General features: G+C 69.2%; 32 protein-coding genes and 2 pseudogenes (2 of these 34 only partly in view). 18 read left to right on the top strand and 16 right to left on the bottom strand.

Annotated features, from left to right (window positions below; genetic code table 11):
- From prpF to prpB, 4 genes are all read right to left on the bottom strand, one after another.
- Window positions 1-759, bottom strand: partial view of a 2-methylaconitate cis-trans isomerase PrpF gene (gene prpF, locus WT16_RS24925; RefSeq protein WP_063534464.1) — the 5' portion only. 432 nt of this gene lie to the left of the window's left edge; only the first 759 of its 1,191 coding nucleotides appear in the window; it begins with the start codon at window positions 757-759; its stop codon lies beyond the left edge, outside the window.
- 120 nt (window positions 760-879) lie between these two features.
- Window positions 880-3,474, bottom strand: a complete 2,595-nt coding sequence (acnD, locus tag WT16_RS24920) for a Fe/S-dependent 2-methylisocitrate dehydratase AcnD (RefSeq protein WP_063534463.1) — start codon at window positions 3,472-3,474, stop codon at window positions 880-882.
- Window positions 3,475-3,547: 73 nt separating this feature from the next.
- Entirely contained in the window at window positions 3,548-4,720 is a 1,173-nt protein-coding gene (gene prpC / locus WT16_RS24915; RefSeq protein WP_006029093.1) for a 2-methylcitrate synthase, read from the bottom strand.
- Between the two features lie 55 nt (window positions 4,721-4,775).
- On the bottom strand, window positions 4,776-5,669 hold the full coding sequence (prpB, locus tag WT16_RS24910) for a methylisocitrate lyase (RefSeq protein WP_009914176.1): 894 nt from the start codon (window positions 5,667-5,669) through the stop codon (window positions 4,776-4,778).
- A gap of 220 nt (window positions 5,670-5,889) precedes the next feature.
- On the opposite strand from prpB, the gene prpR reads away from it, so the two are divergent.
- Complete coding sequence (prpR, locus tag WT16_RS24905) at window positions 5,890-7,974, top strand: propionate catabolism operon regulatory protein PrpR (protein WP_015602550.1); 2,085 nt, start codon at window positions 5,890-5,892, stop codon at window positions 7,972-7,974.
- Between the two features lie 196 nt (window positions 7,975-8,170).
- Window positions 8,171-9,567: pseudogene (locus WT16_RS24900) on the top strand (methyl-accepting chemotaxis protein); the annotation flags it as partial.
- A gap of 21 nt (window positions 9,568-9,588) precedes the next feature.
- Here the strand turns inward: WT16_RS24900 and WT16_RS24895 are convergent.
- Both WT16_RS24895 and pip read right to left on the bottom strand, forming a co-directional pair.
- Window positions 9,589-10,413 (bottom strand): class I SAM-dependent methyltransferase, encoded by an 825-nt coding sequence (locus WT16_RS24895; protein ID WP_063534462.1) that lies wholly within the window; start codon window positions 10,411-10,413, stop codon window positions 9,589-9,591.
- Window positions 10,414-10,604: 191 nt separating this feature from the next.
- Window positions 10,605-11,543: a prolyl aminopeptidase gene (pip, locus tag WT16_RS24890; protein WP_006029098.1), complete on the bottom strand. Its 939-nt coding sequence runs from the start codon at window positions 11,541-11,543 to the stop codon at window positions 10,605-10,607.
- A gap of 216 nt (window positions 11,544-11,759) precedes the next feature.
- Here pip and WT16_RS24885 point away from each other — a divergent pair.
- A pseudogene (locus tag WT16_RS24885) lies at window positions 11,760-11,954 on the top strand (hypothetical protein); the annotation flags it as partial.
- A gap of 119 nt (window positions 11,955-12,073) precedes the next feature.
- On the opposite strand, the gene WT16_RS24880 reads toward WT16_RS24885, so the two are convergent.
- The 3 genes from WT16_RS24880 to WT16_RS24870 form a co-directional block, all read right to left on the bottom strand.
- Window positions 12,074-13,924, bottom strand: a complete 1,851-nt coding sequence (locus WT16_RS24880; protein WP_063534460.1) for an ABC transporter ATP-binding protein — start codon at window positions 13,922-13,924, stop codon at window positions 12,074-12,076.
- The gene (locus WT16_RS24875) at window positions 13,921-15,753 is read right to left on the bottom strand and encodes an ABC transporter ATP-binding protein (RefSeq protein WP_059933375.1); all 1,833 of its coding nucleotides are present in this window, start codon (window positions 15,751-15,753) and stop codon (window positions 13,921-13,923) included. The genes WT16_RS24880 and WT16_RS24875 overlap by 4 nt, the downstream gene beginning before the upstream one ends.
- Window positions 15,754-16,027: 274 nt before the next feature.
- Window positions 16,028-18,148 (bottom strand): TonB-dependent siderophore receptor, encoded by a 2,121-nt coding sequence (locus WT16_RS24870; protein ID WP_082874991.1) that lies wholly within the window; start codon window positions 18,146-18,148, stop codon window positions 16,028-16,030.
- A gap of 342 nt (window positions 18,149-18,490) precedes the next feature.
- Here WT16_RS24870 and WT16_RS24865 point away from each other — a divergent pair, with 342 nt between their 5' ends.
- Window positions 18,491-19,450 (top strand): helix-turn-helix transcriptional regulator, encoded by a 960-nt coding sequence (locus tag WT16_RS24865; protein ID WP_015603499.1) that lies wholly within the window; start codon window positions 18,491-18,493, stop codon window positions 19,448-19,450.
- Here the strand turns inward: WT16_RS24865 and WT16_RS33955 are convergent.
- Complete coding sequence (locus WT16_RS33955; RefSeq protein WP_156521493.1) at window positions 19,434-19,697, bottom strand: hypothetical protein; 264 nt, start codon at window positions 19,695-19,697, stop codon at window positions 19,434-19,436. The two genes, WT16_RS24865 and WT16_RS33955, sit on opposite strands and share 17 nt — an antisense overlap.
- Before the next feature lie 194 nt (window positions 19,698-19,891).
- Here WT16_RS33955 and WT16_RS24860 point away from each other — a divergent pair, with 194 nt between their 5' ends.
- The 9 genes from WT16_RS24860 to WT16_RS24820 all read left to right on the top strand — a co-directional run bounded on the left by WT16_RS24860 (window position 19,892) and on the right by WT16_RS24820 (window position 44,751).
- On the top strand, window positions 19,892-20,335 hold the full coding sequence (locus tag WT16_RS24860) for a hypothetical protein (protein ID WP_006029105.1): 444 nt from the start codon (window positions 19,892-19,894) through the stop codon (window positions 20,333-20,335).
- Window positions 20,336-20,566: 231 nt separating this feature from the next.
- Window positions 20,567-26,923 carry a non-ribosomal peptide synthetase gene (locus tag WT16_RS24855; RefSeq protein ID WP_063534458.1) on the top strand — a complete coding sequence of 2,119 codons (6,357 nt, stop codon included), beginning with the start codon at window positions 20,567-20,569 and terminating at the stop codon, window positions 26,921-26,923.
- Window positions 26,920-28,152, top strand: a complete 1,233-nt coding sequence (locus tag WT16_RS24850; RefSeq protein WP_015602744.1) for an MFS transporter — start codon at window positions 26,920-26,922, stop codon at window positions 28,150-28,152. The genes WT16_RS24855 and WT16_RS24850 overlap by 4 nt, the downstream gene beginning before the upstream one ends.
- Complete coding sequence (locus WT16_RS24845) at window positions 28,145-37,906, top strand: type I polyketide synthase (protein WP_063534457.1); 9,762 nt, start codon at window positions 28,145-28,147, stop codon at window positions 37,904-37,906. Before WT16_RS24850 ends, WT16_RS24845 begins: the two co-directional genes overlap by 8 nt.
- Window positions 37,903-39,021: a Gfo/Idh/MocA family oxidoreductase gene (locus WT16_RS24840; protein ID WP_063534456.1), complete on the top strand. Its 1,119-nt coding sequence runs from the start codon at window positions 37,903-37,905 to the stop codon at window positions 39,019-39,021. The genes WT16_RS24845 and WT16_RS24840 overlap by 4 nt, the downstream gene beginning before the upstream one ends.
- Complete coding sequence (locus WT16_RS24835) at window positions 39,018-39,785, top strand: alpha/beta fold hydrolase (RefSeq protein WP_063534455.1); 768 nt, start codon at window positions 39,018-39,020, stop codon at window positions 39,783-39,785. The genes WT16_RS24840 and WT16_RS24835 overlap by 4 nt, the downstream gene beginning before the upstream one ends.
- 15 nt (window positions 39,786-39,800) lie before the next feature.
- Complete coding sequence (locus tag WT16_RS24830; RefSeq protein WP_063534454.1) at window positions 39,801-42,764, top strand: salicylate synthase; 2,964 nt, start codon at window positions 39,801-39,803, stop codon at window positions 42,762-42,764.
- A gap of 150 nt (window positions 42,765-42,914) precedes the next feature.
- Window positions 42,915-43,307, top strand: a complete 393-nt coding sequence (locus WT16_RS24825) for a VOC family protein (protein WP_015602763.1) — start codon at window positions 42,915-42,917, stop codon at window positions 43,305-43,307.
- Between the two features lie 148 nt (window positions 43,308-43,455).
- Window positions 43,456-44,751 (top strand): aminotransferase class I/II-fold pyridoxal phosphate-dependent enzyme, encoded by a 1,296-nt coding sequence (locus WT16_RS24820; RefSeq protein ID WP_063534453.1) that lies wholly within the window; start codon window positions 43,456-43,458, stop codon window positions 44,749-44,751.
- A 178-nt stretch (window positions 44,752-44,929) separates the two neighbouring features.
- Here WT16_RS24820 and WT16_RS24815 read toward each other — a convergent pair whose 3' ends face one another.
- A complete protein-coding gene (locus tag WT16_RS24815) occupies window positions 44,930-45,778 on the bottom strand; it encodes an ureidoglycolate lyase (protein WP_063534452.1) in 849 nt (282 codons plus the stop codon).
- A gap of 557 nt (window positions 45,779-46,335) precedes the next feature.
- Here WT16_RS24815 and WT16_RS24810 point away from each other — a divergent pair.
- From WT16_RS24810 to WT16_RS24800, 3 genes are all read left to right on the top strand, one after another.
- The gene (locus WT16_RS24810) at window positions 46,336-47,160 is read left to right on the top strand and encodes an IclR family transcriptional regulator (RefSeq protein WP_063534451.1); all 825 of its coding nucleotides are present in this window, start codon (window positions 46,336-46,338) and stop codon (window positions 47,158-47,160) included.
- Between the two features lie 69 nt (window positions 47,161-47,229).
- On the top strand, window positions 47,230-48,633 hold the full coding sequence (gene iaaH / locus WT16_RS24805) for an indoleacetamide hydrolase (protein WP_015603793.1): 1,404 nt from the start codon (window positions 47,230-47,232) through the stop codon (window positions 48,631-48,633).
- A 131-nt stretch (window positions 48,634-48,764) separates the two neighbouring features.
- Window positions 48,765-49,316 carry a hypothetical protein gene (locus tag WT16_RS24800; protein WP_041861977.1) on the top strand — a complete coding sequence of 184 codons (552 nt, stop codon included), beginning with the start codon at window positions 48,765-48,767 and terminating at the stop codon, window positions 49,314-49,316.
- 443 nt (window positions 49,317-49,759) lie between these two features.
- On the opposite strand, the gene WT16_RS24795 is transcribed toward WT16_RS24800, so the two are convergent.
- Window positions 49,760-52,123, bottom strand: coding sequence for a GNAT family N-acetyltransferase (locus WT16_RS24795; RefSeq protein ID WP_063534450.1), 2,364 nt, complete (start codon window positions 52,121-52,123; stop codon window positions 49,760-49,762).
- A gap of 253 nt (window positions 52,124-52,376) precedes the next feature.
- On the opposite strand from WT16_RS24795, the gene WT16_RS33950 reads away from it, so the two are divergent.
- Complete coding sequence (locus WT16_RS33950) at window positions 52,377-53,048, top strand: hypothetical protein (protein WP_156521492.1); 672 nt, start codon at window positions 52,377-52,379, stop codon at window positions 53,046-53,048.
- Window positions 53,049-53,395: 347 nt separating this feature from the next.
- Here the strand turns inward: WT16_RS33950 and WT16_RS24790 are convergent, their stop codons facing one another.
- The 4 genes from WT16_RS24790 to WT16_RS24775 form a co-directional block, all read right to left on the bottom strand.
- A complete protein-coding gene (locus WT16_RS24790) occupies window positions 53,396-53,686 on the bottom strand; it encodes an H-NS histone family protein (protein ID WP_006029119.1) in 291 nt (96 codons plus the stop codon).
- 102 nt (window positions 53,687-53,788) lie between these two features.
- A complete protein-coding gene (locus WT16_RS35190; RefSeq protein ID WP_231749088.1) occupies window positions 53,789-54,088 on the bottom strand; it encodes a hypothetical protein in 300 nt (99 codons plus the stop codon).
- Between the two features lie 55 nt (window positions 54,089-54,143).
- The gene (locus tag WT16_RS24780; RefSeq protein ID WP_082874990.1) at window positions 54,144-54,728 is read right to left on the bottom strand and encodes a hypothetical protein; all 585 of its coding nucleotides are present in this window, start codon (window positions 54,726-54,728) and stop codon (window positions 54,144-54,146) included.
- Window positions 54,729-54,806: 78 nt separating this feature from the next.
- A complete protein-coding gene (locus WT16_RS24775; protein ID WP_063534449.1) occupies window positions 54,807-56,360 on the bottom strand; it encodes a sigma 54-interacting transcriptional regulator in 1,554 nt (517 codons plus the stop codon).
- Between the two features lie 287 nt (window positions 56,361-56,647).
- On the opposite strand from WT16_RS24775, the gene WT16_RS24770 reads away from it, so the two are divergent.
- On the top strand, window positions 56,648-57,671 hold the 5' portion of the coding sequence (locus tag WT16_RS24770) for a GntP family permease (RefSeq protein ID WP_009915973.1). 380 nt of this gene lie beyond the right edge of the window; only the first 1,024 of its 1,404 coding nucleotides appear in the window; the start codon lies at window positions 56,648-56,650; its stop codon lies beyond the right edge, outside the window.

Here is a 57,671-nt window from a genome sequence, read left to right as displayed (position 1 = left end):
GATCGTCTCGAACATCGCGAGCGCCTTCGCGTCCGAATTGATCGCGTCCTGCAGCTCGGTGCCGGCGTAGCCGATCGCCCCGGCGTCGACGAAGATCGTCGGAATGCCCGCGTTGATCATCGTCGCCTTCAGCCTGCCGACGCCGGGCACGTCGAGATCGTCGACGAGATTGCCCGTCGGGAACATCGCGCCGCCCGCGCCTTCCTCGTCGGCCGCCGGGTCCATGAATTCGAGCTGCACTTCGGCGGCCGGGAACGTGACGCCGTCGAGCTCGAAGTCGCCCGTCTCCTGCACCGCGCCGTTCGTGACCGGCACGTGCGCGACGATCGTCTTGCCGATGTTCGCCTGCCAGATCCGCACGGTCGCGACGCCGTTCTCCGGCACGCGCGCCGGGTCGATCAGGCCGCCCGCGATCGCGAACGGGCCGACCGCCGCCGACAGGTTGCCGCAGTTGCCGCTCCAGTCGACGAACGGCTTGTCGATCGACACCTGGCCGAACAGGTAATCGACATCGTGATCGGGCCGCGCGCTCTTCGCGACGATCACCGTCTTGCTCGTGCTCGAGCTCGCGCCGCCCATCCCGTCGATCTGCTTGCCGTACGGGTCCGGGCTGCCGATCACGCGCGAGAGCAGCGCGTCGCGCGCGGCGCCCGGCTGCCGCGCGGCTTCGGGCAGATCCTGCAGCCGGAAGAACACGCCCTTGCTGGTGCCGCCGCGCAGGTAGGTCGCGGGAATCTTGATTTGGGGTACGTGGGCCATGATTCGTGAGGTCCTGTGTCGAGCGGAGCGAGTGCTTCAGCACCGGCTCCGATCCCATGCAAAGCAAGTGAAAGCAAGTGATTCGGGCCCGTTCGCCCGATGAAGCGCGTCACCGCGCCGTCACGCCGCCTTCGACGATTCGAGGAAGTCCTGCGCGAAGCGCTGCAGCACGCCGCCCGCGTCGTAGATCGACACTTCCTCGGCCGTGTCGAGTCGGCACGTGACGGGCACATCCACGCGCTCGCCGCTCTTGCGGCGGATCACGAGCGTGAGTTCCGCGCGCGGCGTGCGCCCGCCGATCACGTCGAACGTCTCGGTGCCGTCGATCGCAAGCGTCGTGCGGTTCGTGCCCGGCTTGAACTCGAGCGGCAGCACGCCCATGCCGATCAGGTTCGTGCGGTGGATCCGCTCGAAGCCCTCCGCGACGATCGCCTCGACGCCCGCGAGCCGCACGCCCTTCGCCGCCCAGTCGCGCGACGATCCCTGGCCGTAATCCGCGCCCGCGATCACGACGAGCGGCTGCTTGCGGTTCATGTAGGTCTCGATCGCCTCCCACATCCGCATCACGCTGCCGTCCGGCTCGACGCGCGCGAGCGAGCCCTTCTTCACTTCGCCGTCGACGACCGCCATCTCGTTGACGAGCGTCGGATTCGCGAACGTCGCGCGCTGCGCGGTCAGGTGGTCTCCGCGGTGCGTCGCGTACGAGTTGAAGTCCTCTTCCGGCAGGCCCATCTTCGCGAGGTATTCGCCCGCCGCGCTCGTCGGCAGGATCGCGTTCGACGGCGACAGGTGGTCGGTCGTGATGTTGTCGCCGAGCACGGCGAGCGCACGCATGCCCGCGAGCGTGCGCTCGCCCGCGAGCGCGCCCTCCCAGTACGGCGGACGGCGGATGTACGTGCTCTGCGGCCGCCAGTCGTAGAGGGGCGCCGCGCGCTCGCCGGCGTCGGCCGCGCGCGCGAACATCGGCTCGTAGACGGCGCGGAACTGCCCGGGCTTCACGCTCGAGGCGACGATCGCGTCGATCTCCTCGTCGGTCGGCCAGATGTCCTTCAGCGTGACGGGCTGGCCGTTCGCGTCGTGGCCGAGCGCGTCCTTCTCGATGTCGAAGCGGATCGTGCCCGCGATCGCGTAAGCGACGACGAGCGGCGGCGACGCGAGGAACGCCTGCTTCGCATACGGATGGATGCGGCCGTCGAAGTTGCGGTTGCCGGACAGCAAGGCGGTGGCGTACAGGTCGCGCTCGACGATCTCCTGCTGGATCTTGGGATCGAGCGCGCCGGACATCCCGTTGCAGGTCGTGCACGCGAACGCGACGATGCCGAAGCCGAGCTTCTCCAGCTCCGGCAGCAGGTTCGCTTCCTTCAGATACAGCTCGACCGCCTTCGAGCCGGGCGCGAGCGAGCTCTTCACCCACGGCTTGCGCACGAGGCCGCGCGCGTTCGCGTTGCGCGCGAGCAAGGCCGCGGCGATCACGTTGCGCGGGTTGCTCGTGTTCGTGCAGCTCGTGATCGCGGCGATGATCACCGCGCCGTCGGGCATCTCGCCCGGCTTCTCTTCCCACCGGCCCGCGATCCCGCGCGCGGCGAGCTCGGACGTCGGCAGCCGCTTGTGCGGATTCGACGGGCCGGCCATGTTGCGCACGACGCTCGACAGATCGAACGTCAGCGTGCGCTCGTATTGCGCGTTCGCGAGGCTGTCTGCCCACAGGCCCGCCGCCTTCGCGTAGGTTTCGACGAGCTTCACCTGCTCGTCGCTGCGCCCCGTCAGGCGCAGGTAATCGATCGTCTGCCCGTCGATGAAGAACATCGCGGCCGTCGCGCCGTATTCGGGCGCCATGTTCGAGATCGTCGCGCGATCGCCGAGCGTGAGGCTCTTCGCGCCCTCGCCGCGGAATTCGAGATACGCGCCGACCACTTTCTCGCGGCGCAGGAATTCGGTCAGCGCGAGCACGACGTCGGTCGCGGTGATGCCGGGCTGGCGCTTGCCGGTCAGCTCGACGCCGACGATGTCCGGCAGCCGCATCCACGACGCGCGGCCGAGCATCACGTTCTCCGCCTCCAGCCCGCCCACGCCGATCGCGATCACGCCGAGCGCGTCGACGTGCGGCGTGTGGCTGTCGGTGCCGACGCAGGTGTCCGGGTACGCCACGCCGTCCTGCGCCTGGATCACGGGCGACATCTTCTCCAGATTGATCTGGTGCATGATGCCGTTGCCGGGTGGAATCACGTCGACGTTCTCGAACGCCTTCTTCGTCCACTCGATGAAGTGGAAGCGATCCTCGTTGCGGCGATCCTCGATCGCGCGGTTCTTCGCGAACGCGTCCGAATCGAAGCCGCCGCACTCGACGGCGAGCGAGTGATCGACGATCAGTTGCACCGGCACGACCGGATTCACCTTCGCCGGATCGCCGCCGCGTTCCGCGATCGCGTCGCGCAGGCCCGCGAGATCGACGAGCGCGGTCTGGCCGAGGATGTCGTGGCAGACGACGCGCGCCGGGAACCACGGGAAATCGCGCTCGCGCTTGCGCTCGACGAGCTGTTTCAGCGAATCGGCGAGGATCGCCGGGTCGCAGCGGCGCACGAGGTTCTCGGCGAGCACGCGCGACGTGTACGGCAAGGTGTCGTACGCGCCCGGGCGGATCGCGTCGACGGCGGCGCGCGCGTCGAAGTAATCGAGCGGCGTGCCGGGCAGGGGTTTGCGGTTGGCAGTGTTCATTGCGTGGGGACAGACTGGGTAACGATCGTCGCGAAACGGCCGGGCGTCGCGCCCGGCCGCCGGATGCCGCCGATCAGCGCTTCTCGATCGGCACGAACTTCAGGTCTTCCGGGCCGGTGTAGTTCGCGCTCGGGCGGATGATCTTGTTGTCGACCCGCTGCTCGATGATGTGCGCGCTCCAGCCGGACGTGCGCGCGATCACGAAGAGCGGCGTGAACATCGCGGTCGGCACGCCCATCATGTGATACGACACCGCGCTGAACCAGTCGAGGTTCGGGAACATCTTCTTGATCGCCCACATCACCGATTCGAGCCGCTCGGCGATGCTGAAGAGCTTCAGGTCGCCCGCTTCCTTCGACAGCTTGCGCGCGACCTCCTTGATCACCTTGTTGCGCGGATCGGAGATCGTGTAGACCGGGTGGCCGAAGCCGATCACGACTTCCTTGTTCTCGACGCGGCGGCGGATGTCGACTTCCGCCTCGTCGGGCGTGCGGTAGCGGTTCTGGATCTCGTATGCGACTTCGTTCGCGCCGCCGTGCTTCGGCCCGCGCAGCGCGCCGATCGCGCCCGTGATCGACGAGTACATGTCCGAGCCCGTGCCGGCGATCACGCGGCCCGTGAATGTCGACGCGTTGAACTCGTGCTCCGCGTACAGGATCAGCGACGTATGCATCGCGTCGACCCACGATTTCGACGGCGTCTTGCCGTGCAGCAGGTGCAGGAAGTGACCGCCGATCGAGTCGTCGTCGGTTTCCGTCTCGATGCGGCGGCCGTTGTGCGAGTAGTGATACCAGTACAGCAGCATCGAGCCGAGCGACGCCATCAGCCGGTCCGCGATGTCGCGCGCGCCCGGCAGGTTGTGGTCGTCCTTCTCGGGCAGCACGGTGCCGAGCACCGATACGCCGGTGCGCATCACGTCCATCGGATGCGCGGACGCCGGAATCCATTCGAGCGCCGCCTTCACGTTCGCGGGCAGGCCGCGCATCGCGCGCAGCTTCGCCTTGTACGCGGCCAGTTCCGTCACGTTCGGCAGCGTCTCGTGCACGAGCAGGTGCGCGATCTCCTCGAATTCGCTCGATCCGGCGATATCGAGAATGTCATAGCCGCGATAATGCAGATCGTTGCCGGTCTTGCCGACCGTGCACAGCGCGGTGTTGCCCGCCGCGACGCCCGACAGCGCGACCGACTTCTTCGGCTTGAAACCGCTCGCGGCGCCCGTTGCTGCTGCTTCCTTCGTCTCGCTCATCCTTATACTCTCCTGGGTTCGAATCCTTGAATCCGTGCTTCGGTGCTTCCGTGCATCAGTTCCGGCCTTGGCTGAAAAGCTGGTCAAGCTTCTCTTCGTATGCGTAGTAGCCGAGATACTCGTACAACTCCGCGCGCGTCTGCATCGTCTGCACCGCGGCCTTTTGCGTGCCGTCGCGGCGCACCGTCTCGTAGAAGTTCAGCGCGGCCTTGTTCATCGCGCGATACGCGCCGCAGCAGTAGAGCGCGATGTCGACGTTCGCGCCCTTCAGCTCGTCGAGCGTGAAGAGCGGCGTCGAGCCGAACTCGGTCAGGTTCGCGAGGATCGGCACCTTCACCGCTTCCTTGAAGCGGCGGTAGTCGTCGAGCGTCTTCATCGCCTCGGGGAAGATCATGTCCGCGCCCGCCTCGACGTACGCGATCGCGCGCTCGATCGCCGAATCGATGCCCTCGGCCGCCGCCGCGTCGGTGCGCGCCATGATCACGAAGGTCTCGTCGGTGCGCGCGTCGACGGCCGCCTTGATCCGGTCGACCATCTCGCCCGTCGGCACGCATTCCTTGCCCGGACGGTGGCCGCAGCGCTTCTGCCCGACCTGGTCCTCGAGGTGCACGGCGCCGACGCCCGCCTTGATGAACGAGCGGATCGTGCGCGCGATGTTGAACGCGCCGCCCCAGCCGGTATCGATGTCGACGAGGAGCGGCAGGTTCGTCGCGTTCGTGATCCGGTTCGCGTCGACGAGCACGTCGTCCATCGTGCTAATGCCGAGATCGGGAATGCCGAGCGAGTTCGCGGCGACACCGCCGCCCGACAGATAGACCGCCTTGAAGCCGACCGCTTCGGCCATCTTCGCGGCATACGCGGTGATCGCGCCGACCACCTGCAGCGGCTGCTCGGCCGCGACCGCCGCGCGGAATTTCGCGCCGGCGCTGATCAGTTGTGGGTTGCCCATCGACTCCTCCTGAAAGATGCCGATAAACAGCAAGGTCCGGGCCAGGCGCGCCGCCGGCCGCTAACCCGCTGATTCTGCGCGCTTTCCGGATTCGGCGCACTGATCAGACGATTTCAATTTCGAAATCCAGATTCCAGAATTGAAATTCATGCGCGATAATGCGCCGCATCGCTTCTCTTCGTTCGGGCGCGGCGCGCGCCGCGCCCTTCATCCATCCAGCATGAGCACCCTACCCGAAACCGGCGTGCGGCCGCGCGTCTGGGCGGTCGGCATCAGCCGGCTGCGCGCGCTCTTTCGCGACATCGCCGACGAATACGAAGAGCGCGCCGACCTGCGGATCGTCGCGCGCGGCTACGAGGAAGCGATCACCGCGCTCGCGACGGCGGGCGGCGAGCGCCCCGACGCGATCGTCGCCGCCGGCTCGAACGGCACCTATCTGAAGGCGCGCGTGCGCGTGCCCGTCGTGCTCGTCAATCCGACCGGCTTCGACGTGATGCACGCGCTCGCCCGCGCGCGGCGCGACGCGAGCCGGATCGCGCTCGTCAGCTACGGCGAGACGCCGCCCGAGGTGCGCAGCTTCGCGGCCGCATACGGGCTCGACATCGTGTTCGCGTCGTACCAGAGCGCGCAGGAGGCGGAAACGCGCGTGCTCGAAATGCGCGAGCGCGGCATCGAGACCGTCGTCGGGCCGGGGCTCGTCACCGATCTCGCGGCGAACGCCGGGATGGGCGCGGTGTTCGTCTATTCGCACGCGTCGGTGCGCGCGGCCGTCAACACGGCGCTCGAAGTCGCGCACGCGACGCACGCGGAAGCGCTGCGCCGCGAGCGGCTCGACAACCTGCTGCAGCATCTGCGCGACGGCGTCGTCGCGCTCGACCGCGAGGGCCGCGTCGAGGCGATCAACGAGCGGCTCGCGCTCGCGCTCGGCGTGTCGCCGTCGGCCGCCGTCGGCCGCGCGCTGCACGATCTGACGCCCGAACTGCGCACGCTGCGCGCGGCCGACGGCGACACGCTCGCGACCGTGCGCGGCGTGCGCTATGTCGTCCATCGCGGGCCGCTCGCCGCGAGCGGCGGCGCGCCCGGCAGCGTGCTGACGTTCCAGGAATCGCGCGCGGTGGAGCGGCTCGACCGCACGCTGCGCTCGCATCAGCACGCGCAGCAGTTCACCGCGCGCTACCGGCTCGACGACGTCGTCGGCGCGACGCCCGCGATCGCGCACGCGCGCGAGCTCGCGCGGCGCTACGCGAAATCGGACGCGACCGTGCTGATTCTCGGCGAGAGCGGCACCGGCAAGGAGATGATCGCGCAGAGCCTGCATGCGCTGTCCGCGCGCCGCAAGTATCCGTTCGTCGCGGTGAACTGCGGCGCGTTTCCGGAATCGCTGCTGGAGAGCGAGCTGTTCGGCTACGAGGAAGGCGCGTTCACCGGCGCGCGGCGCGGCGGCAAGGCGGGGCTCTTCGAGGCCGCGCACCGCGGCACGCTGTTTCTCGACGAGATCGGCGAGATGCCGCCGTCGCTGCAAAGCCGGCTGCTGCGCGTGCTGCAGGAGCGCGAGGTAGTGCGCGTCGGCTCGACCGAGCCGGTTCCGGTCGACATCCGCGTCGTCGCGGCGACGCACCGGCCGCTCTTCGCGGCCGTCGAGGCGGGCACGTTTCGCGCGGATCTCTATTACCGGCTGAACATCCTGAACATCGGGCTGCCGCCGCTGCGCGAGCGCGCGGCCGACATTCCCGCGCTCGCCGCGACGCTGCTCGCGCAGGCCGCGCGCCGCGAGCCGCGGCTCGCCGAGCGGCTGCGCGACGCGAATGACGCGGCGCGCGCGCTCGATGCCGCGAACGCCGCGCTGATCCGCTATCGATGGCCCGGCAACGTGCGCGAGTTGCAGAACGTGATCGAGCGGATCGCGGTGGAGCTCGCCGACGCAAACGAGCGCGGCAGCGCGGCCGTGAGCGTCGACACGCTGCGCGCGATCGCGCCCGAGGTGCTCGCGCTCGATGCGTTCGCGGCGGGCGGCGATGGCGGACGCGGCGGCGGCGCGAATGGCGGCCATGCCGACGGCGACGCCGATGCGCGGCGCCCGACGCTCGTGCAGCGCCGCCGGCGCGCGGAAGCCGACGAGATCCGCGCCGTGCTCGACGCATGCGGCGGCGATCGCGATCGCACATGCGCGATGCTCGGCATCAGCAAGACGACGCTGTGGCGCAAGCTCGCGGCGAGCGAAGGGAGCGCGCGGGGCGGCCGGCGCGGTAGTGGTGGTAGCGGTGGCAGTGGCAGTGGCGGCAACGACGGAGGCGGTGATGCCTAGGGTCTGTTGACATACGGAACGCACATGCGTTGTCACGAGAACAGCCGCTCGCCGCGTCGTCATTCGCCGTTCGCGGCACGCGAAACACGCACGAAACACGCACGACGCCGACGCGCGACACCGCGCATCCGGATCGCGCGACGAAACGCGCTTGCGCCCTCGTCCCCATTCGTGATTGATGTCAACACCGCGGTCATCCGCGATGCTCGCCGCGTTCAAGCTGCAAGTGCAGGAATGGAAGGACACGCTGCTGCGCGGCAAGGACCCGGCGAAACTCGACAAGTACTGGCGCGCGTTCCAGCAGCGCGAGCGGACCGTCGACGCGCCCGCCGCCGAGCTGAAACGAAGCTGCCGGACAGTGAGAGCCGCAGGCTGATCGAGCAGTTCGCGTCGGCGCACGCGGAAATGGGGCAAGGCTATCGTAAGGGATTCGAAGTATTCAAGGCATCGGGGTTCGATCCGTCCGCGAGCGACCAGGCCGTCGCGGGCGTCGATCGCGCGCCTGCCGAGCTGCTTGAAAAGACCGCGCAGGACATCGCCGCCGACAGCGCGCGCGTGTCGGCCGACGCCGCGAGCGACGCCGTGCGCGCAACGACGATCAGCATCGTCGCGACGCTCGTCGTGTTCGCGCTCGCGCTCGCCGGAGGCGTCTGGTTCAGCGGCGCCGTCACGCGGCCGCTGTCGCGCGCGCTCGCATGCGTGCGGCGGGTTGCGACGGGCGATCTGTCGACGCCGATCGACGCGCGCGGCGACGACGAGATCGCCGAGCTGCTCGCCGCGCTGAAGGACATGCAGGCGAGCCTGTCGCACGTCGTGCGCGACGTGCGACACAACGCGGACGGCGTCGCCACCGCGAGCGCGCAGATCGCGTCGGGCAATCTCGATCTGTCGTCGCGCACCGAGGAACAGGCGGCGTCGCTCGAGGAAACGGCGGCCAGCATGGACGAGCTCACGTCTACCGTGCGCCGCAACGCCGAGCATGCGCAGCACGCGTGCGCGGTTGCCGCCGACGCATCGACGACAGCCACGCGCGGCGGCGACGTGATGCGCCAGGTCGTCGACACGATGCGCGGCATCGCGGACAGCTCGGGCAAGGTCGCCGAGATCATCGCGGTGATCGACGGCATCGCGTTCCAGACCAACATCCTGGCATTGAACGCGGCCGTCGAGGCGGCGCGCGCGGGCGAGCAGGGGCGCGGCTTCGCGGTCGTCGCGGGCGAGGTGCGCACGCTCGCGCAACGCAGCGCGACGGCGGCGCGCGAAATCAAGACGCTGATCGAGCAGTCGACCGAGCGCGTCGGCGCGGGCTCCGCGCTCGTCGACGATGCGGGGCGGATCATCGGCGAGATCGTCGATTCGGTGCGGCAGGTGACGGGCATCGTCGGCGAGATCGCGTCGGCGTCGAACGAGCAGAGCATCGGCATCGAGCAGGTCAATCACGCGGTCGCGCAAATGGACAACGTGACGCAGCAGAACGCGGCGCTCGTCGAAGAGGCGTCCGCGGCGGCGCACGCGCTCGCCGAACAGGCACACGCGCTGCACGGCGCGGTGGCGGTGTTCACGCTGCAGGGCGAACGCGGCGGCGACAGTTAAACCAACGGCGACAGCGACGGCCTATATGCACGGCTTGCTCGCGACGAAGTGAAACCACGCTTCGTCGCCGAGATTCTGATCGCGCCGCACAGGCTCGCCGGTCGATCCGCCGAACGCCGCGCGCAGCTTCAGGCCGACGTCGGCGAGCTGACGCTGCTGGGTCGCGAAATCGGTGTACATGATGAGTATCCCGAACTTGTGCGCGGCGCACACACGCATCGCATAGCCGTCGAACGCGCGATTGAAACGCGAATGGCGGAAATAATTGAACGCGCCGATCGGCAGCGAATACGCGATCCTCGCCGCATCTAACGCGATCGCGAGCGGGTTCGCCGGGCGCCGCGGCAGGCGGGCGAGCCGCGACAGTCCTTCGCGATAGCCGGGCCCCGCGAGATTGTGCGTCGAGAACAGCGCGAAGCCGCCCGGCCTCAGCACGCGCGCGAACTCCTTCAGGATCGCGATCCGGCCATCGTGATCGACCGCGTCGATGCCGTTGTAGCTGAACACGACGAGCGAGAAGCTCTCGTCGGCGAACGCCGACATGTCGCGCGCGTCCATCCGCTGGACGCGCGTGCCCGGATGATTGCGCCGGCAGATCTCGACGAGCTCGGGCGTGTAGTCGACGGCGGTATAGTCGGCGCTGATCGTCTTCAATAGCGGCACGGTGCGCCCGCCGCCGACGCCGACGTCGAGAATTGGCTCGTCGCGCACGCGCTCGGCGATCCACGCGATCGCCGCCGCCTCGCCCGGATCGGTCCAGCCGGACGCGCGCCCGTATCCGCCCAGCGCGCTGCGGCTGCGCCAGACGGCTTGATTGATGCGGTCCTGCACGAAACCTGCGTTCACGATTCCCCCTCTTCGCCGATGGTCCCGGCGAATCGCCGCACTTCGTTGAACTCGCTTCGAGTATCGTCATGCGCACGCACGCGCCTCTGTTCTGCGGCTTACATTCGGCAGGATTTCGAACGAATGTTCGAAGCGGCGCGCGCACCGCTGCGCGGCGGCGACGTGCGCCGAGGTTCGCGCGGGACGGTGGATCAGCGCCCGCGCGCGAAGCGGTCGGTCGCCGCGATCAGCGCGCGCAGGATGCCCGGCTCGTCGTACGCGTGGCCCGCGTCGGGCACGATCTCGAGCGACGCGCGCGGCCACGCCTTCGCGAGCTCCCACGCGGTGCGCGCGGGCGTCGCGACGTCGTAGCGCCCCTGAACGATCACGCCCGGAATGTCCGCGAGACGATGCGCGTCGCGCAGCAACTGCCCGTCTTCCATGAAGCCTTGATGAACGAAGTAGTGGTTTTCGATGCGGGCGAACGCAAGCGCGTAATGCGCGTCGCCGAAATGCGCCTCGTGCGCGGCATTCGGCAGCAGCGTGATCGTCCGGCCTTCCCAGACGCTCCATGCGCGCGCGGCTTCGCGCTTCGCCGCTTCGTCGTCGCCCGTCAGCCGGCGGCGATACGCGGCGATCAGGTCCGCGCGCTCGGCGGGCGGAATGGGCGCGATGAAATCCTCCCACAGGTCCGGAAACAGCCACGACGCGCCTTCCTGGTAATACCAGAGCAGCTCGGAGCGGCGCACCGTGAAGATGCCGCGCACGACGAGCTCGGTCACGCGCGCCGGATGCGCCTCGCCATACGCGAGCGCGAGCGCGCTGCCCCACGAGCCGCCGAACACGAGCCAGCGCTCGACGCCGAGCATCTCGCGCAGCCGCTCGATGTCGTCGACGAGATGCCATGTCGTGTTGTTCTCGAGGCTCGCGTGCGGCGTCGAGCGGCCGCAGCCGCGCTGGTCGAACAGCAGCACGTTGTAGCGCGCGGGGTCGAAGAGGCGGCGGTGATCGGCGCTGCAGCCGCCGCCCGGGCCGCCGTGCAGGAAGACGGCCGGCTTGCCGTCGGGGTTGCCGCACTGCTCCCAATACACGCGATGGCCGTCGCCGGTGTCGAGGAAGCCGTGTGCGTAGGGTTCGATCGGTGGATACAAGGGGCGCTCCGGATAAATGGAAGAAAGCGACGCTTCATTATGCCGAGTCGCCGGAAAAACGGTGCGCGCGCCTGCTTCGGACACGACCAGCCGTCATGCGTCCACGTTCGTGCCAGCCGTCGCGACGGCGCGACTTCGACGCAGCGTCGCGGAGATACACTCCGCGCTCAGGCGCGACGAGCATTCGTCGACGTGCCGGTCGATCGTTTCCGTCGTGACGCCGAGTACGAAGCGCGCGCCGCTGGCGGCGAAACGCCGTGGGTGCTGCGCGCGCATCGGCAGGTCACGCCTTGGGCGGGCCGCTATCTCGTCGTCGTCGATTCGGAGCGCAAGACGCGTCCCGCATGGTCGCCCGCGCCGGGCAGGAAGGCGCATGCGAAAGTGCCGAAGGGTGGCGACACCGCGGATTGACATGGCGACTCGCAGCCGGGCACGCGCGCATGCCGCCACGCCGAATCGCGGCAATCGGATCGCACGCGATTTCTCCCGAACGAACGAAGCCGCGTGCATGTCAAGCGCCCCTGCCCTGGTCAGCGGCTTGGCGCCACCGCGCCATCCGTCGTCGCCGGCAATAGCGCACGACGATCGCCCGGCCCGGCGCCGAACCCGTCGAACGCCGCCTTCGCCCGATACTGCGCCTCCCACATCGCCCGATAGCGTCCATCGATCGCAATCAGCTCGTCATGCCGCCCCTGCTGCACGAGCCGCCCGCCGTCGATCACGAGAATCCGGTCCGCGCCGACGATCGTCGACAGGCGATGCGCGATCACGACGACGGTCTTGTCCCGCACGAGCGCATCGATCGCACGCTGCACCGCCAGTTCGCTTTCGACATCGAGCGCCGCGGTCGGCTCGTCGAGAATCACGATCGGCGCGTCCTTCAGCAATGCGCGCGCGATCGAGATGCGCTGGCGTTCGCCGCCCGACAGCCTGCCGCCGATCTCGCCGAGCCGCGTCTGCCAGCGCTGCGGCAGGCGTTCGATGAATTCGTGGCACTGCGCGGCGCGCGCCGCGGCTTCGACTTCCTCATCGGTCGCGTCCGGCCGCGCCATGCGGATGTTCGCGAGCACTGTGTCGTCGAACAGATAGACGTCCTGAAACACGACTGAAATCAACGCATTCAGCGCCGTTTCCGGAATCTGCCGGATGTCGACGCCGCCGATCTCGATCGAGCCGCGCTGCGGATCGGCATGACGCAGCAGCAAGCGCGCGATCGTCGACTTGCCTGACCCCGACGGACCGACGAGCGCCGTCATCCCGTTCGCCGGCAGCGTCGCGCTGAAGCCGCCGAGCGCATCGCCCGTCGCGCGCGCGTAACGGAACGACACGTCGTCGAAACGCAGCTCGAAGCGGGTCGGCACGCACGGCGGCTGCCGCGCCGGCAGCGGCTCGATCGCAAGCAGCGCTTCGATGCGTTCCAGCGCGGCTTCGATCATCTCGATAACCGCCGTATAGCCGATCAACGTCGCCATCGGCTCGGAGAAACGCACGACGATCACCATCACGGCCGAGACGGCCGACAGTTCGAGCGTGCCCATCACCACCCACGTGACGGCCGCCGCGACGACGAGTTGCAGGCCGAGCTCGACGACGCTCGCGACAATGAGATTCGGCTTCGCGCTCCTGCGATGCGCGGCCGTCTGCATATCGAGCAGTTTCGCGCAGCCGTCGGCGAGCGTCGACGCTTTCGACGCGTCGCTGCACACCGCGCGCAGCACCGGCAGCCCTTGCGTGAATTCGACGATGTCGGCGTTCAATCGACTGTGCGCGTCCGCGAGCGCGCGCATCCCGCGCCCGAGCGCCGGCCGGCGCCAGCGGTAAAGCGGCACGATCGCGGGGAACACGAGCAGCAGGATCAGGCCCATGCGCCAGTCGACGAACAGCGTGGCGAGCGCGACGACGCAAGGCGTAATGGTCGCGAGCGCGATCATGTTGACGATCGCGAGCGTGTAGTTGAGGTTCTCGTCGACGCTGCCGAGCAGCAGCGCGTTCATCTCGCCCGAGCGCTTGTCCTGCAGCAGGTCGAGCGGCATGTGGCGCAGTTGCTCGCCGAGCCGCATGCGCAGCGCGTGCGTCGTGTACGCCATTCGCCCGTTGTATTCGAAGCCTTGCGCGCGCCAGCGCGCGCATGTCGCGAACGCCGCGATCAGCGTCATCGCGCTCAGCCAGCCGAGCGCCGACGCGGTCGGCCGCTTGTCGACGATCGCGGCGATCAACGGAAACAGGCAGGCAAGCGCGAGTCCCTGCGCGGCCGCGGCGATGCACAGGCCGACGATGCTCGCGCGCAGCGCGCCTGCATTCGGGCCCGCGACGCTCGTCAGTCGTCGATACGTCAGGCGCCACGATGCGGGGCGCCGGGTTTCGGTCGATTCGTGTTTCATCGCGTGCGCTCCATTTCGATGCCGGTCCGATTCTCTTGCGCGCCGCCGCGCAGCGCCCAGCGCTGCGCGCGTTCATGGCTGTCCCACAGCCGCGCGTAAACGCCTCGCATCGACAACAGCGCGTCGTGGCGGCCCGCTTCGACGAGCGCGCCCCGATCGAACACGAGAATCTGATCGGCATGACGAATCGTCGACAGGCGATGCGCGACCATGATCACCGTCTTGCCGCGCATCAGCGCGGACAGCGCGCGCATCAGCTCGGCCTCGTTTTCCGGATCGGAAAACGCGGTCGCCTCGTCGAGCACGAGGATCGGACGGTTCTGCAGGATCGCGCGCGCGATCGTGATGCGCTGCCGCTGCCCGCCCGACAGGAATGCGCCGCGCTCGCCCGCGAGCGTGTCGTACCCGTTCGGCAAGCACATGATGAAGTCGTGCGCCTGCGCGGCCTTCGCTGCCGCGATCACGTCGTCCATCGTGCGGTTCGGCGAGCCGACGCGGATGTTGTTCGCGATCGTGTCGGCGAACAGGAACGTGTCCTGGAACACGAACGCGAGCTGCGACATCAGCACGTCGGCCGTCATGTCGCGCACGTCGACGCCGCCGACGAGCACGCGCCCCGCATCGACGTCCCAGAAGCGCGGAATCAGCCGCGCGACGGTCGTCTTGCCCGCGCCCGACGGGCCGACGAGCGCGGTCGTCGAGCCCTGCGGGACGTGGAAGCTCACGTTGCGCAGCACGCGCGCGTCACCGTTGCCGTTGCCGTCTCCTTCATCGTCATGGCCGGCATGGCGGCGGGCGGGCACGGTTCCCGGCTTCGCATCCGCGGGCGCGCCATAGCCGAAGCCGACATTCTCGAACGTCACGCTCGCATCGGCCGGCGCGCGCCCATCGACGGGCATCGGCAGCGTCGGCAGCGCCATCGTCTGCTGAATCCGCGCGACGCTCAGCTTCGCCTTGTCGACCATGTGATTGAGCATCATCATCGGCATCATCGCTTCCGCCATCCCGGTGCCGACGAGCAGCACCGCGATCCACGCGCCGAAATCCGATGCATCGCGCGCGATCAGCCACGCGCCGAGCCACAGCAGCACGAGCAGCGTCGGCAGCGGATTGAGCATCGCGAACGAGAAACGCGCGGAGAAACCCGCCTGCCGATACCAGCGCGTCAGCACGTCGAGATATGCGTCGAGCGCATGCTGAAAGCGGCCGAACGTCGAATAGCCGGCGTCGAACGTGCGCACGACAGGCATCGCCTGCACGAACTCGATGACGGCCGCGCTCACTCGCTCGCGCGCGTCGTTGTACAGCCGGCTCATCTCGACGGCGTTGCGCATCGCGAGCGTCAGCACGCCGAATCCGATCGCCATCACCGCGGCCGCGCCGGCGGCGAGCCGCCAGTCGAGCCACAGCAGCACGACGAGCGTGCACGCCGGTCCGACGAACGCGCGCGCATAGAGCGGCGTGCTGTCGGCGACGAAAATGTGGAGCGCCTTCACGTCGTCGTGGATGACTTTCGACAGCGCGCCCGCACCGGCCTGCTGCAGCGTGCCGAGCGACACGCGCGTCAGGCGGTCCGCCAGATCGCTGCGCAGGATCTTTTCGAGGCGGAATGCCGCGTAGTGCGATTGGCTGAACGCGCCCAGCCGCAGAAAATAGCTGCCGGCGAGGCACAGGACGGCGCCCGCGACCGGCCACGCCGGCCAGACATGCGGCCGCTCGACGAGCTGCCGGACCGTCCATGCGAGCGACAGCAGGAATGCGACGTTCAGCAGCGTCGCGAGCGACGAGACGGCCATCGCGAAACGGATTTGCGCACGCACCGGGCGCATGATGCTCCACGGGCTTGGGCGGGCATTCGCGCGTCTTCGGCGGTCTGAATGGACGGCTTCGGTCGGTGGTTCGGACATGGCGATTCCTCGTGAGCCCGGCAGCGGGCGGAGCTAAATGGGATCGAAGCGGCGCGCCCACGTGCGCGCGCGACGATTTGCAACGGCATGGAACGACGCACGCGGCCTGCGCCGACGAAACACACTACGCGCGGCATGCAGCCGCGCTCATCGCCTGCGACGCGGCGAGCCATGCGGCCGGCCGCGTCGCGCACGGTCAATAATCGAACGCAACCGTCACGCCCACCGTGCGTCCGAGTCCGACCTGCGCGAGATTGCCTGTCGGCGCACGGAACGCATACGTGCGGTAGTCGCGGTTCGTCAGGTTCTGCGCATAGAGCGTAAGCTCGACGTCGCGGCGCGGACGCCAGCCGAGCGACGCGTCGACCAGCGCATAGCCGCCCTGGCGCAGTTTGTTCGCGACGTCGAAGTACTGCGCGCCGAGCCAGCGCACCGCGACACGCGGCCGCACCGTGCCGACCATCGTCGGCACTTCGCCGCCGACGTTCAGCGTGAAGCCGTAGCGAGGCGCGAACGGAACGTCGTTGCCCGAGCACGTAGCGCAACCGAACGGATCGGTGTAGCTGCGGAACGTCGCGTGATTGACAAAGCCGTCGAGCCCGGCCGTCCAGCCTCGCGCGATACCCCATTCGACGCCGAACTCGACGCCCGTCGAGCGCGTGTCGCCAACGTTGCGCAGCGACTGATAACCGAGCGAATCGCTGCTGTAGAGCTGGGCATTGCGGATGTCGATCCGATAGAGCGCGACGCTGCCGCGCAGTGATCGCCCGTCATAGCGCGCGCCGAGCTCATAGCTGACCGCACGCTCCGGACCATAGGCCTGCGCATCCGCGAGGCTCGACGGCGCGAGATTGAAGCCGCCCGGCTTATAGCCTTGCGACACGTTCGCATAGACGCGCCACGCCGGATCGATCTGATAGCCGGCGGACACTTTGCCGAGAATCCGGTTGCCGGCCGTGCCGCTCACGCCGGCGAAAGGCGCATACGTCGACGCGGACGCCATCGCGGCGCCGGCGAACTGCGTCCACGCCTGATCGCGCGACGCCCGCAGGCCGGCCGACAGATCGAGCGCGTCCGTCACGTGCCAGGTGACGTCGCCGTACGCGGCGAGCGACTTGCCTTCGTTGCTCGATGCGGTCGTCGACAGATTGACGACCGACGGAATCACCATGTCGTTGACGTACGTGCGCGACTGATGCACGTCCTGCCGATAGAGGCCGAACACCGCGTCCCAGCGCCGGCCGGGCGCGTGCGTCGCGAGCCGCAGTTCCTGGACGTTCTGCCGCCAGTCCTCCGGCTGCTGCGAGAAATACTGGAGAAACGGAAAGCGCCGCTCGATGTCGACCGTCTGCCAGGCGGAAATCGCGGACAGACGCCACTGGCCGAAATCGTAGCGCCCGGACAGCGCATAGCTGTTCCCGCAGCGGCGCATATACGACTCCGCATATTGCGCGGGCAGCCGCGGATCGATGTCCGCGGTGCGGCTGCCGATGTCGTCGAAGGGCACATAGATGTCCTGCGTCGCCTTCGCGCAATCGCGCCCGACCGACACGTTCACTTCCCACGGTGCGCCGGACGGCGCGAGGCGCAGCTTCGCGCTGCCGGCGAACGAGCGTGATCCGCCCTGATGATTCGCGCCGCTGGCCGGATTGCGCAAATCGCCGGGCGCGTCGACGTGCGCGAGCGACACCGCGCCGTACAGCAAATCCTTGACGAGCGGCCCCGCGACCTCCGCCTGCTCGACGTTGCCGCCGCGGCTCGAGACGCCCGCCCGCAGATGCACGCGCGGCGTGTTGTCGGGCGGCAGCGTGACGATGTTCAGCACGCCGCCTTCCGCGCTCTTGCCGTACAGCGTGCCTTGCGGCCCCTTGAGCAACTCGACGCGATCGACGCTGAGGAGCGTCTGCGACGAAAACGTCGGCAATTGCGGCACGCCGTCGACATACACGGTCAACGCCGGGTTGTAGAAATCCTGCGCGGACGAGATGCCGCGCAGGCCGATCATCGGAAACAGCATCGAGCCGCCGCTCGTGATCTGCACGCCGGGCAGCACCCGCGCGAGATCGAGTGTGTTCGCGACCTGCGCATCGTCGAGCGCCGGCTGTTCGACGACGACCGCCGCGCCGTTGAGCGTCGCGAGCGGCTGATCGCGTTTGCTCGCGGTGACGGTCACGGCGGACAGCTCGCCGGCCGCCGTCACGCCGGACGCCGCGCCGGCCCCGGCCGGACCGCTGCCCGACTGCTTCGCCGACGGCGTGCCGGCGGCGCTTGCATGAGCGACGCTCGACAAAGGAATGAGAGAAATCGCGACTGCCATCGCAAAGGCGTTCGACGCCGGGAGCCTGCCCCGCCAGGCTCGCTGATACCGCATCACACACACTCCTTGTTGATCTCGAAGGACGGCCGGGCGGACTCATCGTGCAATCGTGCGTCACGAAGAAATCCTGTCTCGCCGTGGGCGCGCGCCACGGCGAGACGAGACCGTCACGCGCCCGAAGGGCGCGAGAAGCCGCCGAGACAGACTGACTCTCCGGAACGAGCAGATTGTCTCGACGGCGGCGCCTGGAATTGCAATAATGATAACAATTCGCATTTACACTTCTACCCCGATCGGGTCGACTTCCACCCCAATCGGTATGCCGCGCGGAGACGACCACCGATGCCTTCTTCCAGTTCTACGCTTGCGAAACCCGAAGTCGCGATATCGACGCTGCTCGCCAGTCCGACGCCGCCCGCCGAGTCCGCGCCCGATTGCCGACTGCTCAGAGTCGCGCTGCAAGACGGCATCGATGTGCTCGTCTGGCAAGGCGCGCTGCGGCAGCCGATCTCGATGAATATCCGCGACGACTGGGGCCGCGTTCATTTCTGCTGCGCGCTGCAAGGTCGCTCGCGCTTCTCGATCGACGCCGGCAGCAGCGAAACCGAGCACGTGCTGTCAGCGGGCACGGGATGCATCAGCTACACGCCGGATTGCAGCGGCCGCGCAATGCATTCGGGCCAGATCGAAAGCGTGACTGTGTCGATCCGGCCGGATCTCGTGCGCGAGCTCGCACCCGAGCTCGACGCGGCGCTCGAGCGCAAGCTCGATTCGGGGCGCTGCTGCGCGCCGTGCCGGTGCGACGCGGAGATGCGCGCGACCGCGCAATCGTTGAGCCACGCGCTGCAGGACAGGCATCGGTGCGCGCACGGCCGCGCAGGCCGCCCGTCGATGTGGCTGCTCGGACAGAGCCTCGCGCTCGCGAGCCTCGTGATTGAGGCGCATGGCGACGCCGCGCCGCATGCGTGGCCGCTGCCGGCGGCGGAGCGGCAGAAGCTGCTGCGCGCGCGGGATCTTCTGCTCGCGGATCTGAGCCGCGCGCCGACGATCGCGATGCTCGCGAAGGAAACGGGGCTCAGCGTGCTCAAGCTCAAGCGCGGGTTCCGGCGGCTGTTCGATCACAGCGTCTACGGGCTCTTCCAGCAGGAGCGAATGCACGAAGCGCGCCGCCGGCTGTCGAGCGCGGACACGCCGGTGATGACCGTCGCCGCCGACATGGGCTACGCGAACGCGAGCCACTTCACCGCGGCGTTCCAGAAGCAGTTCGGCGTCAATCCCTCGGCGTTCAAGCAGCGTCGCTGACGATCGGTTCGGCTGCGTTCGGGCTTTTCGCGACGCAGTCCTTCGCGACGTTCTCTTTCGCGGCGCGGCCCGTCCGCGCCCGCACGCGCTTTTCGCCGCCCTTGCCCGCCTTGCCCGCCCGGCGCGGATGCATCGCCAGCCGTGCCGGGCGAGTTCCATTGGGGCGGCGGCAAGATACCGATGCGAGCGGAAATAAATCCGTTTCGGGTAGAGCTTCTAAACAATAATGCTTATCGTTCACAGTCATAAGAGACACCGCAAATCGAGGCAGCGCGCGTCGCACAGCGCCGTTGCACTCGGGGCAGGCAGATGACGGATCGCAGATCCGTCAACGGTTCTTTCAGGCAACCGCGAATCGATTGCGCGTCTTGCCCGAAAACCGTCCGACACGTCGTCTGTCCCGAGTCTTCTCGCTTGCGTGGCGTTACCGACGAGGGACTCATGAACGACTTCATCGACACCCGCTCCTGGCCGCTCGTGTACCTGCACATGCCTGCGCAGGTTCCCGATACGGAAGCGGACGCGCGGCTCGCGCAGTTCAAGGCGCTGTACACGCGCGCCGAGCCGTTCGTGCTGCTGATGGACGGCGAGGAATTGCCGCGTCATTCGCCGCGCTTCGTATCCGCCTACGTTCAATGGTGTCGCGACAACGTCGCGCAGCAGCGGCTTTGCGCCGGCGCGATCCGCATCGAGGCGGACCTCGCGCGGCGGCGCGCCTACGAAGAGAAAGCCCGTGCGTGGGATCGCGCCGAGCACGCGCCCTATCCGTTCCGCGTCGCCGCGACGCACATCGAAGCGCGCGCGCAGGCGCAAGCCTGGCTCGAGCAGCGCAGCGGCCGCGCACGCACGTCGGCCGCGACGCGCGGCACGCGCCGAAGTCCTTAGCGACGCGCGCGGGAACGCCGCGCCCATCGAACCGGCACGCGGCGTCGCGCATCGCACACGCCGCTGCCGCCGTCGCGCCGCGTCGCGTGCGCATGCCGCCGCCACTCATCCGACGACCGACGACTGCACGAAGCATCGCGCCATCGCCCGCAAACGGGCGGCGGCGTATGCGTCGACGGGGTGTCTTTGCGTTCAGGGTTTCGCATCACAACCGACTCGGGATCTTCATTCATGTCCGACCTTCATACGAGCCTCGCCCCCGATCCAGCCGTCGAAGCCGGTTGCATCGCGCTCGACGGCGCATCGCTGCGCGGCGAGCTTGCCGCCGATCTGTCCGTCGACCCCGAACAACTGGACGCCGACGCCAACCTGCTGCAACTGGGCCTCGACTCGATGCGCCTGATGGCGTGGCTGAACCGGCTGCGCGCGCGCGGCCACACGCTGACGCTGCGCGAGCTGTACCGCGAGCCGACGCTCGCCGGCTGGCTCGCGCTGATGCGGCGCTGCCCCGCGCGCGTCGCCGAGCGGCCCGCCGCGCCGCAGGCATGGCCGACGATGCGCGACGGCGAACCGTTCGCGCTCACGCCCGTCCAGCACGCGTATCTCGTCGGCCGCGCCGCGCAGCAGCCGCTCGGCGGCGTCGGCTGCCATCTGTATCAGGAGTTCGACGGCGCGGGGCTCACGCCGGACAGGCTGGAATCCGCCGTCCGCGCGATGATCGCCCGCCATCCGATGCTGAGCGTCGCATTCCGCACGGACGGCCGCCAGCAATGGCGTGCGGGTTCGAGCTGGCCCGGCGTCGCCGTGCACGATTTGCGCGCCTGCGGCGATGCGGAACGCGAGCACGCGCTCGCCGCATTGCGCGAACGCCTCGGCCATCGCGTGCTCGACGTCGAGCACGGCGAGACGTTCGACTTCCAGTTGTCGCTGCTTCCCGGCGGGCGGCATCGCCTGCACGTCGACCTCGATCTGCTCGTGCTCGACGCGGCGAGCTTCACGCTGGTGTTCGACGAGCTCGCGGCGCTCGCCAGCGGCCGCGCGTTGCCGGACATCGGCAGCGGTTACGACTTTCGCAGCTACGTCGCGCATCTGCAGCACGACAGCGCGGCCGCGCGCGAAGCGGCGCAGCGTTACTGGCGCGCGAAGCTGCCCGAACTGCCGGCCGCGCCGCGTCTGCCGCTCGCCCAGGAGCCCGAGCGCGTCGCGCCGGTTCGCTTCAGCCGCCGCCGCGCGGCGCTCGGCGAGGCCGACTGGCGCGCGTTCAAGGCGCAGGCGAGCGCGTGCGGCGTCACGCCGACGATGGCGCTCGCGACGTGCTTCGGCGCGGTGCTCGCGCGCTGGAGCGGCGAGCCGCGCCTGCTGCTGAACCTGACGCTGTTCGATCGACAGCCGCTCGATCCGGCCGTCGAGCGGATGATCGCCGATTTCACGAACATCCTGCTGATCGATCTCGCCGCCGAAGGCGCGCCGTTCGACTCGCTCGCGCGCGCGAACCAGGCGACGTTCGCCGACGCATACGAGCATCGCCACTGGTCGGGCGTCGAGCTGCTGCGTGAGCTGCGCAAGGAACAGTGTCATCCGCACGGCGCGCCCGTCGTGTTCACGAGCAATCTCGGCCGCCCGCTGTACGGCCGCGACACCGCCGCCGCGCTCGGCGAGCCCGGGTGGGGCATCTCGCAAACGCCGCAAGTATGGATCGACCATCTCGCGTTCGAACACGGCGCGTCGGCATGGCTGCAGTGGGACAGCGTCGACGCGCTCTTTCCGGCGAGCCTCGTCGATGCGCTGTTCGATGCGTACGTCGCGCTCGTGCGGCATCTCGTGCGTGACGCCAGCGCCTGGCGCAAGCCGCTGCCCGATCCGATGCCCGACGCGCAGCGCGCGGTCCGCGCGCGCGTCAACGACACCGCGCGGCCGGTGCCGGACGGTTGCCTGCACGACGGCTTCTTCCACGCGGCCGGGCGCGCGCCCGACGCCGTCGCGCTGATCCATCGCGACGCGCGAATCAGCTACGCGACGCTCGCCGAACAGGCGCGCCGCTGCGCGGGCGCGCTCGCGGCGTGCGGCGTGGAAGCGGGCGATACGGTCGCCGTCAGCATGTCGAAGGGCATCGGGCAGATCGTCGCGGTGCTCGGCGTGTTGCACGCGGGCGCGGTCTACGTTCCCGTGCCGCTCGACCAGCCGGAAGAACGCCGCCGCAAGATCTACGACGACGCTCGCGTGAAGCGGGTGCTCGTCTGCCGCGACGATCCGGCGGCGATCGCCGCGCCGGACGATCCGGCGCGCTATCTCGCGTGGCAGGACGCCGTCGCGGCCAACGCGCTGCGCGATCCCGTCGCGGTCGATCCGCGCACGCCGGCGTACGTGATCTACACGTCCGGCTCGACCGGCACGCCGAAGGGCGTCGTGATCTCGCATCGCGGCGCGCTCAACACATGCGCGGAACTGAACCGGCGCTACCGCGTCGGCGCGGGCGATCGCGTGCTCGCACTGTCCGCGCTGCACTTCGATCTGTCGGTCTACGACATCTTCGGCGTGCTCGCGGCGGGCGGCGCGCTCGTACTGGTCGACGAAGCGCAGCGGCGCGATCCGGCCGTCTGGTGCGAACTGCTCGACCGCCATCGCGTGACCGTATGGAACAGCGTGCCCGCGCTGTTCGACATGCTCGTCACGTACGCCGAAGGCTTGGGGCTGCGCGCGCCGTCGAACCTGCGCGTCGCGATGTTGTCCGGCGACTGGATCGGTCTGGATCTGCCTGCGCGCTACCGCGCGTTTCGCGCGGACGGCGAGCTCGTCGCCATGGGCGGCGCGACCGAGGCGTCGATCTGGTCGAACGCCTACGACGTCGGCGACGTGCCGCCGCCCTGGCGCTCGATCCCTTATGGCTATCCGCTCGCGAACCAGCGCTATCGCGTCGTCGACGAGCAGGGCCGCGATTGCCCGGACTGGGTGCCGGGCGAGCTGTGGATCGGCGGCGAAGGCGTCGCGCTCGGCTACTTCAACGACGCCGAACGCACCGCGCGGCAATTCGTCGACGACGCGAGCGGCCGCTGGTATCGGACGGGCGATCACGGGTGCTACTGGCCCGACGGCACACTGGAATTTCTCGGCCGGCGCGACAAGCAGGTGAAGATCGGCGGCTACCGGATCGAGCTCGGCGAGATCGACGCGGCGCTCAATCGCATCGACGGCGTCAAGACCGGCATCGCGCTCGCGGTCGGCGAACGCGACAAATCGCTTGCGGCGTTCGTCGTGCCGTCAGGCGACGCGCTGTTCGACGAACGGCGGGCGGGTCCGGCATGGCCGTCCGACTTTCGCGCGCTGTTCGCGCCCGCGGGCGATTGCGGCTCTGCTCGGGAAGCCGATCCGGACGCGGATGCGGATGCGGACACACACGCAGGCCGCGCCATCGACGCCATCGGCAACGCGAGCGCAAGCGCGGACGCCAGCCGCGACACCGACACCGACACCGACGCGAAGTCCGACGTGGCCATCGAACATCTCGTCGCCGATTTCCTGCACGACCATCTGCAACGCGAAGGCGTGACCTTCGACGCGCCGCTCGACGTCGACGCGGCGCTCGCGCGCTATCGCGCGCAGCCGGCGTGGCGTGCGCTGTTCGCGCGCTGGCTCGCGCTGCTGGCCGCGCACGGCCGCCTCGCCGAAGGGGACAGCGCGTATCGCCGCGGCCCGCGCTACGACCACGCGCGCCGCCGGCCGCGCGCCGACGACCCGCTCTTCACGACCGCCGACGCGCTGCTCACTCACCACGACGCGCTCGGCGCGATCCTGCGCGGGCTGCGCCCAGCGCACACGCTGCTCAACCATCCGTTCTGGTCGCCGGAATCGCTGCTGCTGCGCAGCGATGGCGCCGGGCAAGCGATCGATGCGCTCGCCACCGCGGTCGCGACGCTATCCCGCTCGCTGGGGCGGCCCGCACGGCTCGTCGAGATCGGCGCGCGCAGCGGCCTGTTCGGCGAAGCGCTGCTGCGCCGCCTCGACGCGCAACGGCTGGCCTACACGGCCGTCGACGCGTCGCAGGACATGGTGCTGCGCGCGCAGGCGCGCCTCGCCGCGTTCCCGCATGCGCAAGCGCGGCGCGAGGACCCCGCGTCGCTGAACGATCTCGCGCACGGCGCCGACGTGGTCTGGGCCAACAACGCGCTGCACCGCCTCGGCGATGCGGCGCTCGACGAACTCGCCGGGCTGGCCGCGCCGTCGGCGCTCGTCTACGTGACCGAGCTGCGCGATGCATCGGCGCTCGCGCTCGTCAGCGCCGACCTGCTCGCGGGCGGCGCCGCCGCGCAGCACAGCCTGCGCCGCGCGGAAGACTGGCGACATGCATTCGACGATCGCGCGCTCGCGTGCGAGCAGTCGGACGACGTCGGCGCGCACCGGCGCTTCGTGCTGCGCGCGCCCGCCATCGTGCGCACGCCCGATCCGCGAAAGCTGAGCGCGGCGCTCGCAGCGCATCTGCCGTCCTACATGCTGCCGCAGCGCCTCTATTTCATCGACGCCCTGCCGCTCACCGCGAACGGCAAGATCGACCACAAGGCGCTGCTGGCCCGCTGCGCGCCCGCCGCCGCTGTCGCCGATGCCGACGCCGACGCCGCGCGGCAAGCGCCGCAGGGCGACGCCGAAACGGCCGTCGCCGCGCTGTGGCAACGCTTGCTGCAAGTCGACGCGGTGCATCGGCACAGCCACTTCCTGCAGCTCGGCGGCGACAGCCTGCTCGCGACGCGCCTGATCGGCGAACTTGATCGGGCAGGCTACACGGCGCGGCTCGGCGATCTGTTCGACTACCCGACGCTCGCCGCCTTCGCCGCGACGCTGCGCCCGCGCATCGAGCCGGCAACTGACGCGCTGCGGCCCGACGCCGCGTCGCGCTTCCAGCCGTTCCCGCTCACCGACGTCCAGCAGGCGTATCTCGTCGGCCGCCAGGCCGGCTTCGCGCTGGGCGGCGTCGGCTCGCACTTCTTCGTCGAATTCGAAGTCGAGCGGCTCGACGTCGTGCGTTTCGAAGCGGCGTGGAACCGCCTGATCGCGCGCCACGACATGCTGCGCGCGGTCGTCCGCGACGGCCGGCAGCAGGTGCTCGCCGAAGCGCCGCCGTTCGCGTTGACGCGCCATCGCGTCACGAGCCTCGACGGTCCCGACGCCGCCGCGCTGCGCGAGCGGCTCGCGCATCAGGTCCTCGATCCCGCGCGCTGGCCCGTGTTCGACGTGCAAGCAGCCGAGGACGGCGGCGAGCGCAGCCGGCTCTACGTGTGTCTCGACAATCTGATGCTCGACGGTCTCAGCATGCAGATCCTGCTCGCCGAACTCGAGCAACTGTATGTCGCGCCCGAACGCGCGCTGCCGCCGCTCGACATCGGCTTTCGCGATTACGTGATGCACGTCGCTGGCCGACGCACCAGCGAAGCGTCGCTCGCCTACTGGCAGCGCCGGCTCGACGGCCTGCCCTCCGCGCCGCAACTGCCGCTTCGCCGCACGCCCGCGGAAATCGGGACGCCGCGCTTCGTGCGGCTGTCGGCGCGCCTGTCGCGCGCGCAGTGGCACGCGCTGAAGGCGAGCGCTGGCGCAGCGAGCCTGACGCCGTCGGCCCTGCTGCTCGCCGCGTATTCGGCCGTGCTGTCCGCGTGGAGCGCGCAGCGCGAGCTGTGCGTGAACCTCACGCTGTTCGATCGGCAGCCGGTGCATCCGCAGATCGAGCAGGTGCTCGGCGACTTCACGTCGCTGCTGTTGCTCGCGTGGCAGCCCGCGAACGACTGGCTCGGGAGCGCGCAGCGGCTGCAGCAGCGGCTGTGGCAAGACCTCGCGCACCGCGACGTGTCGGCGCTCTGGGTGATGCGCCAGCTCGCGCAGCGGCACGGCCGGGCCGCCGCCGAGATGCCGGTCGTGTTCACGAGCGCGCTCGGCTTCGATCACGACCGCTTCCTCGCCCATGCGTCGTGGCTCGAACCGCGCTCGGGCATCTCGCAGACGCCGCAGGTATGGCTCGATCACCAGGTCTACGAATCGGAAGGCGAGCTGCGCTTCAACTGGGATGCGGTCGAAGCGCTGTTCGAGCCCGATCGGTTGCGCGCGATGTTCGACCAGTACGTCGCGCTGCTGCAGCGGCTCGCGACCGACGCATCGGCGTGGCGGCTGCCGCTCGACGTCCTCGTGCCGCGTGTCGGCCAGGCCGGCGCGCGGTCGATGCACGGCGAGCGCGCCGTCGGCTCCGCCGCCGCCGCGCCCGCGGCGCCGATCACCGCGCTTCGCGACGACGCGCCGGTCGACGCCGCGCTCGTCGGCCGGCTGCGCCAGCATTTCGAACAGACGCTCGGCCTGCCGATCGCCGCGCGACAGAGCTTCTTCGAAGCCGGCGCGTCGTCGCTCGAACTCGTCCAATGGCACGTCAAGCTTCGGCACGCGGGCTACGCGTCGCTCGCGGTGACGGATCTCTTCACGCATGCGTCGCCGCACGCGCTCGCCGCGCATCTCGGCGGCGCGCACGCGCCGGCCCAGGCCGACGACGCGAACCGGCGCGCGCTCCTCGACCAACGCAGAGCGAAGCTGCAGCGCCGGCGAGGAGCCGCCGCATGAAGCGCTATCTGCCGTACTGGTCGTACTACGCGCACCAGGGGATGGTCAGCGCGCTGACGATGCAGGGCGTCGTCGGCTACTTCCGGCACGCGGGCGCCGACCTCGCCCAGTTGAGCTGGCTGTCGCTCGCGATGCTGCCCTGGGTCGGCAAATTCCTGTGGGCGCCATGGTGCGAGCGTCACGCGCTGCCGCTACGCGGCAACCGCTATCAGGGCAGTCTCGCGCTGCTGCAACTCGGCATGGCGGCCCTCATCGCGTGCATCGGCTTGCTGCCGCCGGCGCACGCGGCGGGCGCGATCGTCGTGTCGCTGATGCTGCTGTCGCTGCTGTCCGCGAGCCACGGCATCTACGCGAACGGCATCGCGATCTGCACGACCGACGCCCGCAGCCGCCCGTTCGCGAACGTCGCGCAAGTCGGCGGCAGCTATCTGGGGATTCCGCTCGGTTCGTTCCTGTTCCTCGCGATCGCCGAGCGCGCCGGCTGGCGCTGCGGCTTCGCGGGCATCGCCGCGCTGTCGCTGCTGCTGCTGATTCCGTCGCTGCTGATCCGCCAGCCGATGCTGGCCGCGCCCGTCGGCTCGGCGCGCCCGCGCCTGCACTGGCGCGATCTGCGCGGGATCGGGCCCGTGCTCGCGCTGACCGCGATCTACCTCGTCGCGATGCGCGGGCTGATGGCGCTGCAGACCGTGCTGCTCGTCGATGCGGGGCTCGGCCTGAGCGCGCTCGGCGAAGTCGTCACGATCTACAGTACGGTCGCGAGCGGCGCCGGCATCGCGCTCGGCGGCTGGGCCATGCGCCGTTTCGGCGCGTGGCGGTGCGTGCTGCCCGTCATGCTGTCGTTCCCGCTGCTCGCGGGCGTGCTCGCCATCGGCTATCCCCGCTTCGGCATACGCGAATGGACGCTCGCATTCGGCTTCGTCAACGTCGCGGCGGCGATCGGCTTCGTCACGCTCTACAACGTGCTGATGGGACTTACCCGCCCTCACCAGCCGGCATCCGACTACGCGCTGTTCCAGTCGACCGACATGGCCGTCGCCATGCTGATGTCGATGGCCGTCCTGCGCGTCAGCCACGCCGTCGGCTATCGCCCGGTGCTCGCGTTGCTCGCCGCGCTCGCCGTCGCGAGCCTGTGGCCCGCGATCCGGCTGTGCCGCCGGCTCGCGCAGCCGGCCGCACCCGCGCCTTCGCCCGCCGCCAACGAACCTTCTCTCGAAACCAGTCATGGATAAAGCCACCTCGTCCGCTCGCCCGGCCGCGGATCTCGACGCGCTGCTCGCGACGCATTACCCGAACGGCGAGCCGATCGCCGTGATCGGCCACGCGTGCCGCTTTCCGGAAGCGGACGACAGCGACGCGTTCTGGCGCAACCTGCTCGCCGGCGCTGAATGCAGCCGCCGCTTCACGCGGCAGGCGTTGCTCGACGCGGGCCTCGACGCCGCGACGATCGACGCGCCGAACTTCGTCAACGTCGGCTCCGTCGTGCGCGACGCCGACGCGTTCGATGCCGCGCTGTTCGGCTATTCCCGTCAGGAAGCCGAATCGATCGACCCGCAGCAGCGCCTCTTCCTGCAGATCGTCTGGCACGCACTCGAGCACGCGGGCTACGCGCCGCGCGACGTCCCGCACCGCACCGGCGTGTTCGGGTCCGCGCGCATCAGCACGTATCCGGGCAGGGAGCCGCTGCGGATCGCCGAAGTCGCGCAGGTCAAGGGCCTGCAGTCGCTGATGGGCAACGACAAGGACTATGTCGCGACGCGCGTCGCGTACAAGCTGAACCTGCGCGGACCGGCGCTCGCCGTGCAGACCGCGTGCTCGAGCTCGCTCGTCGCCGCGCACCTGGCTTGCGAAAGCCTGCGCGCCGGCGAATGCGACATGGCCGTCGCGGGCGGCGTGGCCGTATCGTTTCCGCAGCACGCGGGCTATCTGCATCAGCCGGGCATGATCTTCTCGCCGGACGGCCGCTGCCGGCCGTTCGACGCCGACGCGCAAGGCACGTTCGCCGGCAACGGCGTCGGCGCGGTCGTGCTGCGTCGGCTCGGCGACGCGCTGCGCGACGGCGACCCCGTCGTCGCGGTGCTGCTCGGCAGCGCGATCAACAACGACGGCGACCGCAAGGTCGGCTACACCGCGCCGTCGGCGGCCGGACAGCGCGACGCGATCCGCGACGCGCTGATGCTCGCGGGCGTCGACAGCACGCAGATCGGCCTCGTCGAGGCGCACGGCACCGGCACGCCGCTCGGCGATCCGGTCGAGCTCGAAGCGCTGCGCGGCGTCTTTCATCGGGCGGGCGAAGGACCGCGCTGCGCGCTCGGCTCGGTCAAGAGCAACATCGGGCATCTCGATACGGCGGCCGGCATCGCGAGCCTCCTGAAAGCCGTGCTCGCCGTCGAGCGGCGCGCGATTCCGCCGAGCCTGCACTTCCGCAAGCCGAATCCGGCGCTCGGCCTCGACGACAGCCCGTTTTACGTGCCCACCGAAGCGCAGCCCTGGGACGACGCATCGCGCGTCGCGGGCGTGTCGTCGTTCGGCATCGGCGGCACGAACTGCCATGTGGTCGTCGCGTCGCTGCCGGACGCGTTGCGCGCGGCGGTCGGCGGCGACGACCGTGCGCAGCCGGACGCCGGCGCGGCGCTGCTGCTGAGCGCGGCGAGCGAGCCCGCGCTGCAACGCCTCGCGCGCGGCTACGCGGACGCGCTGCGGCATGCGGGCGCGCGCGACTTGCTCCATACCGCGCTGCGCGGACGGCAGCTCGACCTGCCGCACCGGCTCGCGGTGCCGTTCTGCGAAGAAACCGTCGCGGCGCTCGACGCGTTCGCGCTGGGCGAAGACGATGCGCTCGTCCATCGCGGCAGCGGCGAAGCCGGGCAAATGGTCTGGCTTTTCACGGGCCAGGGCTCGCACTGGCCCGGCATGGGACAGGCGCTCTATCGGCAATCGCCCGCGTTCGCCGCGTGTCTCGACCGCTGCTTCGCGGCCTGCGACGGCGAGCTCGACGTCCCGCTGCGCGACGCGATGTCCGGCGAGCGCGGCGATCTGCTCGAACGGATGGACTACGCGCAACCCGCGATCGTCGCATTCGAGCTCGCGATGGCCGCGCACTGGCGCGCACTCGGTCTCGAGCCGCAGATCGTGATCGGTCATTCGGTCGGCGAATACGCGGCCGCGGTCGTCGCCGGACACTACGAGATCGAGCAGGCGATGCCGCTCGTCCGGCTGCGCGGCGCGCTGATGCAGCGCTGCGCGGAGGGCGCGATGCTCGCCGCATTCGCGTGCGCCGACGAATTGCTGCCGCTCGCCAGGCAAGCCGGCGCCGACGTCGCCGCGCATAACGGCGAGCGTCATCTCGTGTTCTCCGGCCGTCGCGATGCAGTCGACGCGCTCGCCGCCGCGCTCGCCGCGAAAGACATCCGCCACGCGCGGCTCACGGTCCCGGGCGCCGCGCATTCGGCGCTGCTCGATCCGGTGCTCGACACGTTCGAACGCGCGGCTGCGCAACTGCATGCGGCGCCCGGCCGCGTGCAGCTCGTGTCGACGCTGCTCGGCGGGCCGATCGACGCCGATGGGCTCAACGCGCACGGCTATTGGCGCCGGCACATGCGCGAACCGGTCCGTTACGCCGACGCGGTCCGTCACGCGATCGCACAGGGCGCGGGCGTGTTTCTCGAACTCGGGCCCGATGCGCAACTGACGGGGATCGGCCTGCGCGAGTCGCCTCAACGCGCGCGCTGGATCGCGAGCGCGCGCCGACAACAGCCCGCGCTCGCGCAAACGCGGCAGGCGACGCTCGAACTCTATGCGGCGGGCGTCGCGCTGCCGTGGGCGAACGTGCTGCCTTCGTCCGGCCGCAAGCTGCACGCGCCGCGCTATCCGTTCGATGCCGAACGCTATTGGCGCGATGCGCAGCCGGCAGCCGTCACACCGCCCGCGGCGCACGGCGGCGATGTCGACCCGGCGCTCGCCGAAGGCCGGCGGGTCGCGGCCGCAGCCGCCGCATCGCTCGATCTGCCGCGCCTGCAACGGCTCTACGACTGTGTCACGCAGTTGCATGCGATCTACGTCGATCGGCTCGTGCGCCGCTGCATCGGCGAGCGCTTCGACGAGGGCGCGACCGCGCTCGACATCCTGCGCGCGGGCCGTCTGCTGCCGCGCCATCGCCAGTTGCTCGTGCGGCTCCTGAATGCGTGCGTCGAAGACGGCTACTACCGCCGCGACAACGACCGCTACGCGCCCGCGCTCGCGGCGCCCCACGCGGAACGCGACGCGCTGCTGCAGATCCTGCGCGACTGCTGCGAAGGCTTCGACGTGATCGCCGATACCGTCGCGCGCGCGGGAGACAGCCTGCACGCGATGATGAGCGGCGACATCGAGCCGGTCGCGGTGATCTTCCCGGACAGCGCGTCGAGCGGCGTCGAAGTGCTGTATCAGGAATTCAGCTTCGGGCGCTATTTCAACCAGATCGCCGCGGGCGTCGTCGCGGGGCTCGTCCGCGAGCGGCAGACGAACCGTCGCCGGCACCGCCCATTCCGGATTCTCGAAGTCGGCGGCGGCACCGGCGGCACGACCGCGTGGCTGCTGCCGGAACTCGACGGCGAGCCGAACGTCCGCTACGACTTCACCGACATCTCGCCGATTTTCACGCGGCGCGCCGAGCAGAAATTCGCCGCTCACGAAGGCGTCGACTATCGCGTGTTCGATCTGCAAAAAGACGCGCATGCGCAAGGCTTCGAAGCGGGCGCATACGACCTGATCGTCGCAGCCAACGTGATCCATGCGACGCAGCACGTCGGCCGCGCGCTCGCGAACCTCGCGCCGCTGCTGAAGCCGGGCGGCCGTCTGCTGATGCGCGAGATCACGCGGCCGATGCGCCTCTTCGATTTCGTATTCGGCCCGCTCGTGCTGCCGCTGCACGACGAGGACGCGCGCGGCGGCGAGCTGTTCCTGTCGACCGCGCGCTGGAAGGAACAATGCGTCGCGGCGGGATTCGAGCGCATCGACTGGCTGCCGGACGACGGCGCGCCGACGTCGGGCATCAGCGAGCACATCGTGCTCGCGACCGCGCCGGGCCGCTCGGCGGGCGTCGCGCCGTGGCTCGCCGACGACGCCGATCCGCTGCTCGGTCAGCCGCTCACCGACGACGGCGTGTATCTCGCCGACTGGTCCGATTGCGCGGGCCGGCGCGAGGCATGGCAGCAACGGCTCGCGCGGGGCGGCGCGGAACTGGCGGGCCGCCACGGCGGCGGCCAGGCGGCTCCGACGATTCGCGCGCCCGAGCGCGCGCCGGCGTGGCTGACGCTCGTGCGCCTGCGCTGGTGCGCCAGTCCGTTCGGCGCGGCGCGGATCGCGCTCGACGCGCGCGATGAATCCGGCGCATGGCGGCCGCTCGACGCCGACTCCCCCGAAGACGGCCTGCCCGCGCCGCTGCCTGCGCGCGATACGCATTACGGCTGGCAGTGGCGGCCCGTGTCCGATGCGTCGCCAGATGCGAACGGCATCGCATTGCACGCCGCGTCGACGCCGTTCGCCGACTCGCTGCGCGACGCGGGCATGCCGATCGCGCCGCACGCGGATCGCCGATTGTTCATCCTCGATCCGGACGAGAAGCCGCTACAGGCGATCGCGCCGGCATTGCTCGACGCGCTGTCAGAAGCAAGCCGCGCGCCGCTCGTCGTCGTGACCCGCGGCGCATGGAAGGTCCACGCCGACGATCTCGTCGACCCCGCGCATCGCGCCGCGTGGGGGCTGCTGCGCGTCGCGGCCGCCGAACGGCCGGACCGCATGCTAGCCGCGATCGACCTGCATCCGGCCGCCGCGTGGCGCGATCTGCTGCCGGCGCTCGATGCGCTCGGCAGCGGCGCTCGCTGGCTCGCGGTCCGCGACGGCCGCGCGCATGCGCCATCGCTTGCGGCGGAACCCTACGTCGCGCCCGCGCTGCCCGCCGGCGCGCTCGCCGGCGAACGCTGGCACGTCGTCACCGGCGCGTTCGGCGGCCTCGGCCGGCTGAGCGTGCGCTGGCTCGCGCGCCACGGCGCGCGCCGCATCGCGCTCGTCGCGCCTCGCGCGCATGACGACTGGTCTGCGTTCCAGCATGAAGTCGAAGCGCTCCATGCATGCAAATTGCGCTGGGTGCGCTGCGACATCGCCGAACCCGCGCAGTTGACGGCGGCGCTGCACGCGCTGCACGCGGATGGCGGCGTCGCGGGCGCGATCCATGCGGCCGGCATCCTCGACGATGCGCCGCTCGCCACGCTCGACGCCGAACGCATCGCGCCCGTGCTCGCGGTGAAGGCCGACGCGGCGCGCGTGCTGCGCGACTGGCTCCGCGCGCACGACGCGCGCTATCTGCTTTTCTATTCGTCGGCGGCCGCCGCGCTCGGCGCGCCGGGACAAGGCGCGCACGCGTTCGCGAGCGCCTATCTCGACGGGCTCGCCGAAGCGCGCGCAAGCGGCGAGACGCCGGCGGTGATCTCCATCGCGTGGGGCGCATGGGGCGAAGCCGGACGCGCGGCCGAGCCCGCATTGCAACACAAGCTCGCGGAGAGCGGGATGGGCGTGCTGTCGAGCGCGGAAGGCCTGTGGCATCTGGAACAGGCCGTGATGCGCGGCGCGCCATACCGGCTCGCGATGCGCGTGCTGCGCGAGCGGCTCGACGCCGGCCGCCGCGCGCTGTTCGACGCCGGCGCCGATACGCCATCCGCGCGGCTCGCGCGCTCGCCGACGGCGGCCTCCCGCGCCGCAGCGGCGTCGGCGGCCGCCGCTGCGGCGGCCGCCGCCGCGCGCCCCGATCCGCGCGATGCCGATGCCGTCCGCCAATGGTTGACGGCGCGCATCGCCGCGCAACTGAAGCTCGACGATCTCGCTCAACTCACGCCGAAACGCGATCTGCTGAAGCTCGGCCTCGATTCGCTGCTGTTCCTCGAATTGCGGAGCGCGGTCGAATCGCAGCTCGGCGTCAAGCTCGACGCCGAGCGCGCGTATCGCGACATGACGGTCGCCGGAATCGGCCGGCTGATCGTCGAATCCGCGCCCGCCGACGCCAGCGCGCCCGCTTCGGACGCCGGCGCGCTCATCCACGATCCCGCGAACCGCTTCGAGCCGTTCCCGTTGACGCCGATCCAGCATGCGTACTGGCTCGGCCGCACCGATCTGATCGCGTACGGCGGCGTCGCGTGTCACGTGCTGTTCGAATGGGACATGCGGCGCGACACGTTCGACCTCGCACGCTTCGAGGCCGCCTGGAACGCGCTCGTCGCGCGTCACGACATGCTGCGGATGATCGTCGATTCGGACGGCCGCCAGCGCATCCTGCGCGACGTGCCCGTCTACCGGCCGCAGCGGCGCGACCTGAAGCGCCTCGCCGCCGACGATCAGGCGCGCGCGCTCGAACACACCCGCGACGAACTGTCGTACCGCGTGCTGCCCGCCGACCGCTGGCCGCTGTTCGAGCTCGTCGTGACCGAGCTCGACGATGCGCGCTACCGGCTCCACATGAACCTCGACCTGCTGCTGTTCGACGTGCAGAGCTTCAAGGTGATGATGGACGACCTCGCGCGCGCCTATCGCGGCGCGGCGCTCGAACCGCTGCAGATCACGTTCCGCGACTACGTGCTCGCCGATCAGGCGCGCCGCGACGCGCCAGACTGGCAGGCATCGTGGCGCTACTGGCAACGCACGCTCCCGCAACTGCCGCCCGCGCCCTTGCTGCCGCTCGACCCCGAACGCGCCGACCGCGCGCGGCCCCGCTTCACCACATATCAGGCGCGCCTCGAACGCGCGGACTGGGACAAGCTCAAACGCGAATGGCAGCGCTGGGGCGCGACGCCGTCGGCCGCGTTGCTCGCGCTCTTCGCGCACACGCTCGAACGCTGGAGCCGGCATCCGGATTTCACGCTGAACCTGACGTTCTTCAACCGGCGTCCCGATCATCCGCAGGTCTCTCAATTGATCGGCGATTTCACGTCGGTGCTGCTGATCGACTTCGCGCTGAACGGCGCGCCGACGCTGCGCGACACGATCGAGCGCACGCAGGAGCGGCTCTGGCAGCGCCTCGCGCACAGCCAGGTCAACGGCGTCGAACTGATGCGCGAACTGTCGCGCGGCCGCGCGCATGACCCTCGCCGGCCGCTGATGCCGGTCGTGTTCACGAGCATGCTGGGGATGTCGCTCGACGGCCTGAGCATCGATCAGGCGATGACGAGCCTGTTCGGCGAGCCGGTCCACGTGTTCACTCAGACGCCGCAGGTCTGGCTCGATCATCAGGTGATGGAAGTCGACGGCGATCTCGTGTTCAGTTGGTACTGCATGGACGACGTGCTCGCGCACGGCGCCGCGCAGGCGATGTTCGACGATTATCGATGCCTGCTGCGCGGAATCGCCGCGCAACCGGAACGGATGACGCAGCCTGGGCTCGCGAAACTGCGCGACGACGGCGCATGGGTGGATTTCGCGCGCCGCCGCTGGCCGCTGCATGCCGGCGATGCGGGCATGGATCTGCGCGACATCGAAGACCTGCTGCGCGCGCAGGACGGCGTATCCGACGCCGCCGCGACGCTCGCCGAAGACGGTCGCACGCTCGACATCGTCGTGTCGGCCGCCGGCGCGCAGGTCGCGCCGCCGCCCGAGACCGGCGCGCCGCTGACCCTGACGTCTGCGCTGCCGATGCTCGACGCGTCGCAGCTCGCGGAAATCGATGCGACTTGGCACTGGCTCGAGGCGCGCGCGCTGCGCGGCATCGCGCGGACGCTGCATCGCCACGGCCTGTTCGCGCAGGCCGGGCAACGCCACGATCTCGACGAAGTGCAGTCGCGCCTGCGCGCGCGGCCGCAGTATCGCCGGCTCGCGCGGCAATGGCTGCTCGCGCTGGCCGAGCGCGGCTGGCTGCGCCGCGAAGGCGACGCGTTCGTCGGCGAACGGGCGCTCGATACGGTTCCCGACCCGGCCGAGGCGCTACCGCAAGCCGGCTGGAGCCGCACGCTCGGCGCCTATCTGGATACGTGCATCGCGCGTCACGATGCGCTGTTCGACGGCACGCAAGCGCCGCTCGCGCTGCTGTTCGACGACGACGATGCGATCACCCGCGCGCTGTACAGCGACAATCCGGCGATCGACTGCCTGAATCGCGGCGCCGCGCAGATCGCGCGCGCGCTCGGCGAGCGTTCGGGCGGGCTGCGCGTGCTCGAAGTCGGCGCCGGCACCGCCGCGACGACGCGCCACCTCGTGCCGGCGCTCGACGGCCGGCTGCACAGCTACCGCTTCACCGACGTGTCGACGCTGTTCCTCGACACCGCCCGCGAGCGCTTCGCCGGCCACGCGCAGCTCGACTACGCGCGCTTCGACATCAACGCGCCAGTCGATTTCGATGCGCATCCGGAAGCAGGCTACGACATCGTCGTCGCGGTCAACGTGCTGCACGACGCGAGCGACGTCGTGCGGTCGCTGCGCCGCCTCGGGCAACTGCTGAGACCGGGCGGCCGCCTGTTGATGATCGAGGCGACCGAGCGCGACAGCGCGTTGCAGATGGCGAGCATCGGCTTCATCGAAGGCCTGAACGGCTACGACGATTTCCGCACGGCCGACGACAAGCCGATGCTCGATCTGCCGACGTGGCGCGACGCGCTCGGGCAGGCGGGCTTTTCGGTCGAACTCGCGTGGCCGGAGCAGGAATGCAGCCCGCTGCGTCAGCACCTGGTGCTCGCACGCGCGACGCATGTCGGCCGGCTCGATCTCGGGGCGCTCGAACGCGGCCTGCGCGCGCGCTGCGGCGACGCGCTGCCGCCGGTGCGCATCCGGCAATGCGAACGCATCGATCGACATGCGGACCGCCACGCGGCGCGACGCGACGAAGCGAACGAAGGTGCGCCGAGCCGCGCGGCTCGCGCGTCGCACACGTCGACCGCGCCTGTCGCGCCTGTCACGCCTGTCGCGCCGCCGCGCGAGCCGCAAGCGCAAGCCGCGCTCGAACGCAGCGTCGGCGCGGTGTGGCAGGCGCTGCTGAAGTGCCCTATCCATCGCGACAGCGATTTCTTCCAATCCGGCGGCGACAGCCTGATCGCGACGCGAATGATCGCGCAGCTCAATCGCGACGGCATGCGCGGCGCGAGTCTGCAGGCGCTCTTCGCCGAACCGACGCTCGGCGCGTTCTGCGCGACGCTGAACGCGCCGCCCGCGTCCGAAGCGGCCGTGGCAGCCGATGCGGGCGGCTGCCTGGTGGCGCTCGCCGAAGGGCGCGATCCGGCGCGCGTGTTCATGTTCCACGCGTCCGACGGCGAGCTCGCCGCGTACATGCCGCTCGCGCGGCATCTGGACTGCCGCGTTCACGGCTTGCGCGCGACGGACGCGACGCTGCCCGACGATCTCGGCGCGCTCGCCGATCGCTACGTGCAAGCCATCCGCGCATCGCAGCCGCACGGGCCGTATACGTTGATCGGGTGGTCCTATGGCGCGTCCGTCGCCGCCGAGGCCGCGCGCTTGCTGCACGAGCGCGGCGAAACGGTCGAACTCGCGCTGCTCGATCCCGTCTGCCGCGCCGATTTCGATCACGACGATCGCGCGTCGCTGCTGCGTCTGCTCGCACAAGGACGCGCCGTCGTGCCGCTGCCCGACGACCTCGAACAGCTCGACGCCGACGAACAGACCGCGTGCTTCGTGCGCGCCGCGCAAACGGCCGGGCTGCTGCCGGAGCGCATGAGCGCCGCCGATGCGCAGCGCTGGCTGACGCGCGTCGGCGACCTGCTCGGCCTGCTCGCGCGCCACCACGCGCCCGCCCCGCTGCCGATCCGCTGCCTGTGGATCGCCGCCGCGCACCGCCCGCCCCGCTGGCGACCGGCCGAACTCGACTGGCAAGGCTGGGACATGCACGCGGAACGCCACACGCTCGACGCAGACCACTGGACGCTCGTGATGGACGACGCACGAGCACAGAACGTCGCCGCCCTGTTCCGGCAGTGGCGCGACAACCCTCGCCGCCCGCAGGAGAAAGTCGCATGAAACCTCTCAACGCGCGCAACAGGCGCGTGCTCGTCGCCGGCGCAAAATTCGGCGAAATCTATCTGAATGCGTTCCTCGCGCCGCAGCCGGGGCTCGAGCTCGCGGGACTCCTCGCGAACGGCAGCCCGCGCGCGCGGCAACTGGCTCACGCGTTCGGCATTCCGCTCTACACGTCGATCGACGACGTGCCCGGCGACATCGACATCGCATGCGTGGTCGTCCGCTCGACGGTCGTCGGCGGCGCCGGCACGTCGCTCGCGCAGGCATTTCTCGAACGCGGCGCGCACGTCGTGCAGGAGCATCCGCTGCATCCGGACGACGTCGCCCGCCTGCAGCAGCTCGCCGCGCAACGCGAGCGCGCCTGTTGGGTCAACAGCTTCTATGCGCACACGCCGGCCGGCCGCTGCTGGATCGATCGCGCTCGGCGCGTGCGGCGCGCGCTCGGCGGCGAGCACGCGCACTTCGCGCATCTCGCGACGAGCCGACAGTTGCTCTACTCATCGCTCGATCTGCTGCTGCAGGCGAGCGGCGCCGTCGACGCGACGGTCGACGGCGCGGACAACGACGATCCCGCGTTCCACGCGCTGCGAATCGGCCTGCCCGGCTGCCGCGCGACGCTGCGTCTGCAGACCTATCTCGATCCCGACGATCCCGATCTGCACAGCCTCGCGATGCATCAGCTCACGCTCGGCTGGCCTTCCGGCTATCTGTCGCTCGACGCGAGCTACGGCCCGGTCGTCTGGACCGCCGCGCTATACGACCCGCAGCATCGCGACGGCAATCGCAGCGCGTACCGGACGACGGGCGCCGAAAGCGCGCATCTCGACCGGCCGCCCGCGCTGCCGCTGCATCCCGCGCCGGCAAGCTGGCGCGACGCGCTCGAAGTCGACGGCCCCGCGGGCGTCGCGCACGTGCTGCACGCGCTGCGCCGGCATCTCGACGGCGCGGCGGCGCCCGCCGCGTTCGATCCCGCCTATCAGCTCGCGCTCGCCCGCGTCTGGCAAAAGACATTGCAATGCGCGGGCCCCGCGCGCGAGCGCCGCGTCGCGCCGCCGCCGGCGATCGACCCGCGCATGCTCGTCGACGCCGCGCCCGACGAACAGGTGGCGGCATGAACGAACGGCGGATGCTGCGCCCGTGGATCATGTCGCCGGAGCCGGCTGCGTGGCGGCTCGTCATGTGCCCGTTCGCGGGCGGCAGCAGCAGCGCATTCCGCGATTGGCGCAACGTCGACGACTTCGGCATCGACGTCTCGCTCGCGATCTATCCGGGCCGCGACCACCGGATGCGCGAGCCGGGCGCGGACGACATCGGCCGGCTCGCCGATCAGCTCGCCGACGAGCTGATCGATGCGAAGGCGTCGCCCGGCAAGCTGATCCTCGCCGGGCACAGCATGGGCGCGCAAGTGGCGTTCGAGACCTGCGAGCGTCTCGAGCGGCGCGGCGCGCCGCCGTTCGCGCTCGTGCTGTCCGGCTGCCACGCGCCGCACCTGCAGGGGCGGCGCCTGCTCAGCCATCTCGACGACCGCGCGTTCGTCGATCAGCTCGTCGAGATCGGCGGCAGCGACGCAACGCTGCTGTCAGATCCGTCGCTGCTCGCGATCTTCCTGCCGATGCTGCGCGCCGACTTCCGGATCACCGAGGCCTATCGCCGCATGCCGCGCGCCGACCAGCGCCGCATCGACACGCCGACGCTGCTCGTCCACGGCAGCCGCGACACCGAAGCGTCGCGCGAAGAAGTCGCCGCGTGGCGCGACTGGCTGCGTCGCGCGGACGAACCGATCGCGATGCCCGGCGACCACTTCTACGTGACCCGCAGACCGCGCGCCTTTCTGCAACAGATCCTGCGCCGGCTCGAGTCGACCTCCGCGTGTGTGTGACCCTCAGAGAAGCTCATGGAAACTCTTCTTCATCCGAATCCGAACGAAACGGCCAACGCCGTGGCCGCCGAACCCGACATCTCGTCCGCCGCGCTGCCGCTCGGCGAACATCTGCGCCGCTGGGCGGCCGACCACGCGACGCGCATCGCGCTCGTCGCCGGCGGCGAACGCGTGCCGTTCGTCGCGCTCGATCACCGGGTCGATCGGCTCGCGGCCGCACTGCACGAGCTGGGCCTGCGCCCCGGCGACCGGGCGATGGTGCAGTTGCCGAACGGCATCGCGTTCGTCACCGTCTGCTTCGCGCTGTTCCGTCTCGGCGTGGTGCCCGTACTCGCGATGCCGACCCAACGCTCGCACGACATCGACGCGCTCTGCCGCATCGCCGAGCCCAGCGCTTATTTCATCGCGGACGGAACGGCCGGCTTCGACGCCCGATCGCTCGCCGCCGACATGCTCGACGCGCATCCGTCGCTGCGCTGGATCGTCGTCGACGGCGAGCCCGGCCGTCGCGACAATGACGACGATGCCGACGAGCGCGTCGTGCCGCTCGCGTCGCTCGACGCGCCGCCGCGCGCACTGACGCCGCCCGCGCAGAACGACGTCGCGCTGCTGCTCCTGTCGGGCGGCACGACCGGCACGCCGAAGCTGATTCCGCGCACGCACGCGGACTACGCGTACAACTTCAGCGCGTCGGCCGCGCTCTGCGGGCTCGACGATACGAGCGTCTATCTGGCGGTGCTGCCCGCCGCGCACAACTTCACGCTCGCATGCCCCGGCATACTCGGCACGCTCGCGAGCGGCGGCACGGTCGTGTTGTCCGACACGGCGAGCTGCGACGAAGCGATGCCGCTGATCGCACGCGAGCGGGTCACGCACGTCGCGCTCGTGCCGCCGCTCGCGCAGCTCTGGGCGCAAGCGCGCGAATGGGAACGCAGCGATCTGTCGAGCCTGCGGCTCGTCCAGGTCGGCGGCGCGCGGCTGGACCCGGCGCTCGCGCGCCGCCTGCCCGACGTGCTCGGCTGCCGTCTGCAGCAGGTATTCGGGATGGCTGAAGGACTGCTGTGCTACACGCGGCTCGACGATCCGCCCGACACGATCGCGCATACGCAGGGGCGGCCGCTGTCGCCGCGCGACGAAGTCCGCATCGTCGATGCGCACGGCCGCGACGTCGCCGCCGGCGACGTCGGCGAGCTGCTGACTCGCGGGCCGTACACGATCCGAGGCTACTACCGCGCGCCGGAGCACAACGCGCGCAGCTTCACGGGCGACGGCTACTACCGCACGGGCGATCTCGTGCGCCGCGACGCGGCCGGCAATCTGATCGTCGAAGGGCGCATCAAAGAGCAGATCAATCGCGGCGGCGAAAAGATCTCCGCCGCGGAAATCGAGCTGCTGATCGACGCGTTGCCGGACGTGCAGGACTCGGCCGTCGTCGCGGTTCCCGACGCGCTGCTCGGCGAACGCATCTGCGCATTCGTGCGGCCGCAACGCAACACGCTCGATGCGGCGACGCTCAAGCAGGCGCTGCGCGCACGCGGGCTCAGCGAATTCAAGCTGCCGGATCAGATCGAAATCGCCGCGCATTGGCCGTTGACGTCGGTCGGCAAGATCGACAAGCAACGCTTGATCGCGATCGCCAAGGCGCGCGACGCCGCCCCGGCGCGACGCTACGTCGAACGCCGCCTGAGCGTGCGAAGCGAACCGCTCGATCTGGCGTCGCGCATCATGCGCGCATTGCCGAGCCGGCACTGCACGCTCTACGAGCGCGGCGGCGAATGGAGCATCGGCATCGATTCGGCGCTGAGCGTGATCGTCGAGCCGGACGGAACGGTGCGCCGCAGCGACGGCGCAAGCTGGCGCGACGCACAGCCGTGCGACGCGATCGCACACGCGCTCGCGGACGTGCGGATCGACGCTTGGCGCGCATACGGGCGCGCCCATTTCGAGTTTTCTCATCTGACGTACGGCATCGACGGCGCGCGCGGCGACGAGCCGTTGCTGCGGCTCGCGATTCCGCAAAGCGAGATTCGCGTAGCGAGCGGCCGCGCGCTGATCCGCAGCCTGGACCCCGGCGCGCTCGCGACGCTCGCCGAATTGGTCGACGCGCAGGACGCCGCGCAGCAGACCGAGCCCGGCGCGCGTCTCGAAACAATCGACGGCGAACGCGACGCGCACGCGTACAAGGAGCAGGTCGCGTCCGCGGTGCGCGAAATGCAGGCCGACGCGTACCAGAAAGTGATCCTGTCGCGCGCGGTCGAGGTTCCTGCGTCGCTCGACACGGTGTCGAGCTACGTCGCGGGCCGGCGGACGAACACGCCGGCGCGCTCGTTCCTGCTCCGCGACGGCGATTTCGAAGCATACGGCTTCAGCCCCGAAACGGTGGTCGAAGTGAGCGCCGACGGCTTCGTCAGCACGCAACCGCTCGCCGGCACGCGCGCATTGACGGGCGACGACGCCGAAGACGCGCGTTTGCGGCGCGAACTGCTGCGGGATGCGAAGGAAATCGCCGAACACGCGGTGTCGGTGCAACTGGCGATGGACGAAATGTCGTCGATCTGCGACGCCGATTCGCTCGGCGTCAGCGAATTCATGAACGTGTATCGGCGCGGCACCGTCCAGCATCTTGCATCGCGCGTGCGCGGGCGGCTCGCGGCGGGCCGCCACGCATGGCATGCGTTCGAAAAGCTGTTTCCCGCCGTCACCGCTTCGGGCATTCCGAAACGCGAGGCGCTCGACAGCATTCGACGCCACGAGCAGCGCTTGCGCGGCTTGTACAGCGGCTGCGTATTCGTCGTCGACAGCGAAGGCGCGATGGATGCCGCGCTCGTGCTGCGCTCCGTGTATCGGGACGGCGGACGCTGCTGGCTGCAAGCCGGTGCGGGGCTCGTTCCGCTGTCGACGCCCGATCGCGAATGGACGGAGACTTGCGAAAAGCTCGCTTCGGTCGCGCGTCATTTGCAGGGGCGGGCGGGCGGCTAGGCGCGGAAGCCGCGGGGCGGGGCGGCGTAGCATGGCGTGGCGGAAGCATCCGTGAAGCCGCGCCGCGCCGGCCATTCGACGCGCCCCATCACATCGCCCCTCGACACGCGCTAGAATGGCCGCTCCGGTTCCCTCCCCCGACCGCCCGCCATGCCCGTCACCGGCCTCGATCACTACAACCTCCGCGCGCCTCGTCCGCTCCTCGACACGCTGCGCGATTTCTACGTGAACGCGGTCGGCTTGCGGCCCGGCGATCGCCCGCCGTTCCGGAGCCACGGCTATTGGCTGTATGCCGGCGCGCGAGCGGTGCTGCATCTGTCGGAAGCCGGGCCCGGCGAATCGCGTGCGCCGAATGTCACGAACACGTTCGACCATGTCGCGTTCTCCTGCAGCGATCTGCCGGGAACGATTGCCCGTCTGCAGCAATTCGGCATCCGATACACGAGCGCCGACGTGCCGTTGACGCGTCAGCATCAATTGTTCTTCGACGACCCGGCGGGAAACGGCGTCGAATTGAATTTCATGGCGGACGCCGACGGCTAACCGCCCATCGTCCGCACGCCTCCGCGCACCGCCCCGGCACTTGTCTTGTCCGCGAATAAGCTTGTCACCAAACAAGCTAAAAGCGCGCGACCGCGACTCCTATAATCGGCCGACACCTTGACACAAGCAGACCGACCGGAGACCCATCATGACCGAACCCGCATCCGCCGACTGGCGCCTCGAAACCCTCGCCGTGCACGGCGGCTATCGCCCCGACCCGACGACGCGCGCCGCCGCGGTGCCGATCTATCAGACGGTCGCGTTCGCGTTCGACGACACGCAGCACGGCGCGGACCTGTTCGATCTGAAAGTCCAGGGCAACATCTATTCGCGGATCATGAATCCGACCAACGACGTGCTCGAGCAGCGCGTCGCGGCGCTCGAAGGCGGCGTCGGCGCGCTGGCGCTCGCATCGGGCCAGGCGGGAGTCACCTATTCGATCCTGACGATCGCCGAGGCGGGCGACAACATCGTGTCATCGAGCACGCTGTACGGCGGCACCTACAACCTCTTCGCGCATACGCTGCCGCAGTACGGAATCACGACGCGCTTCGCCGATCCGCGCAACCCGGCGGCATTCGAAGCGCTGATCGATTCGCGCACGAAGGCGATCTTCGCGGAATCGGTCGGCAATCCGCTCGGCAACATCACCGACATCGCCGCGCTCGCCGACGTCGCGCATCGCCACGGCCTGCCGCTCATCGTCGACAACACGGTGCCGACGCCTTACCTGCTGCGTCCGTTCGAGCACGGCGCGGACATCGTCGTCCATTCGCTGACGAAGTATCTCGGCGGGCACGGCACGAGCCTGGGCGGCGCGATCGTCGATTCGGGCAAGTTCCCGTGGGCGAAGCACGCCGACCGCTTCAGGCGGCTGAACGAGCCGGACGTCAGCTATCACGGCGTCGTCTACACCGAAGCGTTCGGCGACGCCGCGTATATCGGCCGCGCGCGCGTCGTCCCGCTGCGCAACACCGGCGCGGCGCTCTCGCCGTTCAACGCGTTCCAGATCCTGCAAGGCATCGAGACGCTCGCGCTACGCATCGACCGCATCAGCGAGAACGCGCTGAGGATCGCGCAGCATCTCGTGGGGCACGAGAAGGTCGAATGGGTCGATTATTCCGGCTTGCCGAATCATCCGGATCACGCGCTCGTCGACCGCTATCTGTCGGGCCGCGCGCCGGGCATCCTCACGTTCGGCGTGAAGGGCGGGCGCGCGGGCGGCGCCGCGTTCCAGGATGCGCTGAAGCTCTTCACGCGGCTCGTCAACATCGGCGACGCGAAGTCGCTCGCGACGCATCCCGCTTCGACGACGCATCGTCAGCTATCGCCGGAAGAGCTCGCGAAGGCGGGCGTGAAGGAAGAGACGGTGCGGCTGTCGATCGGCATCGAGCACATCGACGATCTGCTCGCCGATCTCGATCAGGCGCTGGCGAAGGCGTGAACGACATCTTGATCGAACGCCCACGCGTTCGATCAAGACGCGCGACACAACGCGCGCAACAGCGACGATCGACGCCTCGTCGCACACACGCCGTCCGCCACGCGAAGCAGCGAACGAGGCCGTGCAACGCGAACCGCTGCCGGCACATCGGCTGCCGCACGCCGGCCGCGCCGCCACGTCACGCCGCCGCGCGCGTCGTCTGCCGCTGCTCGCCCAGGCCCGCCACCCCGCAGCGCACCGTCTGCCCCGGCTTCAGATAGACGGGCGACGGCTTCACGCCCATCCCGACGCCGGGCGGCGTGCCGGTCGAAATCACGTCGCCGGGCTGCAGGCTCATGCAACGCGACAGATACGCGATCAACTGCGCCACGGTGAACACCATCGTGCGCGTATTGCCGTTCTGATAGCGCCGGCCGTCCACGTCGAGCCACAGGTCGAGCGCCTGCGGATCGGCGATTTCGTCGCGCGTGACGAGCCACGGGCCGATCGGCCCGAACGTGTCGAAGCCCTTGCCCTTGTCCCACTGGCCGCCGCGTTCGATCTGCCATTCGCGCTCGGACACGTCGTTGACGACGCAATAGCCGGCGACGTGCGACAGCGCGTCGGCCTCGTCGACGTTCTTGCACGCGCGGCCGATCACGACACCCAGCTCGACTTCCCAGTCGGTCTTCACCGATCCGCGCGGAATCTCGATGCCGTCGTGCGGGCCGCTCACCGCGCTCGTCCACTTGCCGAACACGACGGGCTCGGTCGGCACCGCGAGACCCGCCTCCGCCGCGTGGTCCGCGTAGTTCAGGCCGATGCAGACGAACTTGCCGATCCGGCCGACGCACGCGCCGGTCCGCGGCTCGCCCGCGACGAGCGGCAGCGACGCGGGATCGACGGCGGCGAGCCGCGCGAGGCTCGCGTCCGACAGCGCGTCGCCCGCGACGTCGTTGATCAGCGACGACAGATCGCGGATGCGGCCAGCCGCGTCGAGCAACCCGGGCTTTTCGTGGCCCACGGGGCCGTAACGAAGCAGTTTCATGACAGGCGACCTCTTCAGTTCAGGACAGACGAGCCTCCGCCGCACTCGATCGAGCCGGCGCGACGGCGCCGGGAGCGGGCCCGTTGCGCAATTTGTACCATCCGCCGCGCGCGATGAGACGCTGCGTCGCGGATAACGACTATTGGAGCAGACGCTGGCGACGCGCGGGTTCGCCGGCACTTGCCGCCGCCGCGCCGGGACTCGCCGAGGTCCATCAGCGCATGCCTCCCGCGCGTCACCGCGCGCGTCCGCGCAACGACGTCCGTGACAAACGCCCGCTTCCAGCCGCGCGAGCGCACCGGCCTGCTCGATCACGCCGGTTTTTCCCGACCGCTCCGACGCATACTTTGACCGCATCGATACGCAGTCGACCGCTTTCTATTCAACAATTGTCGACAAAATTGGTATTGATTTCGCATTCGTTGATTATCATTGCTATTGGAGCAGTGACTTAATTTACATACGAACCAACGATCCATCGGCGCACTCGGCGCAGCCGCGAAACACGCGCCGCCCAGGGCATTCGACGCATCGTGTCCCAGACAATCGATCCACCGATGAAACCCAGGAAAGACCTGCCCGCCGGCGCCGCGCAAAAACCGCAGGATTGCGAAGAAGTCGGGCGCTATCGCGCGCCCGCGCTCGACAAGGGGCTCGATATCCTTGAGCTCCTCGCCGAGCAGAAGGAAGGCCTCACGCGCACCGAGATCACGAAGGAGCTCGGCCGCAATGCGAGCGAGATCTACCGGATGCTGGAGCGGCTCGTCGCGCGCCAATACGTGATCCGCTCGCCGGGCGGCGACCGCTACACGCTGAGCCTGAAGCTCTACTCGCTCGCCCACCGCCATCCGCCGCTCAAGCGGCTGATCGCCGAGGCGCTGCCGCCGATGCAGCGCTTCGCCGACGCGGCCGAGCAATCGTGCCACCTGTGCGTGTACGACCGGGGCAACCTGCTCGTGATCGCGCAGGTCGACGGGCCGGGCCCGTGGGGCATCTCGGTGCGGCTCGGTTCGCGCGTCGGGCTCGTCGACACCGCGTCGGGCCCCGTGTTGCTCGCGTTCCAGACGCCCGAGCAAAGCACGCAGATGCTCGCCGAGCATACGAAGGTGGAAGGCGAAATCGCGCTCGACATGCACGAGCTCGACGCGCTGCTGCGCGAGATCCGCACGACCGGCTGGCTCAGGCGGGAAAGCCGCCAGGCATTCGGCGTCACCGACATCGCGTATCCGGTTCTCGGGCCGTCCGGCCACGCGATCGCCGCACTCACGTGCCCGTACGTCCGCCGGATCGACGCGCACGTCGCGCCGCGCGTCGACGATGTCGACGCGCAACTGCGCGCGACGGCCAGACATCTTTCGATGCTGAAGGAGGCGGCCGCGTAACGTTCCCGATCCGACCGAAGCGATGACGCGCGCCGCACGTCGCGGCGTGCTGCACAAGGAGACAGGCCAATGACGTCGCATCGAAAAACCTACGTCCGGCCCGCGAGCGTGCGGGCAGTCGCGAATGCCGTGAACGGCGGACGAGCGCGCGCGCTCGAGCACGCCGAGGCGGCGCTCGAACGCCTCGCGCTCGCCGAGCCGCTTGCGGCAATGACGCACGTCGCGCCGGAGATCGCGCGCCAGGCCGCCGCCCGCATCGACGCGCAGATCGCGAGCGGCCGCAGGCTGCCGCTCGCGGGCGTGCCGTTCGTCATCAAGGACAACCTCTTCACAGCCGACATGCCGACGCACGCGGCGAGCCCCGCGCTGCTCGGCTTCAGCGCGACGCGCAATGCGACGGCCGTCCAGCAGTTGCTCGACGCGGGCGCCGTGCCGCTAGGCAAGGCGAACATGCACGAGCTCGCGTTCGGCATCACGAGCGCGAACGGCCACTTCGGCGCGGTCCGCAATCCGCACGACCCGGCGCGAATCGCGGGCGGCTCGAGCGGCGGCACGGCATGCGCGGTCGCGGCGGGCATTCCGTTCGGTCTCGGCACCGACACGGGCGGCTCGGTGCGGATCCCGGCCGCGTTCTGCGGCGTCGCCGGCCTGCGGCCGACGCCGCGCCGCTACTCGACGGAAGGCGTGCTCGCGCTATCGCCGACGCGCGATACAGTCGGCCCCATCGCGCACTGCATCGACGATCTGCTGCTGCTCGACGCCGTGCTGACGGGCGATGCCACCGAGCCCGCGCCGGTCGCGCTCGCCGGATTGCGGATCGGCGTGCCGGATGCGCCCTACTTCGATGGACTCGATCCGGCCGTCGCGGAGCTGACCGAGCGCGCGCTCGCCGCGCTGACGGACGCGGGCGCGCGGCTGATCCCGCTCGCCGCCCGCGCGCTGCACGAAGCGGACGAAGCTTGCGGCTTCCCGATCGGCGGGTTCGAGGCGCTCGCATACTGGCAGCGCTTCAGCGCAGAGCGGCTCGCTCTGCCGTTCGCGGAGTTCGTCGCCCGGCTCGGCAGCGACGATGTACGACACATTTTCCGCATGCTGATCGACGCGCCGCCATCGAGCGATGTGTATGCGGCCGCGATGGACGTGCTGCAAAGCAGCGTGCGCTGGTACGACCAGGCGTTCCATCGAACAGGCGTCGATTGCATCGCTCTGCCGACCGTTCAATGCGAAGCGCCGCTCGTCGCCGACAGCGGGCACGATCTTCCTTCCGACGCCGCCTACGCGCTGTTCGCGCGCGTGATCCGTCAGACCGGGCCGGCGACGCTCGGCGGCGTGCCGTCGGTATCGATTCCGGCGGGAGTGTCGAAGCACACCGGCGTGCCCGTGGGCTTGATGCTCGAAGGGCCGGCGGGCAACGACCGACGCCTGCTCGCGATCGCGCGCGAGGTCGAGCAACTGCTCGCGCATGCGCCGTGACGCGCGCGGGCGCTCGCCCGGCACTTGTCCGGCGCGTGCTGTGTGCCGAATCGGCTGCGCGCGCGGCGCTACGCTAAAATAGCGCCCCCTTCAAAACACCGCCTGCCGTCTTCGCCGATGGCGGACGCCTCATGGATGTCATGGCCAAACTTCTGACCGATCTCGAATTCCAACGTTTCTCCGAACTTCAGCAGAAGCAGGCAAGCTTCACGATCACGCCTGAAGAGGCCGACGAGTTGCGCGACATCGTCGCGCGCGCGCAGAAGAAGCGCGACGATCGCGCATCCGCGATGCGGGCGATCGAAGCGTACATCGCGCAATTCGACATCACGCCCGACGAGCTCTTCTCTCCCGAGCAGATCGGCGAAGCCGCGCGCACGTACGGCCTGATCGCGGCGGGCAAGAAGGAGCGCTCGCTGCCGCCTTCCCTGACGTTCAACGGCAAGCCGTACCAATGGACGAAGACGCTGCCGGACGAAGTGCGCCTGCCGCTCTTCGACGCGTTCAAGGCGGGCGAATCGATCAAGCGCTTCATTGCGATGCCGAAGGACACCGCGCGCTGCGCGCTGACGGTGGCGCGTCTCGAACGCGAGACGGGCGCGGTCTACGCGGACACGCTGCTCGACGAGCTCGCGATCTCGCGCAAGCATGTGGACGAAGCTGCGGTGAAGCTCGCTGCGTGATTCGGTTCGCGGGGCGGATTCGGGTTCGCGGGCGGTGAGGCGGTGTATTGTCAGGTCGGCGGATCGGCTGGCACATGTTTGCAGGTGCCAGCCGATGCGTCGACACCCCGATGCGATCGGCGACAAGCCACGCGCGCTGCGTTTCGTTCCGCCCGGCCGCCTCCCGAAGACGCTCACCTTCGCCCGAATTCGTTTCCCGTAAAACCTCACCGTCCGGAATTGGCGGTGATGGCACCGATGGCGGCGATGATCGTCAGGATGTCAAAACCGTTGCCAGCAGTCAGCGATGTTGACGCCTTCAACGCATTCCGCAATCTCCGAAGCGCCGGCGACACACCGCGCATCGGATTTCGAATTGCCCGCCCCATCGCCCCCGCACCACGGCGACTGCCAGCCCCTTGCGCCGATCACACGCGTCCGACGCCCGATGCCGCGGCGGCGTCTCATGGCTGCAACTTCAACCTGAACGCGACCACCCCCGGTTCCTCGGTCGACGACACCATGAAACCACTGTCTTTCGCGAGCGAGATCATCGCCGCATTCTCACGCAGCGCCTCGCCGACCATCCACGCCGTTCCGCGCGAGCGCGCGTATTCGATGATGCGCGTCATCAGCATTCGCCCAAGCCCCTTGCCCTTTTGATCGGGCCGCACCGCGATCGCGAACTCCGTCGCTTCGTTGTCCGGATCGGTCACTGCCCGCACCGCGCCAAGCGTATGCGCGCGGCCGCCGGCATCGTCGAGCGTCGCGATCAGCGCCATCTCGCGGTCGTAATCGATTTGCGTCATCCGCGCGATCTGCGAATGGTCGAAGTTGCGTATCGCCCCGAAGAAACGCATCCGTAAATCGTCCGGTGTCATCGCGCTCAGCAACTCGCGATGCGCGGCCTCGTCCTCGGGGCGAATCGGACGCACCGTGATGCGCTCTCCACGCCAGTCGAGCTTCTGCTCGAGATAGCGCGGATATGGAACGATCGCGAGCCGGCTGCGCCCCGTCGCGAGCCCGATGCGCGGCCCGAACGCGACGACGCGCGCGGGACGCACGCGCAGCACGAGCGACATCTCGACGATTTCGCGCACCTCGCACACCGCCTGCGAAAGCGCGGTCAGTGCGTGCAGCAGCGGCTCGGGCGGCGCGCGGCGCGCATACGGCGACCGCGCGACGACCGCGCGCGCGAGCACGGTATTGAAAGGCGGCAGCCCGTAGACGACGAACGGCGCGGAAACGCCGTCCGCCGGCGGCACCGAATAGCGGAATACCGGCCCGAAGTTCTGGTCGTCGTACATCCCGACCGTGATGTCGACAATCGTATCGCCGACGTCGACGTCCGCATCGGTTGCGCGCTCGATGCCGAAGCCGGCCAGCCATTCGAGCGCCGCCTCGCCTTCGAACGCGTCGCGCCCCTGCGCGAGCGCTGCGCGCGCCGCGTGCTGCGCAGCCGAGATCGACGCCGGCGGTTGCGGCGGCGTGCCCTCCGGCGTCTGCATCAACAGTTCTCGGCCCAGTTGATAATCGACGAGGCGCGCATGCGCGCGCGCGAGACGCTGCGGCGTCGTATATACGGGGATGCCGTGCTCGTGCAATGCGTCGCGCGTCGCGGCATCGACGCCGCCGAAGAAGCACGCGAGCATGCCGCGACGCGCGAACTTGCGCGATTCGATCAGCACGCGCGCAACGTCGCCGACAGGCGCGCTATGCGACGTCGCATGAACCACGAACACGGCGCCTGTCGGCGGATGCTGCGCGAGCGCCTTCAGCGCCGCGCCGAAATATTCGGGACGCGCGTCGTCGCCGAGCAGCAACGGATTGCCGGCGACGATTCCCGCGGGCAGCGCGCCACCGACCTCGTCGACGGCCGCCTGCGGCCATTGCGCAAGCGTCTCTCCCGCCGCCGCGAGCGCATCGACGGCCAGCTTCGCGACACCCCTGTCGCTCGTCACGAGCGTCGCCGCGCCGCTCGCCGCGGCTGTCCGACCGACGCCGAGCGTCTCGATCTCGTCGAGGAGATCGTCGAGCGCGTCGACGCGCACCATCCCCGCGCGCTGAAACGCGGCCGTATAGAGCAGATCGCCCGAATCGCCGCGCCCTGCGCGCAACGCAAGCACCGGCTTGTTGCGCGCCGCCGCGCGCGCGGCCGACATGAACTTGCGCGCAGACTTCACCGTGTCGAGCTCGAGCAGGATCGCACGCGTCGCGGCATCGCTCGCGAGGTAGTCGAGCACGTCGGCCGCGTCGACGTCCGCTTCGCCGCCGAGCGCGACCGCATGAGAAAAGCCGAGCCCGCGCGCATGCGCCCATCCGAGCACCGCGTTCGTCAGCGCATTCGATTGCGACACCCACGCGACGCCGCCCGCCTTGACGATGCATGCCGGCGCGCCGAAATGCGCGTTCAGCGCGGGCGACACGACGCCCAGGCTGCCCGGCCCGACGATGCGCAACAGATACGGCTTCGCCGCGGCGAGCGCCCGTTCGAGCGCGACCTGATCGGCGCTCGAACGGGCTTCGCCGACGATGATCGCCGCGCGAACGCCCAGGCCGCCCAGCTTGCGCACGATGCCGGGCCACGTCGCGGGCGGCGTGCACACGAGTGCGACCGACGGCGCGCTCGGCAACTGGTCGACATATGGGTAAACCTTGTGGCCGTTCAGTTCGCCGTACTTCGGGTTGACGGGCCAGATCGCCCCGCCGAACCGGCCGTCGAGCACGCACGCCCAAACCATCGCGCCGACGCTGCCCGGGCGCGGCGAAGCGCCGACGACGGCAACGGATGTCGGATGGAACAACGCATCGAGATTGCGAACGGTCACGGCGACTCCGCTAAAAGGATTGAGCGACGGCGATCGAAGCGCGGCCCTGCCGGACCGAGCCCGAGTGCCCATAGGATAGGCGAAGCGTCGAGCGCCGCCTATATGCCGTTCGGCCGAATCGCCGAGCCGCGCAAGCATCGGCATCATCGACGCAAACACTTCGCCGCCACCGAGCAAGGCGCTTCCCGAGGCCGGTTGCGGCACCCGCTTCCGGAAACGGCTCGCGCGTCGCTATCAAGTCCCGCGGCTCGGAATGTCTCGCTGCGCAACATTCAAAGCCCGATTCATCCGTTTTGAAACGACCGCCTCGAAAATTCGATCCATCCGGATCAAACGTCGGCAACGCCAGGCCGACAAATTTGATGCATTGCCGAATAGCGGACAATCGCCGCGCAATCAATCGAACGGCGCGGCCCGCCATTCGATTGCGATCGAATTCAACGTTCAATTCCACCGCGCGGTCGCGGTCAAATACGAAGACAACGGAGCCGCCTGTCGCGCGCGTCGAGCGAACCTGCGATCGCGGCCGCGCGACGACGCGCCGCTTGCGATCCGCCTACAGCCGCGCTTTACGACGAATGCAAAATGCGCGAGCCGGCATTGCAAGTGGCCGGGAAACGCTTTTCCGGCAGACAACGGTCGTTTTTCATTCGTGCCGGCTGCCGTGCGGCTCGTTTCGATTGCCGCACGAATGAGAAGGCCATCCCGGAAATGTCGCCTACGCGGCCTCCCGCCGTCCAAATGCGTTGTCCATTTCCGCCTGCCGATTGGCGAATCAGAACAGACGAATGGCGTTGTCTCGCCTTATCGGCATGTCGCCGCTTCTCCCGTGCTGCGGTTGAAACGCGCGCCGTCGCCCGGATCGAATGCGAAACGGCATGCCGAAAGCGCCGATATGACACTCGCTTCGCACCGTCAAAGGTGAGCGTTTCCGGGAGTCAAGGTGAGGATGTTCGGGATTGGATATCGAGCCGCGGCGAAATCGCAGAGCGAAACCGACAAAACCGCAAACGGCATCCCGGATGTACGAGGCGGCGTGAAACATCTTTATCGATTCGACAAGTTCGAATCGACGATCAAATCACGCAATATCCGGCTAAACACATGGGTTTCATTGCCGAATCGACACGTAACCCTCTGCGTCGCGAAATCTCACGGGCGCCGTGAAACACCGTGGAGCAAACAATCCCGTGGCCGAAAACAAAACGGTGCGAATGGCAGACTTGCCGCTCGCACCGTCGTTCAAGGCGCCAAAGGTGAGGCTTTTCGGGATCAGTCCTTGATCAGGAAGCGGTTGCGGTTCTTGCCGAGCCACGCCGGCGCGCGGCCGCGGCCGCTCCAGGTCTCGCCCGTTTTCGGATTGAGGTACTTCGGCGGCAGCACGCGCTTCGGCTTCGCCGCCGCCTTGATGCTTCTGAACCCCAGCTCTTCCGGCGTGATGTCGTATTCCTCGATCTTCGCCTTGATGTCGGCAATGGCGTCCGCGATCGCTTTTTCGCGTTCCTTGTCGATTTTCTGCTGAAGTTTTTCGAGCTGTGCGGTCAGTTGCCTATAGGTCGCCATATGGATGAAGCTCCGTCTCGTTATTTATAGATGGAAGTATATGAATCAATTCAGGATCAATCGAACATTTTTCGCATTGCTTTCATATCCCGCAAGCGATGCTCAGAAGCCATTTCCAGCCTTGCATGCAAAGAGAAGGTTTCGCACGCCGTTATCGACCGATTGCCTGATCGTATCGAAATCGCCGCCGCAAATGCCGCGCGCATTCTGAATGCAGGTGTCCCAAGCACCGCCTTCCGGACACTGGACCATCGTGGTCGCGCGTCCGTCCGACGTAAACAGCGGTGCGCTTCCCCCGCAGCCAGAAAGCCCCGCTATTAAAGCAATCAAAAATCCCGTCCGCAAGAACGCGCCGCATTGCCCCGGCGCTGGCGCACCCGTCTGTTTCATAAATCTGCCTATCGCTCCGCTTTCTTCTTGGACGACGCGAGTATATGCCAACGCACGCCGCAAAGGGTCAATCGGGCGCAACGAGTGTCTTGTAGGGCGCACGCCCGTGCGGATTGTCGGTAAGCCGAATGAATACTTGCTCGACGTCCGGCAGCGCCTCGAGCCGTCGCCGCAGCGCGTCGCGATCGAACGATGCGCTCGCGCATCCTTCGGCATAAACGAAGCGGCGCTGAATCGTGATCCAGATGCTCGTGCCGGCCAATGCCTGACCGCTGTCGGCAAATCGCTTTTTCAGCTCTTCGGCAATCGGCTTGTCATATAAATAGGAATTCGGTTTGCTGCAGCGATGCGCGAGCCAGCAAGTCGTTCCTCGCTCGACGCGGTAATGCGCGTCATCCTCCATTTGCGCGCGCGTCATCAACGGACCAAGCGGCATCGGACATTCGGCAATCGAATTCGACAATGCAAAAAAAGGATCGTCGTACCAATTGCGTCGCTCGATCAAGGCGGGCGATGCAGACGACACCGGCGACGCGGGCAATATAGGCAATACGGGCAATACCGGTGACACAACCGACGCCGCATCCTGCGCAAACGCATGCGCGGCGACGGCGAACGCCACGCACGATACGGCGGACCCGATGCGCTTCATCGCGTGCCTCCTGCGAATGCGCCCGCTCATACGCGAGCATCGATACGTTCGCTGCGAATGCGTCCCGCGCGTTGCCCGTTACGTATCGATGCCGAGCGACGCGAGCTTCTTGTAGAACGTCGCGCGCCCGATGCCGATGCGCGCGGCCGCTTCCGTCACCTTGCCGTTGGATGCGGCGAGCGCGTCGCTCAGGAACTGGCGCTCCCATGCGGCGAACGCGTCCGCATAGGACGAAGCCGTCGCGCGCGAGTCAGGCACGGCCGTCGGCGCCGCGACCGCGACCAAGCCGGCACCACCCGCACTACCCGCACCAACTGCACCGCCCGCCCCCGCCCCAACGCCGGCACCCGCCCCCGCGCCGCGCGCCGGGCCGATGAACGGCGCAAGCGCGCGTGCATCGATCAACGCGCGATCGGACAGCATCAGCGCCCGCTCGAGCGTGTTGCGCAGTTCGCGCACGTTGCCGGGCCATGGATACGCGCACAGCAGGCGCAGCGCGTCGTCGGTCAGTTCGCAGTGCTCGGCAAGTCCGTGCTGCGCGGCGAGTTCCTCGAGCATCGTATAGACGAGCGCCTCGATGTCCGATGCGCGCTCGCGCAGCGGCGGCGCATGGATCGTCAGCACGTTCAGCCGGTAATAGAGATCCGCGCGAAAGCGTCCTTCGGCGACGAGCGCCGGCAGCTCGGCCGATGTCGCCGCGATGATCCGCACGTTCGCGCGCACGATCCGGTTAGAGCCGACGGGCTCGAACTCCTTGTCCTGCAGCACGCGCAGCAGCTTGCCCTGCAGCGGCAGCGGCATGTCGCCGATTTCGTCGAGAAAGAGCGTGCCGCCGTCGGCCAGCTCGAACTTGCCCACGCGCCCCTTGCGATCCGCGCCCGTGTACGCGCCCGGTGCCGCGCCGAAGAACTCGGTTTCGAGCAGCGCATCGGGAATCGCCGCAACGTTGACGGTCACGAGCGGCTTCAGCGCGCGCGCGGACGCCGCATGGATCGCATGTGCGAGCAATTCCTTGCCGGTGCCCGTCTCGCCGAGCAGCAGCACGGGCGAATCGACCTGCGCGGCGCGCCGCCCCTGCCGCTTCGTCTCGAGGCTCACCGCGCTCGTGCCGACGAAGCTCGCGAACGTGTATTTCGCCCGCCGCGCCTGTGCAAGCGAGCGCTGCGTCGCGATCAGCTCCTGCTGAACCTGAATGTAGCGGGAAAAGAGCGGCGTCAGCGTCTTCAGTTCGTCGAACAGCGCGAAGCCGATCGCGCCGACGGTTTCGCCCGCGTCGTCCGTCAGCGGCAGGCGCGTGACGACGAGCGGCTCGCGGCCCGTCTCCATGATGTCGAGCAGGATCGGGCGGCCGGTCGCGACCACCTCGCGCATCAGGCTGTGCGGAATCACGGCTTCGCAATCGCGGCCGATCGCCTGCTGCGGATCGGCGAACCCGAAGCGCGCCGCATAGCGCTGGTTGATCCAGACGACGCGCGCATCCTTGTCGACGATCAGCGTGCCGACGCTCGAATGCTCGAAGGTCTTGAACAGGGACTCCGCCGCGCGCCGCAGCACGTCGCCGTAATCGGTGGGCAGCCGGACCCAGCCGCCCGAAATCGGTGCATTCGTCTCCACTTTTTCTTTCTTGTCCAAAGGGCGAGACGGATTATCTCATGTGCGAGACATCCGGCAAATGCCCATCATAAAAGGCCCGATCCCGAATCGGCGAGCATCGCGCGCGGCTTTCGTCTACACAAAGAGACGTTTTCTGTAGAATCGGACGCAGCCGGCGCGCCCATCGCCGCGCGCTGCCTTTCACGTGGCCGGCCGCGCCCGGCCGCACTGCGGATGGCACGAATCCTGCGGCAACGCGTGCCGCAGCGTCGCGCCGTCCACCCGGCGCGCCCGAGCGCACAACAACCAAGATTTAGGAGACTCTCTTGTCATTCGTGATCGTCCTCGCCGCGCTGGCGTTCCTGATGTTCGCCGCCTACCGCGGCTACAGCGTGATCCTGTTCGCGCCCGTCGCCGCGCTCGGCGCGGTGCTGCTGACCGACCCCGCCGCCGTCGCCCCCGTCTTCTCCGGCATCTTCATGGAAAAGATGGTCGGCTTCGTGAAGCTCTACTTCCCGGTTTTCCTGCTCGGCGCCGTGTTCGGCAAGGTGATCGAGCTGTCCGGCTTCTCCGAGGCGATCGTGGCCGCCGCGATCCGCTACATCGGCCGATCGCGCGCGAATGCAGTGATCGTCGCGGTGTGCGCGCTGCTCACCTATGGCGGCGTGTCGCTGTTCGTCGTCGTGTTCGCCGTCTATCCGTTCGCGGCCGAGCTCTATCGTCAGAGCAACATTCCGAAGCGCCTGATGCCGGGCGCGATCGCGCTCGGCGCGTTCTCGTTCACGATGGATTCGCTGCCGGGCACGCCGCAGATCCAGAACATCATCCCGACGACATTCTTCAAGACCACCGCGTGGGCCGCGCCCGCGCTCGGCACGATCGGGTCGGTCTTCATCATCGTCGTCGGCCTGTCGTATCTCGAATGGCGCCGCCGCTCGGCGCTCGCGCGCGGCGAAGGCTACGGCACGTCGCTCGTCAACGAGCCGGAGCGCGTCGAGACGAAGTCGCTGCCGAATCCGCTCCTCGCGGTGTCGCCGCTCGTGCTCGTCGGCGTCGCGAACTTCGCGCTGACGAAACTGATTCCAGTGTGGTACGGCGGCGCGTCCTACACGGTGCCGCCCGACGTGCTGCCGGGCGTCCACACGCCGGTCACGACGCCGATCAAGACGGTCGTCGCGATCTGGTCGGTCGAGGCGGCGCTGCTGCTCGGCATCCTGCTCGTCGTCATCACCGCGTTCAAGCGCGTGCACGAGCGTTTTGCGACCGGCACCAAGGCCGCCGTCGGCGGCGCGCTGCTCGCCGCGATGAACACCGCGTCCGAATACGGCTTCGGCGGCGTGATCGCCGCGC

The organism is Burkholderia sp. MSMB1589WGS (assembly GCF_001636105.1).
Taxonomy (GTDB): domain Bacteria; phylum Pseudomonadota; class Gammaproteobacteria; order Burkholderiales; family Burkholderiaceae; genus Burkholderia; species Burkholderia humptydooensis.
The sequence above is the reverse complement of the archived record's forward strand: the minus strand, read 5'-3'. Positions and strand labels throughout refer to the sequence as shown.

Coding starts and splice junctions, on each gene's coding strand:
- WT16_RS24810 (WP_063534451.1), top strand. CDS start 46,336: ATGAAACCCAGGAAAGACCTGCCCGCCGGCGCCGCGCAAAAACCGCAG.
- WT16_RS24880 (WP_063534460.1), bottom strand. CDS start 13,924: ATGAAACACGAATCGACCGAAACCCGGCGCCCCGCATCGTGGCGCCTG.
- prpB (WP_009914176.1), bottom strand. CDS start 5,669: ATGGGCAACCCACAACTGATCAGCGCCGGCGCGAAATTCCGCGCGGCG.
- WT16_RS24820 (WP_063534453.1), top strand. CDS start 43,456: ATGACCGAACCCGCATCCGCCGACTGGCGCCTCGAAACCCTCGCCGTG.
- WT16_RS24855 (WP_063534458.1), top strand. CDS start 20,567: ATGTCCGACCTTCATACGAGCCTCGCCCCCGATCCAGCCGTCGAAGCC.
- WT16_RS24865 (WP_015603499.1), top strand. CDS start 18,491: ATGCCTTCTTCCAGTTCTACGCTTGCGAAACCCGAAGTCGCGATATCG.
- WT16_RS24790 (WP_006029119.1), bottom strand. CDS start 53,686: ATGGCGACCTATAGGCAACTGACCGCACAGCTCGAAAAACTTCAGCAG.
- WT16_RS24860 (WP_006029105.1), top strand. CDS start 19,892: ATGAACGACTTCATCGACACCCGCTCCTGGCCGCTCGTGTACCTGCAC.
- acnD (WP_063534463.1), bottom strand. CDS start 3,474: ATGAACACTGCCAACCGCAAACCCCTGCCCGGCACGCCGCTCGATTAC.
- WT16_RS24825 (WP_015602763.1), top strand. CDS start 42,915: ATGCCCGTCACCGGCCTCGATCACTACAACCTCCGCGCGCCTCGTCCG.
- iaaH (WP_015603793.1), top strand. CDS start 47,230: ATGACGTCGCATCGAAAAACCTACGTCCGGCCCGCGAGCGTGCGGGCA.
- WT16_RS33950 (WP_156521492.1), top strand. CDS start 52,377: ATGTCTCGCTGCGCAACATTCAAAGCCCGATTCATCCGTTTTGAAACG.
- WT16_RS24830 (WP_063534454.1), top strand. CDS start 39,801: ATGGAAACTCTTCTTCATCCGAATCCGAACGAAACGGCCAACGCCGTG.
- WT16_RS24800 (WP_041861977.1), top strand. CDS start 48,765: ATGGATGTCATGGCCAAACTTCTGACCGATCTCGAATTCCAACGTTTC.
- WT16_RS24845 (WP_063534457.1), top strand. CDS start 28,145: ATGGATAAAGCCACCTCGTCCGCTCGCCCGGCCGCGGATCTCGACGCG.
- WT16_RS33955 (WP_156521493.1), bottom strand. CDS start 19,697: ATGACTGTGAACGATAAGCATTATTGTTTAGAAGCTCTACCCGAAACG.
- WT16_RS24780 (WP_082874990.1), bottom strand. CDS start 54,728: ATGAAGCGCATCGGGTCCGCCGTATCGTGCGTGGCGTTCGCCGTCGCC.
- WT16_RS24835 (WP_063534455.1), top strand. CDS start 39,018: ATGAACGAACGGCGGATGCTGCGCCCGTGGATCATGTCGCCGGAGCCG.
- WT16_RS24870 (WP_082874991.1), bottom strand. CDS start 18,148: ATGGCAGTCGCGATTTCTCTCATTCCTTTGTCGAGCGTCGCTCATGCA.
- WT16_RS24815 (WP_063534452.1), bottom strand. CDS start 45,778: ATGAAACTGCTTCGTTACGGCCCCGTGGGCCACGAAAAGCCCGGGTTG.
- WT16_RS24850 (WP_015602744.1), top strand. CDS start 26,920: ATGAAGCGCTATCTGCCGTACTGGTCGTACTACGCGCACCAGGGGATG.
- prpR (WP_015602550.1), top strand. CDS start 5,890: ATGAGCACCCTACCCGAAACCGGCGTGCGGCCGCGCGTCTGGGCGGTC.
- WT16_RS24840 (WP_063534456.1), top strand. CDS start 37,903: ATGAAACCTCTCAACGCGCGCAACAGGCGCGTGCTCGTCGCCGGCGCA.
- WT16_RS24875 (WP_059933375.1), bottom strand. CDS start 15,753: ATGCGCCCGGTGCGTGCGCAAATCCGTTTCGCGATGGCCGTCTCGTCG.
- prpC (WP_006029093.1), bottom strand. CDS start 4,720: ATGAGCGAGACGAAGGAAGCAGCAGCAACGGGCGCCGCGAGCGGTTTC.